We start from the raw sequence: 42,117 nt of genomic DNA on the forward strand, positions 1-42,117 counted from the left end.
GTAATAACGACTGGTTTGGCATGGTTTTGCTTGCGGTCAGGATTGCATTACAATTTTTTCAGAAAAGCAGAGAGTGCCAGAACAAAAGGGCTGAGTAGTACCTCTACTGAACACGGTCCAGCAATTGTGAGAATAAAGAAGCTACAAGCATTAGTAGATTTTATTAGTAACTGTGCTTTTCTAATCCTTTCAATTGGCACAGCTTATATTTTGTATTTTTGGATCCACAGTTAACTCATACAAGGTAACTTCGGCAAATAACAACTTCTAATGCAGGACTTTAATAACTATAACGGATGCTACATGAAAAACGACAGTTTAATTACGCGGTATAAAATACTTAAAGGCGAACGCGATGAGTCTATCTTCACCATAATAATCGCGCTAGTAGTAAAGCTGGGGCTGGTAGCCCTGGCATTCTATCTGTTGCTTGGTTCCACGATTGATTGGTCAAGCTGGAAAACCTATGCCGCCATGTTGATCTTTGGAGCATTTCTCTAAAAGGATGACCACGGCAATACCAGGTCAGACAACAAGGTCGTTAGCATGATCGTTGGAAGCAACGGAAGCACCTTGAAAAAGGTCGGCAGCACTATAAAATCCATCAGCAATGCACACAAATAAACTACTGGTATCTTAAAATGAAAGTGAAAGAGTTGATCGCCATGCTGAACGAAAGAGACCCTGAGGCAATTGTTCTGATTTCCGGCTATGAAACGATCGGCGGCACGGAAGTCGCAGAAGCTGATTTGCTCATTGATATGCAGTCAATATGCTTAGAACAGGCTGATAATCTCACAGGAAACCGTAAAGTTGTTTCTTCCGGTGGTGAAGATTCAGTTTGGTTAGGCTGGAAAGATGATTACCGTACAAAGGTGTTTTTAGAAGATGCCCAAATTCCTGATCAAGATGAATGACGGTCAGCGTTGGCTTCAAAGGCAATCTATCAGTACGTGAAACGTAAATGTTAAAAAATAACCATATATGAATCAATAACTTATGTCAAAGCTAAGTTCAGATGTCCGGGGCAGGGCAAAGTTCAAATGTCCTCCAACACTCAGTAGATTGCAGAAGTAAATTCATGTGGAGACAGCCTATAACCTAATGGTAAAATTAGATTTTAGCTGTTAGAAGAGGGATGCTATGGCTCTTACGGTGACTGCTGCGTTTAACGAGTTTCAGCGCAATATTGTAAATCTAGATAGCTCTCAGACTGATCGAGCTAGAGCCAGTAGAGATTGGTTATTGGGCAGAATGAACACATTTCCAAATAATGATGTTTATTTCCCCATAATATACCCTGATATACATACAGGTTTTGGTTCTTTTGCTAGACGCACAAAAATCCGCCCTTTAGATGATATAGATCTTATGTTTGGTCTCGATGGTGATGATTGTGTATACAGCGAGAGTGATGGAAAAATAATAATCACTGCGCGTGAAGGAACCGTTCGCTTAAAATACTATAAGCATGATGGCACAAATTTTATTAACTCTAGAAAAATAATAAACAGTTTTATCTCAAGCCTAAATCAAATTCCGCAGTATGATAAGGCTGATGTAAAAAGAAATCAGGAAGCAGCTACTCTGAAGCTAAAATCCTATGACTGGAATTTTGATATAGTTCCTGCATTCATTACTACTCCAGATTCATTTGGCAAGACATATTATTTAATACCAGATGGGAATGGTCATTGGAAGAAGACAGATCCACGAATTGACAAGCAAAAAGTTACTGATCTTAATGTTAAGCTCTCAGGAAACATGTTAAATGTCATTCGTGTAATAAAATATTGGCAAAAACGTCCGACCATGCCTTCAATGAGTAGTTACTTGTTAGAGACAATGCTACTTAACTACTTCAACGGTCGATCAGAATGTTATCAATGGGTCGATTTAGAGATTGTCAATGTTTTAGGTTACTTAGCCTCTGCTATATTTAGTCCAGTGTACGATCACAAAGGCATACAAGGAAACATAAACAACCTTAGTGATGATGATAAATTAAAGATATCTATCCGCTGTTATCTTGACCAAGGAAAAGCAACGGAAGCCCGTAATTACGAAAGTCAAAATAACCACAGAGCGTCCATTAACAAATGGCAGGATGTTTTTGGTGTCAACTTCCCATCATACGGATGAAAAATGAGTCAAATATTTTTGCGCCAAAATGATAGTAAAAACATTGAGTTACTAATGGCAATGAGGCGGACTTACTCACAGGTTAAATTTGTTAACTGGGTAGTGTTTTTTCTTAGTGTCGTAATATCTGTCGCTATTGTAATATTTACTACAGTGATAAAGAAAATGGGGCTATTCCCTCATTTGACTATAGCTCCTTATCTCGGTTATTACGGTATAATCGTGTTGGTCATCACAATTATTTTTTCCACAATGATTTCCTCAATGAAAAAATGTGCAGCCACTATTCAGGAAATGTTTGACTGTGATGTCTTACACATTCCATGGAGTGAATTAAAAGTAGGGAAGCCGGTTGGCAGAGAAAATGTCTTTAAGGCTTCAAGGTATTACAAAAAAAGAAACAAAAATGATGAATTTATTAACTGGTATCTAAATAAAGATTACGATGCTAATGAAAACGTATTGGCATTATTATGCCATGCGAAAAATTTTGGCTGGGATAAGGCACAGCGCGATGTAATGAGCAAAATATATTTTATCACTATGTTACTTTCCTTTTTGGTACTTCTAGCATATGGTTTATGGTCTAAATCCTCGCTGGAAGATTTTTTGTTTTATATTGTTTTCATGCTCCCGTTTTTTAGACATGTGATAATGTTATACGTTGAAAACAACAAATCTATTAATCGAATTATGCGTGTTAAAGATTTTATTGAGAAAAAAATACAGAATATAAAGATAAGTGGCATTATAAACGATGACATCTTATCTCATGATTTAAGATCGATTCAGGATGAGGTTTATGCCCATCGATCGACCTCGAATCCTGTGCCCAATTGTCTCCACAGATTCATGCGGAAGAATAATGAGGCTATTTATGATGATTATTTTGAAGAGAACTTGAAAATTTTACCCCGATAGTTAATATACCCGGAGTTATCCTCCGGGTTTTCATATCTGTTTCTTACCAAATATTTCTTCAGATCGTGACTGAAGTTTTACCAGTGCATTGAACATATCGTCCTCATCGAGTGAACGCTGTGATTTCTTCGTCGTGGGGGCTTTGCGCCTGCGTGAAGGGCCGTCACCGGATGGCACTGATTGTGACCGGTTATTATCCCGTTCGGCCTGCACCAGTTGCGCCATTTCCAGCGCACGGCCAAGACGTTTATTGTCCACAATGGCACCCTGATCGATTTCTGACAGTTTGTCATAGGTGGAGTAGGGAAGTGATATGCCATTAAGTCGGAGCTCTTTATGTCCGTCAGGGTAATGCCAAACATCAATATATTTACCAATTGCCCGACGACTGAATTCGCTGTCTTCAATGAGATAAAGCACTTTGTCGTACTGCACCGTGAGTGATTTTGACACGCGGCGGGCTTCACGCCAAGTAAACACCATATCAAGATCATCATCGACATCCATTTCCCGGTGAACATCGAACTCCTGGCGAGGCGCTTTTGAGAAACGTCGGTTGTAATCGTTCATGAACTCTTCGGCAAATGCGTTTGCAGCTTCCATGGTGCTGATGCCCTGAAGCCTGAGTTCCTTGACCAGTCTGTCCTGAAGGGTCTGATGCGCCCGTTCAACACGACCTTTTGCTGCGCTGGTTTCTGCACAGATGGTCTGAATGTTCAGTTCGTGCATCGCACGGCCAAACTGTGTATCGCCGTCGCCGCCGGTTGCATTTTTATTGTTGATCCTGAATACACTGGCTTTGTCGCTGTACAGTGCAAGCGGTTTACCATGTTTTTCGATATAACCACGGGTCGCTTCAAAATAGGTGAAAGTAGACTCAGATTTCACGAAACGAAGCTGCATTAAACGACTGGTTGCATCGTCTACGTAAACCAGTACCGTACACTTAGGTCCCCGGTTTTCAAACCAGTGATGATCACAGCCGTCGATTTGTATGAGTTCACCGGCACAGGCACGACGGTAACGAGGCTGCTGAATTTTTGGCGCACGTTGCTTACGTGGGACCCACAGACTGGCCTGAGTCATCAGCTTACGCACAGTTTCTTTAGAAAGATGTACGCCATGAATCTCAGACAGCTTTTCACAGGCCAGCGTCGGGCCGAAATCGTTATAGCGTTCTCGAATAATACTCAGCGCGTATGCGGCCAGTCCCTGAGGCAGCTGATTGTTGCTGGATTTACCACGACGGCGGCTGGTCATGCCAAGCGGACCATCTTCACGATAACGCGCAAGCAGGCGGCGGCACTGACGGTCGGAGATACCAAGCCGCTGAGCTGCCATTTTTGTTGTCAGACGCCGGTCGATGACGTCCTGAATGATCTTGAGTCGGTTAACTTCATCCAAAGTGAAAAACTCCGCTGCGAGAGCCGTCATGGTAATCCTTACTTGATTATACACGCCGGACATCTTAACTTAGCCCAGAGCGGACATTACAACTTTGCTGTTACAACTTAAGTGCGCATAACGAGGATTATGTAAGATCCGCGTTAAGTAGTCGATTTATTTGAAAGTGACGTCGTCTTTAAGTTAAAATCACCTATAATCAATACCTACTGGAGCAGCTCATGGCTGACACCTACCTCCCCCCGGGCTTTAAAAAATGCAAATCATGTCAGCAAGTTAAACCCTTTGAACAGTTTGGAAAAGAGCTCAAGGGCAAGTTTGGCCTCAAGAGTAAATGCCGAGCGTGTATTAGCGAGAAAAACAAAACGTACGCAGCAGGCCCAGGGGCCGAAGTAAAGACGCAAAATAATAGGACCTACCAGGCAGAAAACAAGACTGAGCTCGCGGAGAAAATGCGCGTTAAGCGTGCGAAAGAAAAATTTGGTGATCGCTATAATTCCTACCTCGCTTCTTTAGAGTCCATGAAAAAACTCAAATAATGTAATCGCCAACGGAGGAATAATGAATGTACATCTGAAATATGATACGATAAAGCACTATCACTTTGATTGGCTAACGCCTGCTGGCGACTATCCTAATTCAGCGGTTATGCTCGTAGGTTTCCGTGATGGGCGCTGGATTATTGTTCAAGAGTTCGGAAATGATTATAGCTGCTTCGAGGGCGTTCTGAAGAATGGTGATGATCTTAATACGGAGCCTAAATTCTATTCCGACTTAGAAAGCGTAGCGGTTGCTGCTTTTGGCATGATGAAGCAGATATATCCCCAGTACCAAGATAGCACGTTAGAAGAATTCCTCGCTGGATAAAATATTCTAGAAACCAAACTCGCCTTATTCGAAGGAAACTGACTATGTATAGAAAGGTTTTAGCTCTTTCAGCCTTACTGATTTCTGCTTGTTCCACCGATAATCCTCATAAACAAAGTATGCACCACAATGATTTTGAGCTTTCGGACTCAGCTGTAAAAATTCAAATCAAGTCTGGAAATAAGACAATCTCCGGCTCAGGTACTTGGATCGATGAACAACATATTCTTACAGCTTCACATTTATGGCTTGATGCAAGCAAGGATTATAGTCTAAGTATAATAACAAGGAATGGGAGCCAACCAGCAACAGTTATCAATATTGATGATCCTAAGAACCGGGACCTCGCTCTTTTAAAAGTAGAAAAAAATACTATTGTCAAAGCCCCACCTAATTGGAAGCTTCCAGTATGTGATAATGTTCTAGCTCCAGGTGAGTCTGTTTGGGTTCTATCGGGAATGTATAATACGCTTTCAAATACGTATGCTTCCCCCGACTCAACCTACTATTATAAAGGAATAGTTGGTTCTGATGGTTTGACTGCTTTTTATCAAAATGGAGTTAGTGGAAGCGCTGTGTTAAACCAATCTAAGAGTTGCTTATATGGTGTTGTGAGTCAACAAGACATTAAAAAGATCAATGTCTATCAGATATATATTACGAAGATTACTACAAATGAAATTATACGCGGATTCATAGGTTATAAAAATAATTAAATGAGCGTAATCTTACAACAGGCAATTCCGACGTTATCTGCGTTGGTCTACCTATCTGAACCTTTAAAAGGAACGTCTATCATGTATAAACTTTTACCCGCAATACTAGTCTTTCTTTCGGTGTTCCTTGGACTAATCGCTCTACTCAGTGCTATCAAAAATGGTTCTGATGAATTGGCGGTATTCCTCATTACACTTTCGGCGTGGTTCGCTGCTTTAAGTAAGTTTTATTCACTTAAACTGTATAAAAATAGTTAGCCTGTGAATCCAAATACAGTTGACAAGTATCCAGCACTGCCCCCGTGATTTATTCAGGTTAGAATCATTCCCGGAGTGCAGGCTGGGATTAGAAAAGTTACTTTTCTTACGATGTACCAACCAATAGGGCACGACTTATCGTAATGCCTAATTACATATTACCTGTTTAAGTCGATCTAATAATTTCATTGGAGCAGACATGTCCCCGGAATTGGTATCAGGCATTGCACGAGTGGCGCATGAAAAGCTACTTTCAGTTTTGACGGAGTGCGGCACAAAGAAGACGAAAGGCACATGCCTTTTTGCAAGCTATCTTGTATGTTATTTAGCAAAAACTAAAGGTCTAGATGCTGTTGTTCGTGGGGGTAACGGTGCAGATGATGGCGGTATATTTACAGAGAGTGGTGGCTTTGGCCATTATTGGTGTGAATTGAACTTCGAAGAAGTGCAATATTATATTGACATCACTTCCGAGCAGTTTGGGTTTCATCCATACTTAGTGAAACGCGTCAACGATATAACAGGATGGCCACGATATATTCCTGGTGATCAGGAAACGGTCGATAGTCATTTAGAACAATTATTACGCGACGGCTATACAGAATAGGCTGCGTATACACTATCGCAGCCTTTCAGGCTCTTAACCCTTGTGACCAGTTAACGGAACCACTCAGGATGACGCTGCCGATCAACGTTGATAACCTGCGAATTAAATTCAACGACATCCGCTGGAGTAAGCATTAATTCATCAGGATTTACAATAAATGGTCTTAAAACCACTTCGCCACCGTCTTCTTTTGCACCGTAGATATTAATAAGAAAGTGCAGTCGTTGATTTCCGTCAGCATTGCGTTGCCATTCTCTAAAAGTCAAAGTCTGTTTAATATAGTTTGTTAAAAGAAATGCGAATTCAGATTCTTCCGTTTGTGAGATACCGTTTTTGTTAGACATTTTTTTTAGTATCTTTCCGAGCATGGATACACAGGCATCTAGACTTAACGATGTTAAAATTTTGGTTGTATTAAAATCCTCCTGCGAAAGTGAAATCATCCATGTATTATCTTTATGATAGTCGGTGATATAAATAAAATGAGATGTAAAAGGCGTTGAGTGATTGAACTCTCCTAAGTTCCATCCATACTGTCTCACTGTATTTGAGCTAAGTTCTTTGTCGGTAATGTTCATAATTCATACCTTTCGATAAAGTCTGTAATGATAATTAGCTATCTCAAAGGCCCAGAACAACTCTTGAAATAACCTCACTCGAAGAATTTATCATATTGAACACCCCTACCTAATAACCTTGCCGACTTAATAAATCACAATAGCCCTCCCCTGTCATTTTAAAATGCTACTTGAATTTTTGATAGCTTATAGTTGTTTTACGTTCTTTGTGATACTCATATGTCATCTTCTCTTTCCAGTACCAATCTTGTAAATCCTGCAAGTCTAGCCCATTTTTCTCACGTATGCTTTCGTGTAATTCGCTAAGCGCGAGTTTATCATTAGGTTTATAAATGGCTAATTTTTCTTCAAATAAATCCAGCCAACGTTTCCCCATCTTTCGACGCAAAACAAACACCATCGTGATAATTGTACTGAAATGCACAGCAATTAGTTCCAACTTATGCGATTGCTGACCAGATAAAATTACTATTGTAACAACAGGGATGGCCGTATATAAAGCAATCAAAGCGACCATAAGTTGATATGGTTTTTCCCGTATTACCATGTCCATGGGTAAACCAGAGGACGCTACTAATGGCTTTTTGTTTGATGTTTTGATGGCACCTGCCCCCGCGTTTTACCATGACCGAAGTACATAGCGGCTCACACCTTCTGCTGGCTGTTGCCACTCGCTATTCTCCGTTGACGGTCTGAGGCGCGTCGAGCCCCGGGAGATGTTTTTCATCGCCTGCTCAAGAGTGTCCATCCTGTAGGTTTTGATGTTCACCCCTTCTTCAGAAATAGGCCCCAGCAGTTCCGTAACCTCACGCTCACCCTGATAAATATCGACCCACTGTGTAATATTCACCTTATCACCATTCGCATCAATGCCACGTCGGTTAAAGTGGTCAATTTCAAACTCACACACGGTTACCGGTACCAGCCCCTCCGGGCGCGGATACCCGAGTATTTCATCAAAACCAGGTTCCCCTTCATCAGTGACCAGATCAGGCGTCAAATAGAGTTTTCCGTTACGGGAAAAATGCGCAACATGGCAGGACCACTGGTCATTTAACATCGTTGGCATGCTTGTGAACATTCCTGAATACCACCGTCTGGCATTATCAACTGATTTGGTGACGAGGATTTCATCTGGTACTTCCCCGTTGTCCATGGTGTAAAAACTGAGAGACAGAGCGGTATTTCTGCGTGAAAGTAGCTTTTCTTTATTGACCTCTTTATTTTCAAATTTGGACAGGTATTCCTCAAGGAACAGCGCCTGCAACTCGGGTGTCGGCGCTTTCTGATAAAACCAGTCGGCCAGGTCTTTAGTGCCAATATAGATGAGGCTGGCTTTACCTTTTTCGCTCTTGACCGCAACAGGAGCCATTAGGCTTACTTGCTGTACGTACTCACTGGTTTCATTGATACTTTCATAGGCCTCAATCCACTGGCCAAGCAGATTGGTGTAAATCACCGGATCGTTCAGCTTTAAAAACTGCTTAAGAGCCTGAGCGCCACGGGAGCATGTATCAAAATAACGCTGCTTCTCTTCGAAGCTTTTGAAAGCAGTCTTTTTGCCCGACCATGTGGCCACCAGCTGTTCATCTTCGAACAGGGTGTTTTCAGCTGGTAAGAAGTGTTTCATTTTCGCAAAACGTTGATGAGTGACGTTTAAGCCATTTCGGGATGTAGCAAGTACCATTCGATGAACCCAGGCATGCCCTTCCATCCGGTTGTCGCATTCAAAATTTGCTGGTGCGGCATATGCAACAAGTTTCCCTGAAGCATTTACCGATAACCTGACCAGCTCATAGCCTTTGCTGCTAATAAAATTACGAACCCCGGGAAGATGTTTGAGCCCCACATCAGCGAGCATATAGAGCTGGTTCAGGAGCTCTTTGGAGCCCTTCTCTGTACTCATGGCAGCTTCCAGCGTCGCCCCCCTGTTATCAGCTCGCCAGGCTACAATGCATCGATCTATCAACTCTGATCTCAGATTAGGCTGGCCAATATTTCCATCGGCCAGAGCCTGGCTCAGCATCTGCCGGTAAGGTTCTTCTGCCTCACGCTCGGCACGAATATAATTTAAAGCCATCTTGAAGAAGCGAATGTAAAACAGGTGATTAGACCTGAATTTACGTCTGTGAATGTACCATTCGAGCTCCTCCGCTTTAATGGTATCCATGCACAGGAAACCCAGTTCAGCATCATTCCTGCTGGACTCCTTAAATAAAGACAAATTCACCTTACAATTGAAATCTCGATCCGTTGAGTATCTGTTTACTGTTGCGTTGACACAGATATCGTCTCCCTGACGGAATGCAATAACCGGCTCATAGTTTTTATGGGTTCTCCCAAGCCATTTATAGCCAGAGTAGCTGTTGTCTTCCTGAACTGCTCCTGGTGCTGTCACTGGGTTCATCAACGAATCCCAGTTGCACATTACCCGGGATCCGGACTGAAGGCATGAGTTTGCCTGTTCAAGATAACTTTGCAGAGACGGCCGTGTCTCAGCCATACCCAAAAGGCCAGAACCGTCTTTGTCGTGCAGAAATTGGAAGTACCGTTCCTGGAACTCAAGGCTCAGAAAACTGTAAGGGGTATTGGTATCATAGAAATCACCAAATAGTTTGAGCCGGTGATCGAGGCCGCAGATAAGGATCAGGAAACGACGGTAGTGAAGTGCCATAAGATCATGCTGCTTCAGTCGGTCGGTATAACTGACGTCCTCAAACTTTATGGTGCTGCCATCAATCCCCTGGAAATGTGCTTCCTGTTCGCTGGCGGAAGGGAATAGCTGCGAAGCCCCAAGATGGCTTTCTACCGAAGAGTAAACCTGATGAATATTTTGACCGTCCCGGACCAGAAGGAATACAACCCGGTTCCTGTCATTGCGGACATGATTTTCCCAGGGATCGCGGTAATCGATATAACGTCGTGTTGTGGCCATACATACGATGGAACGTTCGGACGGAAAAATCTGCTCCACCAGCCCGGGGCTGGTTCGTAAAGTTTCATGAAATTTTTCCATATCAGAGAAGTCGAACCAGCTATCGAGATCGCACCATACGGCCAGCTCTTCATCCACCATCAGCTTTGCCTGAACGACCTGGAGCGGGAGGTGTGATGGAGCGGATTCACCCTTCACGATATTCACTACCTCAACGTCTTTGCCGGTATACAGTTCCAGACTGCCAACGCCATCGTGGATTTTCTTCACATATTCCATGGCTTCTTCTGTAGTGGCCAGACTTGCCGCTGCAACTTCCTCGAAATAGGGCAGCATTCTTTTGCTGGCATTAGCGATTGCCTGCGTTCGTTGTGTGATGATTTTGCTGATGGCTGTGCTGATCTGCCCTTCTTTTAAGGCCGCTTCTCTGATTTGTTCAATGCGGGTATCTGAAATACCAGAGGACAGAGCATTTTGAACTGATCCAATCGCCAGTGAGGTTACCGCCTGCTGCTCTTGTGGGGGCACTAACGCAACGCTAAGGCCCGTCACAGGGTTTTCACGGTCATCTGTACCTAATTGCTCAATCGCAAGGTCACGGAGCCCCTGAGCATCGCTCACGAGGGCTGTAAGCGATGCCTGTAGGCTATTCACTTCTTCCTGAGCTTGTCTGAGTTCAGCATCCCGGATTACCTTATGGTCGGGTTCAAATACAAAACTGGACAGAAAATCCTTAACCAGGAAGCGATGCTCTCGCATTTCTTTGCCACGTTCCCTACGGTTGCCGCTGCTGTCTTCAGTGACAATAGCTACAGTCTGACCGTAAACGCGGGGATGGGCGCGTAGAATCACTGTGTGCAGCTTATCTTCAACGTAACGCAAAGACGTAATGAGCAGCGTATCCCCTGCCACAATACCCTCTTCAGGGATGCTGTCAGTGGACGTCCAGTACTGACCCGCCAGCAAAGAATGAAATCGCTCTAAACGGTCAATGTTATTTTTGCTGACCAGGTCACCCATATACCTTTCCTTCCAGATTCGTATGTTAGGTGAATCATACCAGATTGCACTTACCGTCTAATAACTCAAAAAACACCAACTTAGGCATTCACTAGAAATGAATCCGTCCACTATTATTCATTAATTAAATAGATTCTTAGATATGAATAGCGCATTGCTTTTAAAGCAGGTTTCGCAAAGGGTTAAAAAAGGCTTCTTAAGTGAAGCCTTTAATAATAAATGCTACTTATCTTCAGAGGGATACATTTCCCAGTATTTATTACGTACATTAACAAGGCAATGGTCTGCTGTTTCTGAAGCGCCTTTGTCGCGGTTTACAAAGGCTTCTGCAACTTCATCCAACTTATCCGGTACCGTATTTAATGGTAATGCCTGCTTCAGGTTGGTGGTTACCAGTTCCTTTGCTTTATCATGATTAAGTTCAGTTCGGATGCTTGCATCTTTACAAATATCATCAACCTTACCATCAAGAATAATGTTTGGGATAGGTTCGTTTTCAACTTTATGTGTAGTATTAGCAGAGGAGCCAAAAGCGACTGACATCATCGCACACAGCAGAATATTTTTTAATTTCATAGTTCACTCCATTATGACTATTGATATCTACTTATGAAGTATTAGTTATATCATGTTTGCCGTCAAAACATAGAACCCACTGTTTTGACTTTAAACATATCATGCTACAACGTTTTTTTGCACGTGACTTTAGTAGGCATGATTTATGAGGTTTCAGCAGGACGTCAGATTGTTGTCGATCCAGTATTGATGCAAGCCTACCGTCCATTTCTTCGATAAGGCCGAAAGTAAAAGCGCTAAACCACAGCAGTTACCAGGAGTAAAAATTCGTATGGGATCTGGAGAACCGACTTTAACACTCATAATGAACTCCAGAATGTTGCCATGGCATAGACTATTTCTAAGCCTGACGATATCTGCTTCAGGTTTTTTACCAGCGTCTATCTTTGCCAACATATTCTTCTCGGCTGGAAATGACAGTAATTCTATCGGCATCCCTTCCTGCTTAGCCTTTCGCATTAAAGCGTTACTCATTACTGACGTACCATCTAAGTCCACCAGTACAGGAACTGACTGCTGAACGTTAACAGTTGATTTCAACTTCAGCGTAACCCTGAGTGATGTTTCGATCCCATTCAGAAAGCTCGTACAGGCCGGTAACCATAGACCATGATGCAGCGCCTCGGTTGCTTGTTTAAAAAACCAGTCAATCACGGGGACAGTGCAATGCTCATAATAGTGATTTACCTCGCTGAACCTTGCCATATAAGCATCGTACTCAGCCTGGTCTTCAGGAGATAAAAAATTTGGTGGGAGGAGCATCAGAATCCTTTCATCCTAGCTTGTATACCTTCTTCGTAGGCCAGCTCGCCATTATCGGTAAAAGATGGTTTTTGATGTTTATGATAAAGCTTAATTTTTCGTCAGGCTTGATAGCGTTACCGGAGAGATTTGATCTTTTCTCTTCAACTCGCAATACTGTTTATACATACAGTACAAGAATTCGAGTGTAGCTATGTCTGTTATCCTTGAGCACATTAGCAACAAGCCTTACGAAATGGCACCTTTTTTCAGTGATTTACTAAGCTGTGGAGTGATGAGTCCGTGCGCCGGGCATGAAGATAATGAATTAAATTTGCATGAATATGTAGTCCGCAACCGCCCCTCAACCTTCTTTGTCAGGGCGGCGGGCCTCAGTATGATCAATGCCGGTATCAATGATGGAGCAATACTGGTTGTGGATCGGTCTTTAACAGCACGACACGGCTCTATCGTCGTTGCGCTGGTGGATGGAGAGTTTACGGTAAAGATCTTACACACGTATCCTGAGCTGCTTTTGATGCCTTCTAATCCAGCCTATAAGCCGATACGTGTAAATCCTGAATCCCTTGAGATATGGGGCGTCGTCACCTTTGCACTGAATCAGTTCAGCCATGTACATGCACGTTGATATTAACGGAGCCTATGCGGCATTTGAGTGTGCGATGGATCCCAAGCTGTCAAAAAAGCCGCTCATCATAGCCAGCAATAACGATTCGTCCGTCATTGCAATGAATAAACTGGCTAAAAGCGTTGGTATTAAGCGTGGGACCCCAATTTTTAAGTGCAGGGATTTGATTCAGCAACACCGGATCGAAGTCCGGAGCTCTAACTTTACTTTGTATGAAGACTACTCAAATCGCTTCCATGAAACGCTGGAAAGCTTCGCGCCTCAATCGAGTCGATATAGCATAGATGAAAATTTCATGTTATTGAAAAACATGAACAAGATAATAGATTATGAAGATTACGGCCGGTTGATCAGAAGTACACTTCTTCATAATCTGTCCCTTACCTGTGGTGTGGGTTGTTCAAGCACCAAAACCCTCGCTAAATTATGCACCTATGCGAGCAAACGATGGGCAGCTACAGGCGGGGTTGTAGTTTTGACTGATCAGGCCAGGATCAGGAAGCTCCTGAGCCTGATCAGTACCAGAGAAATATGGGGTATTGGTCGAAAGATTAGTGAACGCCTGTCGGCTTTCGGGATCATCACTGCCGGTGATTTTTATAATAGCGACGTTCGCTTTTTACGTAAAAGCTTTGGCGTTGAAATCGAGCGTACCTGGCGGGAACTGCATGGCGAACCATGTTTCCGGCTGCACGAGTCTCCTCCTGTCAGGCAACAGATTATCGTTTCCAGAAGTTTTGGTCAGCGCCTTAATGAGATAGGCAAGCTACATGAGGCAGTTTCATTTTTTACCGCCCGGGCGGCAGAGCAGCTGCGCAAGGATGGCTCGTGGACCCGTCAAATCACAGTCTTCATTCAGAGTAGCAATTATGCGCAAGGTGAAAACCGCTACAGCAATTGTGGTATCGAGCCGCTTACCGCTACACAGGACACCCGCGATCTGGTTGATGCAGCCATGACCATCCTGAACCGCATTTACAGACCCGGGATAGCGTATGCGAAAGCAGGGGTAATGCTCTCCGCTATGACTGACGGCACAGAGCAACTCAGCCTGTTTGATACTCGCCCGGCCAGGCCTGGCAGTCAGGCACTGATGAAAGTTATGGACCGGTTCAATAAAGAAAAGCGCGGAGCTCTGTTTTTACTGGGGGAAGGCATTCAACAGGATTTTCGTATGAAGCAGGCCATGCTATCACCGAGATATACGACCCGCTGGGATGAATTACTCGTTGTAAAAGCGTAGCGGCCATGACCGGCATGGCCGTACTCATCAAATGTGAAAGTAACTTTAGGCCCCGCGAGCTTTTTCGATTGCGCCCTGCAAAGTTGCTGCGTCCATAGCCCCGGGGATAAATGTGGTAGTCGCCGCATTCGGCTTTTTCATATTCATAATGATGAAACCGGGTGTGCCGGTGATCCCGAGCGCTTCGCCCAGCTGCATATTGCCGGAGATCACGTTTTCATACCGGTTTTTTTCCCTGTCAGAAAACGTGCTGTTAAACCCTGACTTTTCCACCACAGTATTAAAGTCAGTGAGTTCGAATTTGCGTTGAGAGGTCATGAAGGTATGAGCCACAGCCATCAGGTTGTTGTGGTACTTACGATAGGCTTCAGCACCGAAATTCTGATAGACGTGCAGACCCGTAGCGGCCCCCATGGCAGATACAGGTTTTGAACCGGCAAAAATCGGGAATTCTTTAAAGAAGAATTTTACATCTTTGCTCTGATTCATTACCGATTCAACAACAGGTGTAACCCGCATGCAGTAAATACACTGATAGTCGAAGAACTCGATTACCGCGACGTCGGCGTCATCAGGGCCGATGTTTGGCGTCTCCTTGGTATCCAGCAGAGCTGGCGCATATGGAATTATTCGTTCCACTGAGGCACTCACGTTCTGATTTTCCAGCGCCTTACCTGCTTCCACTAAATAATGGGGATTTTTTACCAGGTAAGTAGCGGCAATTTTGCCAATTTCTTCCTCACTGAGCACCTTCGGTTTAAAATAAGTTGCCGTGATTAACGCCGAGGCAGCGGTAGCAATAACCGCAGAAATTAAAATCGTGGCCATCGGTTTTAAATAAAATTCTTTAGACATAGCTACCTTTATGCTTTTCAGCCTGTTAGTTATTAACCTGCGATGGATTATACTGGCCCGGTAAATCGGAATTATTCGTGAAACAATGCTTTTTGGAGATTAAAGGATGATTAGGCAGGGCTTTATACTCACAACCGCAATGCTTTTGAGTGGATGCGGATATCATTTCGCAAACCAGGTAGATGCGTACGATCTAATGCCTCGTCCTGTTACAAATAAAAGGTTTCAGATAGTCCCTCCGGACGAAAGTATTCAGTCCAGAATGTTTTCAGGCCGTTTTGCTGATGGATTAGCAAAAAAAGGAGTCATTATTTCCACTCACCAGCCAGATTATGTGCTCAGGTTCCGAATCAGCAGCTCACAGGAGAACATGCAGTATAGCGAGCAGCTTCTTACTGGGGTGACAGGCTACGTTGTAGATAAAAAGACAACGAGAACTGACAAGCATGGCGAATTGCATACTGACTATGACTACAAGCCAGTCGATGGGGTAATAGGCACTGAGACGATGTCGCAGATGCACTATATGCGACAGCTGGATGTCGAGGTATACCCGTCAGCGAAAGGAGCAAAGCAGGTTCTGAAAGTGAGTATGCAAAGCAATGCACCTGTGCCGTCAGACAGCATTGCTTATTCAGCAATGATCGACGCCTTTACTGATAAATTTGATGCGCCGCTGCGTTCCGGAAATTATGTTGCAGTGATCCCCTGGAACTGAAAGCAGACGGCGGGAAGAGAATGTTCAAAAGTGACTTTTGGACACGCACATTAACGTGGCTATCGCCCTCCCCCATTAAAATCATAAAGTCGGTAAAGATCGCCCATCGTGATGGAATTGGGCTTATTAATGAACAGATACTGTAACTGTTCTTTATGTTGAGTACTGGCAGCTGCATTCATAAGCACTTCCAGGTAGAACTTGTAGCCTATGCTTCGCTCTGAATACATATACTGGAACTGCATCAGTAAAATGCCTGACATAACATACAACAGCAGCAGACTGAGTAATACAGTGCTATCAGGCTGTTCCAGTGCCATACTGACATACCCTGAACCCAGAATGCACAGAAGCCACCCCGTCATTAGAGCAGGCACCCTACGACTCAGACGTTTATAACAACGTTTTATTACGGGATCCCGGAGATACTTTTTGTCAGGTATCCCCGTTGCTCTGATGACGAAGCTACTGAGTATCGACATCTTTTTTCCTTCTGGACGCTCTCAGTCAATAAATCAGGCCAGGCGCTCATTGAAAGCTACCACGAGCTGCGAATCGGGATTTTTTACCAGTTCGGGCCGGATAACTTTTAGTTGCCTCGTTGGGGCGAGCTCATCTGTAGGCCTGATGGTGGTATTACCCGGCCCCTTGCGGGTACTGTCGGTGTTTACCTTGAGCTTTTTATTTCCCAGGTAGCTTTCCATCTTTTTAGAGATGGTGTCACCTGTGGTCGCAACACCAGAGAGTTCCTTTAGATGTTCACCTTTATCCATTTGTACCGATGACATCAGAAATCCGATTCCGGGATCGTTTTCCGTTCCACAGGCTCCGTACTGACATTGTGCAGCGAAAACGGGCTGTACACCTACAGCAACCAGCATTAACGTACTCAGTAAAGTAGATTTCATACACACCTCTTACAGTCGGAAAAGTTACTTTTGCGCAGCGCCCATTTGGGTCACCAGGTTTTCCGGGCTCAGCCACCCCGTAAATAACTGCGGTTTGCCGCTTAGTGTCACCATGGTAGGAGTACCTTGCAGCGGGATTGTTGAGGCCACCTGGAAATGCGATTTGATAATGTTTAAGCAAGCCTCATCAGGACGTCCTTCCGGGATAGTTGAAACCGGATTCATCGCTGCATCCAGAGCTTCGTTTGGCTTTGCTGAACACCAGATTTTGGCCATGTTCCCGGCTACTACCGAGTTCAGTCCTGCACGTGGGAATGCAAGAAACTTAATCGAAATACCGGCATCAAGATAAGACTTCAGATCATGATGCAGTTTTTGGCAGTATCCACAGGTTATATCGGTAAAGATAGCAAGCCGGTATTTTTCGTTTGGTGATTTGTAGTCGATGGATTTTGTTTTGGATGCGAATTCCCGGACGCCCATTAAAATGGCCTGCTCAGTGGTGTTTACCACATCTTTACCTTTCACGTGGAATAAGCTTCCGGTAAAAATGTAATCTCCGTCTTTGCTCACGTAACTTACCCCCTCCCTGGAAATCACCGTAAAAATATCTTTTACTGGCGAGGGTTCGACGTGCTCGATTGAAAGCCCAATGGCTTTGAGCTTATCCCGGGCTGCATCTGGCAGTACCATTGTATTAACCGGCTCGGCATTCATCGTGAAGGCGGTACTTAATGAAAGAAGTAATACCGATGCCTTAATAATTTTTTTCATTTCCGCTCCTTAAATCGAGCACTAATATTATCACGCCCCAAAATTCCAGAATTTTGCTTAAACGCTTAAATCAACGGGTAAAGCCGAAAGAAAGTCGATAGATATATGGGAGAATAGATAAAACGTAGATTCAGTGGAGAAATCGTTGTGTTTACACCACCAGCAGATGATGTGAAACCTATTCCCGTTCCTGATGAGATTTACACTCAGTGCATTACGGATGCCGCCCGCTACTTCGGAATTGATGCTGAACTGGTTTTTACGTTGTTTGACAATGAAGGCGGTAAGGTTGGTACTTTCAGCAGGAATACTAACGGCACTTATGATATTGGCCCAATGCAGATCAACTCATCCAATCTACCTGAAATAAAAAAGCATTTCCCGACGGTAACGTGGCGGGTTCTGGCTTACGATGCTTGCGCAAGTTTCTGGGTTGGAACATGGTGGCTCTATAGAAAAATTGTTGATCGCAAGGGCAATGTGTTTGAAGGGATTGCAGATTACAACAGCAAAACCCCAAAGGTACGTGCAAAGTACATATTTAACTTCATGGTAAAGTACAATCGCCGGATCCAGCAGCGTAACGGGATGGGTGAGCTTTATCAATGGACCCAGCAACCTCCTCGATACAATGGCCATATAGCTAAAAATGTCCCGGAGCAAAACCCGACTCCTGTTGTTAAATAAATACAACCCGATATTACAGAAGATCATCGAGTGGCTTGGGTAAACCACCACAAATATTTCACACTGACTCAGGAGTAATATATTGTCTTCTTCTGCAAGAAATTTATTTAAGATTCTCTCTTCTTTCTTGATCCAGAAAAACCCTCATCATGAAGAAGTATGTGTTCATGAAGAAACAACAGCTGGTTTATGGGCCCCTCTCCCTGATTCGCATGTCGTGCTTTTCTTAGATTTCGATGGGGTTTGCCACAGGTGTAAAAATGAAACCTTTGAGCGAATGCCACTGTTAGAGAAATTGCTGGATAACTGCCCTGCCATGGTGATTGTTATCTCCAGCTCATGGCGTGAGTGCGCTAATACAAGTTATCTGAAATCTCTGTTCCGGGTGCCTTATAGAGACAAAATCATAGGTGCAACCGGTTCGGTATATTTAAAACACGGACAGACTGGTGTGCGGGCTGCCGAGTGTGAGGACTTTGTCTTTTCACATCGAGTTAAAGCATTTATCTGCCTTGATGACGACGAATCATTATTTCCGGCCGGTTATCCGCATTTGCACAAAACCGATTATTACACGGGCCTCACCGAATCTGACCTTGCAGCTCTTAACGCAAGGTACCATCAGCTCATGGGACGCTGATGAACAAAGTAACTTTCCTTTTACCCTGTCACTGCTGATCTCGTACGCCCATCCACTTTAGGATTGATTGTTTTATACCATACGCAATAATGTCTCATATGAATTCGACAAGAAAGGGACATTATGCTGCATCACTGTCAGGCTAAGTCACTGGATGACATATACCTTGAGGATATTCCCCACATCATACATCCGGCCACGGCGGTACATGACCTCGAAGATACCGCCCTGCCAAACCGGATTATTCAGGAATGGAATTTACCGCAGGGATATACACAGTTTGTCAGCCGGTATCACCAGTTCCACCATCAACGCCCCTGGCTCGCTTACCGCGATACGCTTGACGACATCAGATACGGTAAGATCGTTCTGCTTAGAAAAGACATAACCGGCAATGCCGGGCCGGGGGTTATATCAAATGGCAACCTACGCAATGACCTGCCCCTGTCCCTCTTTACCCGTCTGCGCGATATCATCTCTCGTCAGTTGAAACGCCCGGGGTATTACGTTCGATCAACGACACCAGCACAGCACGCCCAATCAACAAAAACCATTAATTCCAAAGCGGCTGGTCGTCTTCTCGCAGCTGGCGGGCTTTATAATGGAAATGTGGAGGGATTTCGACATACGGCTGAACAACTTGGCGGCGAAGCTGTTGAAGGCTATGACCAGGTATTGAACGAAACAACTTCAGGTATGCTGGTTGCAGCGGCTTCACTTCTGGTTATCCGAAATCCAAGGTCTGCGGATGAATTGACAAGTTATCTCGGCAAGTACAAAAAAGCACACGTTTTGCTCGATGATATGAATGTTAGCGAATTGAACTACATGCGCCGAGACAGAGCTGAATATTTAGCTCTCCGTGGACAATTCAACAATACTGTACGCCCTAACTTCCTTAAATCACTTTCAGACCACCCAGATGCCCTGGCTACGTTTGAACCTAACGATTTGATGAAACTTGCAACAGGCAAGGTCCCCTCTGGGTGGCAGGTTCACCACAAGATCCCTCTTGATGATGGTGGCACAAACGCTATAGACAACCTGGTACTTACTCAGAATTCACCATACCATTCAGCACTGTCGAAAGCACAATCCATCATTACGAAGGATCTACCGTATAATTCAAGCACCAAAGTTCTATGGCCATCGCCGAACGGTGTTATCTACCCGGTAGGAAAGTAAGAGGCGCTCATGAAAGATTTAACTCAACTACTCAGCAGCTTAAAGAGGTTGATGGTTGCAGATCACTACCCTTTAGCCAGCCCGGTAGCCCCGGAAGTCTTGAAAGACTTAATCTGCAATCCGCCTCCAGTGGAGTGGGCAGATCACAAAAAGAGCGCCTATATAGATATACAGAAACTCATTAAAACCAGGCTTGATTATGCCCAAGTGTTTAATGCTATGGATGGTTTTGAGTACAACGGACTTACGTTTTATAACCTTGTTCAGGCAGAGAACGAAAATCTATTGTGGTCAAATATTTACATACGCAACTTTGAAGCACGAGACAATGAAATCTACGTTGACCCAAATCTCACTGATAAGGTGTTAATCGGAGAAGATGGCATGTCACTTTTCGCTTATAGTTTTGCAGACGACTGCTTTCAGATAAGAGACAAAGCATCTACTGATTATGTTATTGAATCTCATACAGAGTTTGATAGATTTTTGTCTTCACTGATTCAAACCGTCAGTTGAATGTTCCGCAAGAGCGGTACTTCTGAAAAAAAGGCCGCAAACACATACTTTGCGGCCTTAATTGTTTAGCAGTAATTTACAATCTATTGATAGTCATTTCAGGAGGTTATATTCAACCTCCCTTATTTTTTATTTTCATTAAGCCACTGATCCGCTTTATCGACACGTGACTGGTAAGGCTCATTTGTGTTGCTCAGCTCTGACTTCATGTACTGAATGAATTCATCTGCTTTCTGAGGCCCAAAGCGTGGGTCATCCGTCAATTGCTGCCGGATAGCCCTTTCAGAGTTCTGCGCTGCATTCGCATAAGTCGAAACGCCGTCGCTGCTAATACTCTGATACCGGTCACTTACAGCTGCGACGCCATCAGACATCTGCATGTGATTAAGGACTTTACCCTGGAGAGAATCAGGCATATTTGCAGGGTTAGAGGCATCATTTGCTATCGATGTCTGGGTTTGAAGGATGCCCGCTCCCGTAAGCATCTCATTTACCGGTTTCGCCCCAACGCTGGTTAGCGTATCCGAAACAAATTGCTGGCCCCCGAGTAGCGCACCAGAAATCGCGCCCCGCTCAGTGTTGGCCTCTATCTTTTCCCCAACCAAGCGATCTGTGACGGTCTGAGTGCGGTTACCAACGAGACCACCGCCCGACCCACCTTCTCCCAGGTTTGCCCGTACGACTGACTCAAGTGAACCATCAGCTCTGTTATGAGTGTTGAAACTGCTATGGATGCTCTTAACGTCATTCATACTCCAGTTAACGTTATAGTTACCCAGTTCATTAAGGATCTTCTGGGTATCCGCTTTGAGCTGCTCTCTTTCGGCACCGGTAGCCATGGTGCTGGCACCATAGGTAAAGACAGCTTGCTGTGCCAATTCAGCTCGCTTATCGTCCCGGCTTAAGTTCGGGTTGTTGGCAACACGACTAAAGTAGTTATCAGTGTTATTAGATAAGCCACGAACTTGCCCGCTCTGATACATACTGTTCAAAGCAGTGGCTCGTTGATCCATTCCATCACCAACCACCCGACCTCCAACCTTTTCCAGATCGTTAAATGTGCCTTCTGCATTTCTGACATCCTGACCCGAATTGACGACTTTCTCTACACCCTGATTATTCAGTACAGGTCCATTCTTTTCGAGAGAATTAAGCACATTCCTTTCTTCATCAGAATAAGTGCGGCCCACGTTGTTGTTATGTATTCCCTGAATATCGCCTTTGCCCGCGTTATCAAGGTTATACGGAGTAAAGCCAGCTTCACTTTTTCCAGGGACACGCTGTGTCGCGTCCTGAGCGTTGGAGGAAAGACCGAGTTTAGCCTGCGAATCTACACTTCCACCCAGTTCCCCTACGCGTGACGCACTCATCACGCCAGACGTATTTACGCTGTCAGGAGTTCTATCCTGTGCCTGAGTGATAGTATTAATTCCTGACCCGTCACCTGAAATTCTGTCGAGCTGATTGGTGATAGGTAGCAGCTGCTGTGCATTACCACCGAAGTCGGAAACCAGACTTTTAAGCAGGCTGGAGGTTTCACGGAGATCCTGTTTATTACTTTCGGCCGTCTCTCCCCGGGCGGTATCAATCGCAATTTTTTGCTCACTGAAATCTCGTGTTGCAGCCACAAGCGCGTCAGTACGTTGAAGCTGCGATCCAAGCTGATTACTGGCCTTGAAGGTATCGTTATAGGAGTTGAATTTCTCCATAAACGCATTCTCATCCAGCCCATTCTTACGAGCAAAATTCCTTACATCATCATCACTGAAGTTTTTGTTGCGAATAGAATCGGAGAACCTGTCCAGGTTAATGCTTTGTTTAGAATCAAGGCTCATTCCACTATTGGAGCTTGCGTTAGTCGAAACCGATGTAGAAATATTTTGCGCCATCGTCTGTGTCGCCTGGTTCATTTTCGACGATGCTTCTTTAAACGCATTAGTATTGGATATCTGATCGCTGCTTACCTGAGACGCCGCTTTACTGAACTGGTCAGTTAACGCAGAATCCTGGCTAAGCTGATTCGTGATTGCTTTTGAAAGGTCATTTGAAAGCGAGTCACTGCCTGTATTGGTCTTAGATGCACCGCTACTCAATTGCCCTGCTACAGCCGCTTTCAGCCCGGCTCCATTGCCAGTTCCAACACCTCCATTAAGCCCAGCGTTGAGAATAACATTTGAAGCAATGCTGGCCATCTGAGACGCACTCACCCCATGTTTCGTTGCAATACCTTCTGCTACAGAGGCACCAATCTTATCCGAGATCTGCTTCATTGTTTGCAGGTTGGTTGAGAACTGCTGGCTCGACTGTCCTGACCTTCCAATTTCGCTCATCTGACTGTAACCAGCCTGGAATGAATTACTTGCCGCACTCATAACTGATGAGGTTACAGCTGATCCTTGTCCCTGGCTGTTAGCGATACTTGAACCAGCATTCCACATTCCAAGACGGAAATTACTTGAATCAACTGCGCCGCCATCGCTGTATCCCTGACCGGTACTGGTTAAGGCGGTTCGTGTCACGTCACCAAATGAAGATTTACCGCTGTTAGGGCCATCCCATACTTTGGGCGTTACATGACCAGTATCCACCGGCGCATCGGGGGTCACTCCCTTAACCGCATTCATCATCGGGTGAATCGACTGTGTCATCAGGAATAATGTGAGTACCGGAATCAGAGCATAGAGGGCGGAAGCAACAGACAGGTATGAACTGTATGTTTCCGCAAGCCCTGGGAGTCCCATCCACGTGACGGCATTATTCTGGCTGTTGAGGGTGCTCCAGGTATCCAAGTCGGCCGTCGCGACTTTCTTCACATACGCGTTGACCATTACTGCCGTAAGCGGCCACATATTCACGAAGAGGATAAGTTGCAAATATTTCGCCGCAGCGGCAACACCATTACCACCTAACGCCAGCAGCATAAGCAAAGCAAATGGAGCAACCATATAAGCAAACATTTCAAGGAATGCGATTGCTGCTCCCGACAGTTGTAACCACAACTGGCCCTGTGAAGCCATTGTGTTGGTTCGCTTCAGAGAAGCCTCAAACAACTGCATATCGGAAGCCAGACCGAGTGGGGTCTTATATTTGCTTGCGCCATTTCTGAGCTCATTCATAATGAACAGGTTCAGGGTGGCGTCATACGAACCAATAGCCTTACCGTACATACCATTTGCTGACGCCATAACATCAGTAAAGCTTGCGCCGGTAGGTGCACCATTTGCTTCGTCTGGAGTAAGGATGCCGTTTGTCTGTCCTATAAGGGAAATAGTCTGGCGAGCTTCAGCTGTACTGGTAACCTGTTTCACAGTTGACCAGACCTCATCACACGTACCAGATTTTGAACCGTTAGCGCCAACAATACTGGCAGAGGCATTCTTCAGTGCGCCTTTCATCGCCTGATTAATCCGGTCCATGCTATCTGCCAGATTAGCTGAGAAAATATCGTTAAAAATAGTTTCTTTACCGGCAATATTTGCGCTTGAGTTTTGGGTAGCCTTCAGGCAGTTGTATGCAAGAGACTGAACGGTAGCACATACGTTCATTGGCCCTAGCCCGCTGGCCGGTTCAGGAAATGCGGAACAGTAGCCCTGGCTATCGCCGCCCCATTGCAAAAACTTCACGAATCGGATCATCGGACCGAGGGTGATGTCATCGTCCAGAGTTGTTGCAGACAGGTCCACCGGAGAAAGCGGATCAAACGCTGTTTTATAATCCTTCAGCAAACCCTGGCTTAAGTTAGTGGTGACGGTTGCCATCGCAGCAATAAAAATTGGAATTCCGTCGACGTTTCTGACCTCTCCCGACTTTACAGATTCAATAGTTACATCCACTCGAACCATTGCCATCATGAAAAGGATCAACCCCAAAAACCAGGAGAAAAACGGTAATTCATTTTTGGTCGGAGCCTGAAGCCATAGCCACGTTTTATAGAATAGGCTCACACCTGCTACAACGGCGGCCGTGGTCAGGAACTCTTTTACACCAGTATATTGAGAAAAGATCAGGGCAATACCGGTAAAAGCCGACCAGACAAAATCAATATCACCCAGGGTATATATGTTGTAATCCATGTCAGACCTCAGTTACGTGTGCCACGAATACTTTCAGTGAAAGCCTTCCGTTGCAGGCGACGGTTATCCCAGGTTGAAATGACGTCCGAGCTGGTACCGACCTGGCTGTGCGATAGCTCATAGGCGGCTTTAACCTGTTTTGAGAGATTGTCTGTTAATCGGTTGAGATCATCCCTTTTACCCGACAGCGACTCACTCGGTATGCTCATGGTTGAAATTTTGGCCTCAACCTGGCGCAACATGTTGATTACGAGGCTCGTCGCAGCAATAGTGCTGATGTCCTGAATGTATGCGTACCCTTCCGGTGCTTCGAATGTTTGCAAAGAGTCGATAATGGTCGGGATGCCGATATAGGAGATAATGCGTAATTCATCATCTGAAACACGAACGTCGTTGATGATTTTTTTCTGTACGTTTAAAAGAAGATCAGAAATGGTATCCTTCAATCCCTTAAAACCACCGTCATTAACTTCTGACATGACAAGGCACTGAGCCTTTCGTGGGGATGATGGATCTGGTGCCGGAGAACACTTGAGCATTTTAATTGATCCGCCAGCTGGTGGCCCCATGATGTAATCCGTGACAGTCATGGTAGACGGGCGGACTTCCATTCCCGCTTTTTCGCCTTTGCTATCCCAGTTGATAATGACAGTACCTACGAGAGACATAAGTTGTTCTGCCAGTTTATAACCGGATAACTCCGTTACCCCTCCGATGTTCATCGTTCCCTTATCAATATCCATGAACGACATATAGAAGAGGTTACCACTGAATTTTTCAGCGAACTCTTCGGGATCCTTTGCTTTAACCTGAGAAGTGACAGCTTCAGGTGACTTTGTCATCGATGAGCCAAAATCAGGAATAAGACCATTAATCGATCCCAGAATTGAGGCTGGTCCAGAGCTAACTGAGTTAGCGAACTGGCTTGGCGTACCCACGTTTTCAGAAAGGAAAGAGTAAGTTGCATTGCATGAATCTTTCGCAAATTTATTTAGCGCTTGCAGTTTGTTTTGGATGTCATTAATCGTTGCAGCACAGTCAGCACAAATAGCTGAAACAGCAACGTTAAAAGCATAGATAGCCGCACCCTGGGCAATACCACGGGCCACCTGCACAAGCTGGTCCCCGTTGATCATGCTGAAGGACCCAAGAAAAACGTCAATACCGTTACAACCGACAGAAGCTTTTGGAAACGACATGGAAACAAGGTTGGTATTAACGTTTGTTGTTCGGTAAGACATTGACCCGCCAATTATGCCTGTACGGGTTGCTGTGGAAAAGGTGGCCGGGCTGGTAGACGTCATCATGCCATTGAAAATGTTACGCATTGCGTTGTCTGCATTTGCAGTCGGGGCTAAAATTGCAGCACAAACAGAAAGAGACAAAAGTAACTTTTTGAAGTTGAAAACGGCATTACTGCGCATAAGTGCCTCCAAAACTGCCGCCAGCATTGAGATAATTGACCGGATCGGCCGTAGGCATGTCATAGCCTTCGAGTTTTTGGTCCATTATTTTTTGAAGTAGGAATGGGTCTGATTCCATTTCGGATTTATTAACGGTAATAACGCCATCATCGCCGATGGTATATTGCCTTTTAATATCTAGAGTTGACTGGAACGAAGCGTCATCGATCAGATTCATGCCCTTCGCGGCAAGTATAATAGTGTTCTTTAATTCATCAGCGGAGATCATGCCTTCACTAATGCGCTGAGCTGATGTCCCATCCTTTGAAACCAGGAAAATTGTAGGTACCTCTCGAATTTTAAATTGATCAATAATTTGTGCGTTGGGGATGTTAAAATCCTGAAAAAGGCCATTATGCAATGGCCTTCCATCCATACTGATTGGAAGAATATCTACCGAATAATAGTTCTGCATAAATTGAAGTATTTGGCTTTCTTCGTGGCAAAACTGGCAAGTACTCTGGAAAAAGAAAAATAAACCTGACTTAGTAAAGATATCTTTCATTACCGTTTGCTGATTTTTTTCAACAACAGTGCGGTGAGCATCCAGTGCCACCTTTTCCACTGGTTGCCTGCGTTTTTCAGACATCATCGGGTTTTTAAGAAAATAATCTTTTGATTTGTCAGAAAAACGCGTACTGATATCCAGCATTAACCTTTGCGCCGTGTAATAACGTGATAGATTTTCTGCGGTAGGGTTATCCATTGCCTGCGTTAACAGTCGAGGCATATTCTCTTTTAGCCATTTTGAATTTAAATCTACCATTTCCTCTTTTGAAGGCGAGCTAGCAGCACCGGTTGGTGGCAAAACCTCTTCTTCTTCAGCTTCGCTTTTTTTAGCAGGATCGTCATACCAGAAGAAACCCTTCTTATAAGCCTGGCCAGATACAAAGGGCGTATCTTTTATTAGGGGTTGCTCAGGGCTGGCGTGGGCACCAGTAATTACCAAAGACATAAGCAAAACCATCTTTGAAGGCGCTAATGCAATACGAGTCATAGACCGTTCTCCTTTTCTGATGCGGTTATGATGGCATACAAAAAAAAGGTTAGAGCTCGTATAGCATGGTCGTTTTTATGTTGAAAAGGACGGAAAAGGAGTGCTGACTAAGAAGATAGTCTCGGTGATGGAAAGATCATCCATCTTGCACGTTGTCAAAAATCCGGTGTAACAAAAACATGGTTTTATCGAATATCTAAAAGCAAATATTGCTTTGAAAACAGGTGTATTTAGAGCTGAAAAAAATCATCACAAGTAATGCTGTTTCTATATTTCAAAAAAGGAATAGCTAAGGATCAAAGAAGCGAACTTAGACAAGAATATAAAATATATTAATTGAAAGCGATTAAGAAGTCGTCATGCATAGAAGGTTTTGAGAACCTAAGTAGTTTTACGTTTTCAACAGAAAAAAAGGTGCACATTTTTGGAACGAAGAAAAACTGAATAAAGAAAAATCAAATTATATCTTTACTTGTCAAGAGTTGATATTTAAGTTGTAACTAATATTTGATTGTAAAGCAAACAACAGAATTTGACTTAAGTCAATATTTAGATTCAGACAAGGCAAGTTTCGCGATATCTTTTTTAAATTTAATCTAATTCTTCTTGAGAATACCTCTCTATGGCTGAAGCAGTTGAAGATAATCTGCAACGTGGACAATGAGCATCATTTGTCACTGGCACAATGTATGGGCGTTTACATTTTTCGCAGGCACCTAGTTCTTCAATTTCTTTCATAGAAGTAAGGATTTCTATTATTTTATTAACTTCCGGTGCGCATACAAAGTATCCCAGATTATGAAGGACACTCATTATTCGGTTGAAGTCAATTTGCCGAAAACTCGCTTCCGGATTTATTGGATCAAAACCAAAATAGTTAACTGCGACATCAATAACAGCAGAAAAGGCTCGGCGGTTATCTGTGCGTTTGCTCCAGCCCCGGATACCTTTTTTGAGTTTTGTTTTTGCACCAGGCTCAAAATCGATATTTTCAGCAACATGATTACCGTACAAAATTCGTATTGTATTTTTATTTGCCCCAAGCGACATAGTTCTTGCTGCTCGCAATAGAGCATTAGCTTTTGTTTGATCGACCTTTGCCATATCAATAATCCTTTAACATAACTTTATTTGTTAAAGTGTTGAACACATCCTGACGGTGACTGGTGAACATAGTGTCATAACGTAATAGTTCCATCAAATCATCACTAACTTTTCCTAACCGGATGTCAGCAGACAATTCATAAGCCCAGGCAAAAACTTTCGTTTTAAGTGAAACACTCTCTTCAATATGCCCTTGTGAGAAAGCAATTGTACGTGGGAAAAGAACGACATCGTTAATTGTTTTTAACGATGAATAACCAATGTCTTTAATAGCATCAGCTGTAGTTGGTTTTAAACCAAAGAAAATACTTACAAACTCTGGTGCGAGCATTGAGATAAAGAACACCTGCATAAAGTAGTCATTCTGTATATCAACACATTTAGAACGCAACTCATGAATCTTCTTGGGATTATAGATATCCACTGTACCATTCAGAAAAGTCACTTTTTCACCGGCATCGTAAATACCATAGTCAATATCATTTGTATCATATTCACGAATTACATTGGAATCACCGTCCAAGACCGCAGAAAAAAACCTCTCCCATGTAATTTCCTTTCCGAGTGTACGCGGAACCAAAAAACTACCTGGACGTGTTTCCACTTCAAAAGCTAAATCAGCGGCTGTACTAAATCCTTTCCCAAATAGGCGACGCTGGAGAAGAGGAGTCCCAGTTTGATATGCAGAAGATCCATGCACAGGCAATAACATTAAAAATGCACGGTAACTACGAATAAGCGAAATCTCAGTGCGGAAAAGTTTACCGAGTAAGCTACGAGTTAAATTATCAGATTCTGACATGTGCTGATTGTCCTTGCGCCATTACAATTGTTCAAATCTTCAACATGGATTTTTTGTTAGGTGTTCGGTAGGGTGAAAAGTAACTTTTAGTATTTTCTTAAGGCTTGAATAAGCCTTAAATCTATCCCTTCAACCACACCGCTTACTTGTAACACTTTTTAACCAAACTAACCAGAATTTTATCAAAAATTCCTGCGCATGCTAACGAAATGTGAAGCGATTAAAAAAAAACCTAAATCCAGCCCCTCCCAACGTTGGATTAGAATAACGACGTCTTTCACTGACCGTCATAAACTGACATTTTTACTTTTCATCAACCTCATGCTTACATAGGATCACTAAACAAAGAAAAGTGACCCTATGAATGCCTCACATAGGGTCACTTATGTTTGAAAAGTGACCCTATGTAATGTCGTCATAGGGTCACTTTTTATAAAAGTGTCACTATGGACAAAGTTCCATAGGGTCATTTTTTTTGGAAAAGTGGCACTAGATATATGTATAACTTTAATAGAGCAATGCACATTATCAAAAGCAATAATCCACAATGGTCATTCTGTCAAAAGTAACTTTAGGGGGTAGCGATGGAAGTGAGGCTAAACTCGCTGTTACTGTTTCTGAAGGCCCCTCCCGAATGGGGGAAACAGCGAGTGCATTACATCTGTTCAATTCCCTCATCAAAGAGCATTCAAAAATCTTCTGTTCGTGAAAAAAAACGGAAATTTCCTCCGGTATAGTAATTTCACATCAGGAGGCGTCATGAGTAATTCAAATCTTATAAGTTCTATAGAGCTAACACGTAAAAATTTACGTGCTCAGATTGAAGGTTTGCGTGTTGAGGCTGAAGATCTCATTACAAAATACTGGATCAAGTGGAAGGAACGAAACCACCAAGAGATTAACCTTACCCGACATAGCAAAGTTCCAAAGAGGGAGTACCTGGGTTCTTACGCACCAAAAGTTGAGCTAATTGGTAATGCCAGAAAAGTAACGATCACTTGGCATCAGTTCAGCCCTTATAAAACAAGAGCGCCTAGCCACATGTCAAAACGGGTGCAACCAATGAAAAGTGGAAAATATTCTAAGAACTGTTTTGTAAACCATGCCAGCTGGGAATACGAAATGATTTCTGAAACGGAAGCATTGCTGGAGCCTTACAGAGAAATGCTTGAGCTCTATCATTCAGCATATATCGAACTTGGACGAAAAATCCGTCAATACTCAAAAACTAAGGTGGCACAATGACCGACGCAATTATCACGGACAATGAGCGTATTAACATTGAACCAAAAGATGTAATGGTAAAAGGTTCAAATAAAAAGCAAGGCGTAAACGCTCAAACTTCTACTCAACGTAGACCAGAGCACCAGGGTATGGCCAAAGTTATTATTAACCCCGGCACCCCAGACTTTAACCGGTTTTTAACTGCCAGAAATGGAGCAGTTATCAGAGGTTTTGATGATGTGAGTATCGCTATTTCCTCTCTCTTTAAAACGGTTGATGCAGTTAAACATCCTGACCTTGTTCAGGCTATCCAGGATTGGTTCAACGAGCTGCATGAAGAAAACAATAAGATGAAAGAAAATCTTGTTGCTTATATTAAGTCAATTGAGTTCGACAAGAATGACTCATTCATGTCATCAACTCAGTTTGTACCTTTCAGTTTTGAACCAGTACAACTCAACTTCAATAACCACAACACCATGAGGTTTTACAAGTACATCTTCGAGATGAACCAGCTCATGAACACAATGTATGAGTACAACTCATTGGGTTTACTGGCTGTAAGCGACTATCCGGTTATGTCTCACAACATTATAAAGAGTATTAATTTATATGTTGAGAATGTGAAAAAGACTCTGAATGTTTCTCGCCGTAAGGATGGGCCATACAGTCCAGCAGAGTTCATCACCAAAGTAATGCAATATAAAAGTGTGCAGGCATACATTGCAGCCGAACTGTCAGGCAAACGTCGATAAGGTATGATGATGAATTTCAGGGCGCTGTATTTATGTATTAAACGGATTTTGGGGATATTCTCATCTCAGGAGAATGATGCAACCTCTGTAATGATTGAGGATATATCAAGCCTCTCTCCTTTTGCGCAGATTCTAGGAGATCAGAAGTACACTGTTCCTGATCATCCAAATCCAGAAGTCCTGAAATTCATCGAGTATCCAACTCGTCCGACGGGCATACAGACATTTAATGAACAGTCAATCCTGTCTCTGTATCGGGAAAAGCTGCACTCAATTTCAATGATGTTAGCTATCAGCGATAGCGACATCAGGGACGATGCATATACATTTACTAATTTAGTTTTAAAGCCCTTGGTTGAATATGTTCGCTGGATACATCTTTTGCCAGCTTCCGAAAATCATCATCATAATGGTATTGGTGGGTTACTTTCTCACAGCCTGGAAGTGGCCATACTCTCTTTAAAAAATGCGCATCACTCAGAACTGAGACCAATCGGATATCAAGATGAAGAAGTAGTCCGTAGAAAAGTATATCTCTATGCTGCGTTTATCTGTGGTTTAGTCCATGATGCCGGAAAGGTTTACGATCTCGACATTGTAAGCCTGAATTTAGCTAGTCCGATCATTTGGACGCCAAGCTCACAAAGTCTTCTTGACTGGGCACGTGAAAATGACGTGGTTGAATACGAAATCCACTGGCGAAAGCGTATTCATAATCAACATAATATCTGGTCCAGCGTTTTCCTTGAGCGAATCCTAAACCCGGTATGTCTTGCATTTTTGGATCGGGTAAATAAAGAACGTGTTTATTCAAAAATGATCACCGCCCTAAACGTTTATACTGATGGGAATGACTTTTTGTCTAAATGCGTGAGGACCGCTGATTTCTATTCTACTGGTACAGACCTTAATGTTTTACGTGACCCTATCATGGGTCTGCGTTCTAATGATGCAGCAGCAAGGGCCATTAGTACCATCAAGCACAACTTTACCAGTATCAATATCAACAATTACAATGCTAAGCCTATGCACATCATTATCGTAAATGGTGAGGTATACCTTAACGAGAACGCATTCCTTGATTTTGTTCTCAATGATTTCGAATTACATAAATATAACTTCCCTCAGGGAGAGGCTGGTAAGACCGTATTGGTAGAATCCCTAGTTCAACGTGGTTACGTCGAGCCCTATGATGATGAGCGTGTCGTTCACTACTTCATTCCGGGTATCTATTCGGAAAACGAAATATCAAACATCTTTAGAAATGGGATAGGGAAACTAGAATTCTATAACCTTCTTAAGCTAAGGTGGATTGGTTTAATCTTTGATTCCTATAAAATCCCTGACTCAGTGCCGGGTCTTTTTAGCGTTAATGCCAATAAAGACTTTATTTACATTGACGAGCAAAAAACAGTTACTGAATACAGAAGACCAGTGCCCGGTCGGGACGTTATAACTAAAATTACTGATACTGTTGAGACGGCTGTTCTTAAGGTTAATGATTTAGGCCGCTCCTCTGCCTCTATTGATGTTGATATACATTCTAAGAAAAATGAAGGCTCATCCGACGATTTTGAGAAGAAAGCCGAAAGTGATAATGAAATTGATAATGACACGCAGATAGTTAAATCTGAGGGTGAGGAAGCAGCTGATCCTGTCATTCCTGATATAGAAGAAAGTGAAGATGAATCGGCAAAGGACACGGAATCCCATGTCCTGGTCAACCAACTTCATGAACTCCTTTTAAGCGCTCCACTTTCCAATGACTATATAGTGTGTGTTGATGCTGTCCCCTACCTCAACATAGATACCACTATGGCATTGCTGCCGGGATTAGATGAAAAAGCATTCAGTGAAGAGCCCTATTTCCAACTGACATTCAGAGAAGGCTCTCTCGATGGAATGTGGATAGTAAGGGACATTGACGATCTGCGTTTAGTCCAGCTCGGCGATAACTGCGCCGGGTTCCAGCTCACCTATCATGAGCCAAGAAGGCCAACAACTTTAAAGTCACTTTTCAATACTTCTATGTATCAGGCATTAGTGATTAATGATGAGTCTTCTGTTGAAAACTCTGCCCCACGTCCAAAGCAAACGCTTGAGCTGCCTCCCCCACGTGTAAATGCAGTCGAAGAACATTCTGGCGACGTGGAATATCATGGAACCGATAGTGCATCCGCGACTGGTCCGCTGAAAACTGAGGCTGTGGAATATGAACATTATCAACATCTTTTTGAGAAAGAAGATGAAGAGCATGAGATCATTGATTATACCGATTTCTCACAGCTTAGTGTTTCTCGGCCAGAAGTCGGTAGTTGTGCAACAAGCTCTTCGGTCCATAATGAAAAGCTTCTCTCCGAGCCGTCAGAATTACCAGAACTTAACCGAGAACAGAACGCTGATCCCCAGGGTACGAATGAACGCTCTATGGATGTTTCTGTAGGACAAGAAAACTCAGAACCAGATACTGAGGGTAACTGCCCACCACCAGCTGAAGTTGTGTATTCCCAGACCGAAGCAACCGCAACCAGTGTGATGGCAAGTGAAGAGCCCGCCTTACCTCCTGTACTTGAAGAATCAAATGGAGAGCATGCGCCCACAGACGCTAAGGGGCATCATCTTTCGCCAGCACTGGCCAGACTGTTCGCCCCAACAGCACCGGTAGAAAAACAAAATCCCAAGCGCAACCGGAATAAATCATCGGACAAAGCAGAAGTACAAAAACCAGCATCACCTGTTTCTGGTCACAATCTGAACAGTAAAGTCTTTGCATCTACTGAATCAGACCAAAATGGTGAATTCTCGCTTATAAGCGAAGGTGACGTTACAGAGCTTGAATTTGTAGAAATTGCGTTAGTACTGCATCAAATTCTGTCCAAAATGGAGGTGGCGTTTAAAAGAAAGCGCAAAAACAGATTTATGGTAAGTACTCCTAATACTCTCTATCTGACCCAATCTTGCGTGGAAAAATTTGGGTCGCAGTTAGAGGCTCAAGATCTTTTCAATAAGCTTCCTCAGTACCTCGTTAATTCTGGTGCTGTGATCAATACAAAATGCCATGCATTTAACATGCCTACTTTGCTGGCCGCATCAGACCGGGCGAAAGTGGACATTGAACGAATTATCAATAACCTGAAAGAGGCTGGGAACCTATAATGTCAGATTCGAAGAGGACTAACCTCCATGCACAAGAGAATTTTTATCGGCCTATTCTTGAGTATCGTAGTGCCTCAATACTTTTGATTTGTTCGGTTTCTATGCTTTATATGGGACTTTCTTCAGACGGACTGGACATCGCCCCAATAGTTCTGTTCACCTCAATATTGCTTTTTTTGCTGTGCCTTTATCGTTGCAAAACAGCAGCGCCATTTTTGATGGCTCATTGGCGTGTATTCAAGCGACATTTCATGTTCGTTAGTCTTGATTCACTGCGTGTAATTAACAAAAGTAACTTTTTCTCCAATGAGCGAAAGTATCGTCAACTGGTTCAGGATTATCAAAATAAAAATAAGGATATACCCGAGCGAAAGTCCTATTTTTGTGATGGGTTTGAGTGGGGTCCGGAACATGCGGATCGGGCATATCAAATAGCTAACCTCTCCAGTGATAAACGTGAGATCGAGTTGCCATTCGTCTTCAACCCAATTAAGAGACATTTTGACGCAATGGCTCGTAAGATGGGCGGCAGCAATGCAATTTTTGCTGTGGAACGTAGGGAACCCATATTTGTAACTGAAGACAATTGGTTTGGTCATACTCTGATAACCGGAAACGTGGGTACCGGGAAAACGGTGCTACAGCGTTTACTAAGCATTAGCATGCTTCATCTTGGTCATGTTGTTGTTGTCATAGATCCAAAGAACGATGCAGAGTGGCGAGAATCTCTAATGGAAGAGGCTAAGACCCTCGGTCTTCCTTTCTATAAATTTCATCCTGGCCAGCCAGCATCTTCGGTCTGTATTGATGTCTGCAACACCTATACTAATGTTTCTGACCTAACATCTCGTCTTTTGAGCTTGGTGACAGTTCCCGGTGAGGTTAACCCATTCGTTCAGTATGCCAAGGCTCTCGTTTCCAATGTGATTTCCGGGCTTTCTTACATAGAGAAAAAGCCTTCTATTTATCTGATTCACAAGAACATGAAAAGCCACATGTCTATTGTGAATCTTACAGTCAAGGTAATGGAGTCATGTTACGCGAGATATTATGGTTACGATGTCTGGACCGAAAAAGTTAAGTACGTCGCTAACGATACCTTGCCGGTACGTTTCAAGCGTCTCGCTGAATGGTTTACGGCTCATTTCATGAATTACGAGGGGTCCGAACAAATAGACTGGTTAGATACTGTTTCCCAGCTTATTGATTACTCAATGTCCGACCCAGAGCATATGGCTAAAATGACCGCAGGTATTATGCCTGTTTTCGATATGCTCATTGAAAAACCTTTAAATGAGCTTTTATCTCCTAACCCGAACTCAGTATCATCAAGAGAAATTGTAACAAGCGAAGGGATGTTCAGCACTGGCGGGGTGCTATACATTTCGCTTGATGGCCTTTCAAACCCCGATACAGCAGCTGCTATTTCTCAATTAATAATGTCAGATCTGACCTCCTGTGCCGGTAGTCGCTACAACGCTCAAGATGGTGATATGTCAGCTAATTCCAGGATAAGTATTTTTGTTGATGAGGCACACTCAGCCATTAACAACCCTATGATTAACCTTCTGGCGCAGGGTCGTGCAGCGAAAATTGCACTGTTTATTTGCACCCAAACCATCTCCGACTTTATTGCTGCGGCAAGTGTTGAAACTGCCAATCGAATTACGGGGCTCTGCAACAATTATATAAGCTTGCGAGTCAACGATACTCCTACTCAGACGCTTGTTGTAGAGAACTTTGGTAAGAGTGCGATAAGCACAAATATGGTCACTTATACGACCGGTTCAGAAACATCTTTGCCGCATAATAACTTCTCAGGTTCAATCTCAGAAAGAAAGCAGACAACTTTAGAAGAGAGTATTCCAAAGGATCTCTTGGGTCAGGTCCCTATGTTTCACATAGTTGCCAGGCTTCAAGATGGCAGGAAGGTTGTAGGCCAAATCCCTATTGCTGTTGCTGAGAAACAAATGAAGCCAAACACAACTCTGTCGGAAATGCTTTTCAAGAAGGCCGGAAAAGTTACTTTGCGTCAAAATCTCGATATCAAAAATCTTAATAAATTTCTAAGGAAGTTGCATTGATGGATGAAAAAATTGTCCTGACGCGCCAGCAAATTTTAAGCTCTGCACTAAAAGTCAGCAAATGTCGCTCGCTCGTAAAAAGGCGCTTTCAGTCTTTGGGTTTAAAGTACGCAGATTCTCAGGAAGTTCGAGATCGGCTAACTAAGATAGAAAAAAACGCGTTTCATCATTTGGGAAAATTTTGTCAGAGCAACGATATCGATTCCCTATTCTCCATGGCAAATACCCTGTCTGAGCTTTTCCTTTTAAAGGGAGAGTTGATCACGACTGATCCCTTTGGGGACCGTGAAACCAGCTACTGGTCGGTACCACAAGGATCATGCCATGAATGGATTCAATCGCTGACCACCAGCGAAGGTCCTGAACGTAAATTCGTTAGTTTCCGTATTTCTTTCGATAACAATGACGAACGGTGTGATCTTGTAAAAAAGAATGCCCGTATGCTTGGTTGTTATCTTTTGCCTTATTTCGTCGATTTAACACGCACGGTGGGCGCATTCATTAATTTGCCAGGTAGTGTCTCTTTTAAACAAGTACAGCGCATCAAACCCCAGATTCATCCAGAAACAACACATAGTCATATAGTTACTATTGAGGACTCTCCCTTTCTTTCTCGGTTAAAATTTAAAATCATTACTGCCATAGATCAGCTTCCTGACCCTAATGGCCTTTATACAAACACCTTTAACAGCATTATTGACCGTGCACTGCTGACTCATCTCAAAACCGAACAGGAAAAAATAGATAGTCCAAGAGTCTGCAAAAATGTGATTTCGGCTTTTGCCGACTCAACTCTTTCTCTGCCGGTGTTTAACATCGGCCTAAACGAGCAGTACAGATACTGGACGCCGTGGGGCATCAACTTTATAGAATTTTCCCGCCAGGCCGCAAAAGCAAGGACCGCTGTATTTGTTCCTGATGTGGGACAGATCGAGTGGAAAAGCGCAGAGCATAAAGAACTGGCGGAGTTAAGCCTCATCGACCAAATCATACCTAAACAGTACCACTGGCTCCTGGGTATCCCGACGATGTGGCGTAACAACTATTGCAATCACGATCAGAGGCTAGCTCTTTTTCGTGAATGGAGGGAAAGCAATGGCTGCGGATAATACAAGCAGGGCAGCAGTGCTCAGAACAATGTTTTTTTTTGGCATGGTCATTTATTTTGGTTACAGCTTGGCTTTCCAGAATACTGAGGAGCTCAAATATCAGATTACTCAGGAGGTTAATGCAAGCCGGTCCATCATATCAAATGACCGTTGGAAGTCTGTTATTGCAAATAGTGAAGCGACTTTAAATTGGTTGGTACATGACTATAAGTTAATTGACTATCTGAATACTATTCTGATCCCTGACACCAAAAAACCAGCCAGAGGTATTAACATTGTTGCTGAAAAATTTACCTCTATTAATTACACTATGGCCAAAAACATACCCCTCTTACTTTATCAGTCCATTTTCCGGTGGAACTTAATCCTGGGGTGGCTAATCGTTTTTCTGCCCTATCTATTTGCCATGCTAGCAGATGGAATGTACCAGTGGAAATTGAAGAGGTACGTATTTGGTAAGGTTACAGTTCAGTTTTATCGTATTTGGTTTCGAGCATTTTGGGTGATCAGTGCTTTAACGATGGTCTACCTGGTCATGCCAAATATGTCACTATTTAACAATATCGCTCAACTTTTCCCACCAGTCGCTTTATTGATACTGGGAATTGCATTGAATCGCTTGTGGTCTAACTTTCAAAAACTCATGTAAAGGTGGTCAGATGTTAAGCAGTAAAAAAAGGAAGTCCCCTACAAATATCAAAGAATCGCTCAATGATAACGCTGACCGTTTTTATAAGATGTTTCGCATTCATACCACGGCAAAAGTTGCTATGTCGCTAATTGCCATGACCGCTGTAGGGTTTTCTTTCTACAATCTTTACGAACAATGGCAGGACGCTGAAGGGAAGAAAGACCATATAGCTGTAATACGGATTTCTGGCGAGATGGGTACCGGCTCGGAAACGGGCGATGGAACAGTGATCGCAACAGCTCTTGCCAAAGCTTACAATAATCCCCATGCCAAAGCAGTTATTATCGAGGCAGAGTCAGGTGGTGGTGGTCCCTCTGACGCCATCATTATTTACCGCCAGATAAACGCGCTTAAAAACCACCAGCCACAGATTGAACGCGTATCAGATGCCGGTGGCTCTCTTTCATCTGTAGCCGCTGACAAGAGTAACAAAACCGGGAGCACAGAACGTGGCGATGAAGCACGGTCGAAGCAAAACTCCCTCGAAGTACTCTCCAGCGGTACCGGTCGTTTTTTCTCTGATATCGCAGACTCATATAAACCAATCATCGTTAGTGTGAAAGGCATATGCGCATCCGCATGCTATTACGCGGTATCGCCCGCTGATGCAATTTATGCCGACAGTAATGCCCTGATCGGTTCTATCGGTGTGCGTATGGACCACTGGAATCTGTCAGAGATCATGAGCACAGTAGGCGTCAAGAATGAGCCCCTTACGGCCGGTGAGTTCAAAGATGCTCTTGACCCCTTCCACCCATTGTCCGATTCAACGAGGGAGTTCATGCAGAAGGAGATCCTGAACACGATGCATGAAAAATTTATAACTGATGTTGAACTTGGACGGGGTAAAAAGCTTCTCTCGCGTCATGATGCCGATGCTGTTTCTCTCTATTCAGGCCGTGTATGGCCAACACCTCAGGCAGTTAAGTACGGCCTGGTGGATGGAGATCTTACGTCAGTAGAGATCCGTACACGTCTTTCAAAAATGTACTCCACTGACACGTTCAAAAACTACAATGAGCCTCATCGTAATCTCCGTTCTGCACTCGGCATGCTGATGAGCCTGTCTTCAAATATTGAGAGCCTTACCGGTACCACTACCCGCTTGGTAGAATCTGTTAATGCCACCAGCTACCCCTCTGTGAGGTAACATGGATGCTTTCAATCTGCTGTGGAGCATTACGGGGGTAGCTTTCATTATCCTTATTTTCGTCGTGTTGCTGTGTCTGTTGGGATTTATGACCTCTGCCATAGCGGAACGGCGGACTGCAAAGGCAATTGAATCTGGGCTTCCTGAAGAAGCTCAGGGGCTACTTAGTGATCTCACCTTTCAGTTGTCGGCTCATAGCACTACGCAGGTTGATCACATTCTCGTAGCCCCACATGGTATATACGTCATAGAGCAGAAAAACTACGTAGGCAAGCTCTACGGTACTCTGGAGGAAAGCCACTGGCGGAAATGGACTCAGTCCCGAACCCTCAAGTTGCAGAACCCGTTTAAGCAAAACCAGGGGCACATCAGGGCTATTCAGTCTGCTCTTAAGGCTAGAGAACTGGAATGTATCAATGTCGTCATCATAAACGGACGTTGTAAGTTTGATGGCATCAAGCCGGAATGGTTATGTATGGGGATGGACGATTTTATCCATAAAGTCAAACAACGACGAGGGCTACGGTTGTTCACACCGGAGTCTGTTCAGCACATCTGTTCGGTGTTGAAGTCAACAAGGAAGTCGCCAGGGCTCTATACGGACCTTACTCATATTCATAACATAACGACAAAGTACAAAGCCCCGATGAAATTCGAGCAACGAGTAACATACATTCTGCTCAACTTTATCCATTATCTGTGGGCAAGTCTGTTCACTAAGCAGAAGCCTTAGCGCTCTATCATTGGTAAGGCTGTAAAATGTCTGCAAAAGGCCCCATCGGTAAATTGTTGGGGCTTTTTCTTTGCGTAGTTCTGATACGGTTTATCCTGTGGAGCATTATGGCCACCAGCCAGCTGGTGACTGGCCAACGCTTTGTATGACGTAGCCTACTCAGGGCAGGCTATTTTAGAGGGACCGATTTTTATCCGGGCTAATTTAGAAAGAGATAATTTGAACTTAGGCGGGCTGACCACCAGCAGAGAGGTAAATCACTAGCCGGTGATATTGACAGAAGTCGTCAGGGGTTTAACGCCGGAATATTTTGCCAGGCCTCCTGCAAGGTCTGCAAGACTTCTACAAGTGATAGTGACGGCCACAGGACTGTTTCCGTCATTATCACTCCAGGTGGCTCGCACTCTACTGGTACCAGAATTAAAACAACACGAGTTCCTTTTACCTGGTAGGCAAGGTTTACTGCCGGTTGGCGGTAGGAGGCCAGTACACCCTCACCATATTGAGCAGGGTTACTTGCCCAGTTCCGCACCATTGCATACACCTGAGGCATATACCGACTATCCAGATCCCCTTTGGGCCGTCTGAACGGCACGATTTCTTCTGAGCGGTAGGTGGTCGTTGTTGTATTGGTTGTCATCTTTGTCACCTCCCCTGTTCGTCCATTTAGAGTTTTAAGCTGCTTTACACATCACACTCAACTGATTATTTAAGCTGGTCATCGTCTCTGGCCAGCATAGCCCAACCATTCGCCTGGTTTTCGCGGGAGTAAGGATTCATTTCAAAATAACTATCTACCGCGTCGCTGTCCGCAACAGAACTGTTGTTAGCTCTCTTTGAACCCTGAACCACTACAGCATCAACCTCTGCGGCTTTCCCGTTGCGCTGTACCAGGATTTTAACCGTATTGGGCTTGCGTCTTGCGAGCAGTTTGTTGGCGATAAAAAGCACAACAATCCAGGCCAAAAGCACGTATAAAAATGTATTCATAATGCCCTCCTTTGTATGTGATTATTATACCTGCTTCCATTGCAGGCCAAACAGGTTCGGTGCATGAAAAATAGACTTCTCTCCGGCGTATAGCAATCTACTTACTGATCTGTTTTCGTATCAAACTGTATGGCATAACCGAGGGGCGTACGTGGTGAGTCAGAAAGTTACTTTTCCGTAATAGTTAATTTCAGATCCTTCTTCCAGTTACGCTTCAGTATAAAACCGATACCCTCTAATTCAGCATCCTTCACGTTTAATACGCTTCACTTTAAGGCAGGGCTTTTCGGTTGAAATGAATTCTTTTTCCGGTTGCTGGACATGGGTTTCATCCTGATAGTTAAAGTTGCAGGCTATCAGTCACCACCACCACCTCCGTCACCTCCTCCACCGCCACCATCACAACCACCAGCTATGCTATTTTCACCATTACAATCACCTCCGAGGGGGTTCAAATGGCTGCTCCCCTGTAGATGGTGTCCTTGCCAGATCGAACCCGAACCAGCGCCTCCTGAGCGCTGATGAATCCCCTAATGATTTTGGTAAAAATCATTAAGTTAAGGTGGATACACATCTTGTCATATGATCAAATGGTTTCGCGAAAAATCAATAATCAGACAACAAGATGTGCGAACTCGATATTTTACACGACTCTCTTTACCAATTCTGCCCCGAATTACACTTAAAACGACTCAACAGCTTAACGTTGGCTTGCCACGCATTACTTGACTGTAAAACTCTCACTCTTACCGAACTTGGCCGTAACCTGCCAACCAAAGCGAGAACAAAACATAACATCAAACGAATCGACCGATTGTTAGGTAATCGTCACCTCCACAAAGAGCG

Annotated in this window: 40 protein-coding genes and 1 pseudogene; 24 read left to right on the top strand and 17 right to left on the bottom strand. The window is 43.8% G+C overall.

Annotated elements, in window-relative coordinates:
• Nucleotides 1-303: 303 nt before the first annotated feature.
• The 4 genes from ACSIPU_RS28330 to ACSIPU_RS28345 all read left to right on the top strand — a co-directional run bounded on the left by ACSIPU_RS28330 (nucleotide 304) and on the right by ACSIPU_RS28345 (nucleotide 3,063).
• Nucleotides 304-501, top strand: a complete 198-nt coding sequence (locus ACSIPU_RS28330; protein ID WP_001371914.1) for a hypothetical protein — start codon at nucleotides 304-306, stop codon at nucleotides 499-501.
• 140 nt (nucleotides 502-641) lie between these two features.
• Entirely contained in the window at nucleotides 642-917 is a 276-nt protein-coding gene (locus tag ACSIPU_RS28335) for a hypothetical protein (protein ID WP_000864986.1), read from the top strand.
• A gap of 226 nt (nucleotides 918-1,143) precedes the next feature.
• Nucleotides 1,144-2,142 carry a hypothetical protein gene (locus ACSIPU_RS28340; protein WP_001610306.1) on the top strand — a complete coding sequence of 333 codons (999 nt, stop codon included), beginning with the start codon at nucleotides 1,144-1,146 and terminating at the stop codon, nucleotides 2,140-2,142.
• A gap of 3 nt (nucleotides 2,143-2,145) precedes the next feature.
• Nucleotides 2,146-3,063 (top strand): S-4TM family putative pore-forming effector, encoded by a 918-nt coding sequence (locus tag ACSIPU_RS28345; RefSeq protein ID WP_158003452.1) that lies wholly within the window; start codon nucleotides 2,146-2,148, stop codon nucleotides 3,061-3,063.
• Between the two features lie 30 nt (nucleotides 3,064-3,093).
• Here ACSIPU_RS28345 and ACSIPU_RS28350 read toward each other — a convergent pair whose 3' ends face one another.
• Complete coding sequence (locus tag ACSIPU_RS28350; protein WP_004113090.1) at nucleotides 3,094-4,497, bottom strand: ISNCY family transposase; 1,404 nt, start codon at nucleotides 4,495-4,497, stop codon at nucleotides 3,094-3,096.
• A 191-nt stretch (nucleotides 4,498-4,688) separates the two neighbouring features.
• Between ACSIPU_RS28350 and ACSIPU_RS28355 the strand changes: the two genes are divergently transcribed.
• The 4 genes from ACSIPU_RS28355 to ACSIPU_RS28370 all read left to right on the top strand — a co-directional run bounded on the left by ACSIPU_RS28355 (nucleotide 4,689) and on the right by ACSIPU_RS28370 (nucleotide 6,915).
• Nucleotides 4,689-5,006, top strand: coding sequence for a hypothetical protein (locus ACSIPU_RS28355; protein ID WP_000785965.1), 318 nt, complete (start codon nucleotides 4,689-4,691; stop codon nucleotides 5,004-5,006).
• A 22-nt stretch (nucleotides 5,007-5,028) separates the two neighbouring features.
• Entirely contained in the window at nucleotides 5,029-5,334 is a 306-nt protein-coding gene (locus ACSIPU_RS28360) for a hypothetical protein (protein WP_001100610.1), read from the top strand.
• Nucleotides 5,335-5,378: 44 nt separating this feature from the next.
• Nucleotides 5,379-6,050: a S1 family peptidase gene (locus tag ACSIPU_RS28365; protein WP_000285959.1), complete on the top strand. Its 672-nt coding sequence runs from the start codon at nucleotides 5,379-5,381 to the stop codon at nucleotides 6,048-6,050.
• Nucleotides 6,051-6,507: 457 nt separating this feature from the next.
• Nucleotides 6,508-6,915, top strand: coding sequence for a hypothetical protein (locus ACSIPU_RS28370; RefSeq protein WP_001447793.1), 408 nt, complete (start codon nucleotides 6,508-6,510; stop codon nucleotides 6,913-6,915).
• Between the two features lie 50 nt (nucleotides 6,916-6,965).
• Here the strand turns inward: ACSIPU_RS28370 and ACSIPU_RS28375 are convergent, their stop codons facing one another.
• The 5 genes from ACSIPU_RS28375 to ACSIPU_RS28395 all read right to left on the bottom strand — a co-directional run bounded on the left by ACSIPU_RS28375 (nucleotide 6,966) and on the right by ACSIPU_RS28395 (nucleotide 12,786).
• Nucleotides 6,966-7,493: a hypothetical protein gene (locus ACSIPU_RS28375; protein WP_001027749.1), complete on the bottom strand. Its 528-nt coding sequence runs from the start codon at nucleotides 7,491-7,493 to the stop codon at nucleotides 6,966-6,968.
• 166 nt (nucleotides 7,494-7,659) lie between these two features.
• Complete coding sequence (locus tag ACSIPU_RS28380; protein WP_000367710.1) at nucleotides 7,660-8,046, bottom strand: hypothetical protein; 387 nt, start codon at nucleotides 8,044-8,046, stop codon at nucleotides 7,660-7,662.
• 66 nt (nucleotides 8,047-8,112) lie between these two features.
• A complete protein-coding gene (locus ACSIPU_RS28385; RefSeq protein WP_045899838.1) occupies nucleotides 8,113-11,448 on the bottom strand; it encodes a hypothetical protein in 3,336 nt (1,111 codons plus the stop codon).
• Between the two features lie 222 nt (nucleotides 11,449-11,670).
• Entirely contained in the window at nucleotides 11,671-12,024 is a 354-nt protein-coding gene (locus tag ACSIPU_RS28390) for a hypothetical protein (RefSeq protein WP_000769182.1), read from the bottom strand.
• Between the two features lie 153 nt (nucleotides 12,025-12,177).
• Nucleotides 12,178-12,786, bottom strand: coding sequence for a hypothetical protein (locus ACSIPU_RS28395; protein WP_000926374.1), 609 nt, complete (start codon nucleotides 12,784-12,786; stop codon nucleotides 12,178-12,180).
• 193 nt (nucleotides 12,787-12,979) lie between these two features.
• On the opposite strand from ACSIPU_RS28395, the gene umuD reads away from it, so the two are divergent.
• Both umuD and umuC read left to right on the top strand, forming a co-directional pair.
• Nucleotides 12,980-13,414, top strand: a complete 435-nt coding sequence (umuD, locus tag ACSIPU_RS28400; RefSeq protein ID WP_000111290.1) for a translesion error-prone DNA polymerase V autoproteolytic subunit — start codon at nucleotides 12,980-12,982, stop codon at nucleotides 13,412-13,414.
• Nucleotides 13,404-14,657 carry a translesion error-prone DNA polymerase V subunit UmuC gene (umuC, locus tag ACSIPU_RS28405; RefSeq protein ID WP_001371894.1) on the top strand — a complete coding sequence of 418 codons (1,254 nt, stop codon included), beginning with the start codon at nucleotides 13,404-13,406 and terminating at the stop codon, nucleotides 14,655-14,657. Before umuD ends, umuC begins: the two co-directional genes overlap by 11 nt.
• 45 nt (nucleotides 14,658-14,702) lie before the next feature.
• Here umuC and ACSIPU_RS28410 read toward each other — a convergent pair whose 3' ends face one another.
• Nucleotides 14,703-15,512, bottom strand: a complete 810-nt coding sequence (locus ACSIPU_RS28410; RefSeq protein WP_000031378.1) for a DsbA family protein — start codon at nucleotides 15,510-15,512, stop codon at nucleotides 14,703-14,705.
• A 370-nt stretch (nucleotides 15,513-15,882) separates the two neighbouring features.
• Here ACSIPU_RS28410 and ACSIPU_RS28415 point away from each other — a divergent pair, with 370 nt between their 5' ends.
• Complete coding sequence (locus ACSIPU_RS28415) at nucleotides 15,883-16,230, top strand: hypothetical protein (RefSeq protein ID WP_121343843.1); 348 nt, start codon at nucleotides 15,883-15,885, stop codon at nucleotides 16,228-16,230.
• A 59-nt stretch (nucleotides 16,231-16,289) separates the two neighbouring features.
• Here ACSIPU_RS28415 and ACSIPU_RS28420 read toward each other — a convergent pair whose 3' ends face one another.
• From ACSIPU_RS28420 to ACSIPU_RS28430, 3 genes are all read right to left on the bottom strand, one after another.
• A complete protein-coding gene (locus tag ACSIPU_RS28420; protein WP_001439466.1) occupies nucleotides 16,290-16,550 on the bottom strand; it encodes a hypothetical protein in 261 nt (86 codons plus the stop codon).
• A gap of 195 nt (nucleotides 16,551-16,745) precedes the next feature.
• A complete protein-coding gene (locus ACSIPU_RS28425) occupies nucleotides 16,746-17,138 on the bottom strand; it encodes a hypothetical protein (protein WP_000843243.1) in 393 nt (130 codons plus the stop codon).
• A 24-nt stretch (nucleotides 17,139-17,162) separates the two neighbouring features.
• Nucleotides 17,163-17,912, bottom strand: coding sequence for a thioredoxin fold domain-containing protein (locus ACSIPU_RS28430; protein ID WP_000720274.1), 750 nt, complete (start codon nucleotides 17,910-17,912; stop codon nucleotides 17,163-17,165).
• A 147-nt stretch (nucleotides 17,913-18,059) separates the two neighbouring features.
• Between ACSIPU_RS28430 and ACSIPU_RS28435 the strand changes: the two genes are divergently transcribed.
• The 4 genes from ACSIPU_RS28435 to ACSIPU_RS28450 all read left to right on the top strand — a co-directional run bounded on the left by ACSIPU_RS28435 (nucleotide 18,060) and on the right by ACSIPU_RS28450 (nucleotide 20,940).
• Nucleotides 18,060-18,599, top strand: a complete 540-nt coding sequence (locus ACSIPU_RS28435) for a lytic transglycosylase domain-containing protein (RefSeq protein WP_000494968.1) — start codon at nucleotides 18,060-18,062, stop codon at nucleotides 18,597-18,599.
• Between the two features lie 82 nt (nucleotides 18,600-18,681).
• Nucleotides 18,682-19,239 (top strand): HAD domain-containing protein, encoded by a 558-nt coding sequence (locus ACSIPU_RS28440; protein WP_001371950.1) that lies wholly within the window; start codon nucleotides 18,682-18,684, stop codon nucleotides 19,237-19,239.
• A gap of 123 nt (nucleotides 19,240-19,362) precedes the next feature.
• Nucleotides 19,363-20,424, top strand: coding sequence for an HNH endonuclease signature motif containing protein (locus ACSIPU_RS28445; protein ID WP_011152987.1), 1,062 nt, complete (start codon nucleotides 19,363-19,365; stop codon nucleotides 20,422-20,424).
• A gap of 9 nt (nucleotides 20,425-20,433) precedes the next feature.
• A complete protein-coding gene (locus ACSIPU_RS28450; RefSeq protein WP_000654195.1) occupies nucleotides 20,434-20,940 on the top strand; it encodes a YrhA family protein in 507 nt (168 codons plus the stop codon).
• Nucleotides 20,941-21,062: 122 nt separating this feature from the next.
• On the opposite strand, the gene ACSIPU_RS28455 is transcribed toward ACSIPU_RS28450, so the two are convergent.
• The 5 genes from ACSIPU_RS28455 to ACSIPU_RS28475 all read right to left on the bottom strand — a co-directional run bounded on the left by ACSIPU_RS28455 (nucleotide 21,063) and on the right by ACSIPU_RS28475 (nucleotide 29,379).
• Nucleotides 21,063-25,013: a conjugal transfer protein TraG N-terminal domain-containing protein gene (locus ACSIPU_RS28455; protein WP_011152988.1), complete on the bottom strand. Its 3,951-nt coding sequence runs from the start codon at nucleotides 25,011-25,013 to the stop codon at nucleotides 21,063-21,065.
• Between the two features lie 8 nt (nucleotides 25,014-25,021).
• Entirely contained in the window at nucleotides 25,022-26,437 is a 1,416-nt protein-coding gene (gene trhH / locus ACSIPU_RS28460) for an IncHI-type conjugal transfer protein TrhH (protein WP_435322454.1), read from the bottom strand.
• Nucleotides 26,427-27,473 (bottom strand): thioredoxin family protein, encoded by a 1,047-nt coding sequence (locus ACSIPU_RS28465; RefSeq protein ID WP_000196727.1) that lies wholly within the window; start codon nucleotides 27,471-27,473, stop codon nucleotides 26,427-26,429. The genes trhH and ACSIPU_RS28465 overlap by 11 nt, the downstream gene beginning before the upstream one ends.
• 591 nt (nucleotides 27,474-28,064) lie before the next feature.
• Nucleotides 28,065-28,577, bottom strand: a complete 513-nt coding sequence (locus tag ACSIPU_RS28470; protein ID WP_001140952.1) for a hypothetical protein — start codon at nucleotides 28,575-28,577, stop codon at nucleotides 28,065-28,067.
• 1 nt (nucleotide 28,578) lies between these two features.
• Entirely contained in the window at nucleotides 28,579-29,379 is an 801-nt protein-coding gene (locus ACSIPU_RS28475) for a hypothetical protein (protein ID WP_000004208.1), read from the bottom strand.
• A 759-nt stretch (nucleotides 29,380-30,138) separates the two neighbouring features.
• On the opposite strand from ACSIPU_RS28475, the gene mobI reads away from it, so the two are divergent.
• The 8 genes from mobI to ACSIPU_RS28515 are packed head-to-tail and all read left to right on the top strand — an operon-like array spanning nucleotide 30,139 to nucleotide 40,281.
• Entirely contained in the window at nucleotides 30,139-30,624 is a 486-nt protein-coding gene (gene mobI, locus ACSIPU_RS28480) for a conjugative transfer protein MobI(A/C) (protein WP_000071885.1), read from the top strand.
• Entirely contained in the window at nucleotides 30,621-31,358 is a 738-nt protein-coding gene (locus ACSIPU_RS28485; protein WP_000128631.1) for a hypothetical protein, read from the top strand. Before mobI ends, ACSIPU_RS28485 begins: the two co-directional genes overlap by 4 nt.
• A 9-nt stretch (nucleotides 31,359-31,367) precedes the next feature.
• A complete protein-coding gene (gene mobH, locus ACSIPU_RS28490) occupies nucleotides 31,368-34,514 on the top strand; it encodes a MobH family relaxase (RefSeq protein ID WP_001011153.1) in 3,147 nt (1,048 codons plus the stop codon).
• Nucleotides 34,514-36,598 carry a conjugative transfer system coupling protein TraD gene (traD, locus tag ACSIPU_RS28495; RefSeq protein WP_001284073.1) on the top strand — a complete coding sequence of 695 codons (2,085 nt, stop codon included), beginning with the start codon at nucleotides 34,514-34,516 and terminating at the stop codon, nucleotides 36,596-36,598. The genes mobH and traD overlap by 1 nt, the downstream gene beginning before the upstream one ends.
• Entirely contained in the window at nucleotides 36,598-37,707 is a 1,110-nt protein-coding gene (locus ACSIPU_RS28500; protein WP_000343598.1) for a hypothetical protein, read from the top strand. The genes traD and ACSIPU_RS28500 overlap by 1 nt, the downstream gene beginning before the upstream one ends.
• Entirely contained in the window at nucleotides 37,694-38,356 is a 663-nt protein-coding gene (locus ACSIPU_RS28505; RefSeq protein WP_000718548.1) for a DUF4400 domain-containing protein, read from the top strand. Before ACSIPU_RS28500 ends, ACSIPU_RS28505 begins: the two co-directional genes overlap by 14 nt.
• A gap of 10 nt (nucleotides 38,357-38,366) precedes the next feature.
• A complete protein-coding gene (locus ACSIPU_RS28510) occupies nucleotides 38,367-39,548 on the top strand; it encodes a S49 family peptidase (RefSeq protein WP_000952985.1) in 1,182 nt (393 codons plus the stop codon).
• A gap of 1 nt (nucleotide 39,549) precedes the next feature.
• Nucleotides 39,550-40,281 carry a nuclease-related domain-containing protein gene (locus ACSIPU_RS28515; RefSeq protein ID WP_000338612.1) on the top strand — a complete coding sequence of 244 codons (732 nt, stop codon included), beginning with the start codon at nucleotides 39,550-39,552 and terminating at the stop codon, nucleotides 40,279-40,281.
• 286 nt (nucleotides 40,282-40,567) lie between these two features.
• On the opposite strand, the gene ACSIPU_RS28520 is transcribed toward ACSIPU_RS28515, so the two are convergent.
• A complete protein-coding gene (locus ACSIPU_RS28520) occupies nucleotides 40,568-40,921 on the bottom strand; it encodes a hypothetical protein (protein WP_000210769.1) in 354 nt (117 codons plus the stop codon).
• Nucleotides 40,922-40,986: 65 nt separating this feature from the next.
• Nucleotides 40,987-41,271, bottom strand: a complete 285-nt coding sequence (locus tag ACSIPU_RS28525; RefSeq protein ID WP_001091367.1) for a hypothetical protein — start codon at nucleotides 41,269-41,271, stop codon at nucleotides 40,987-40,989.
• 625 nt (nucleotides 41,272-41,896) lie between these two features.
• On the opposite strand from ACSIPU_RS28525, the pseudogene ACSIPU_RS28530 reads away from it, so the two are divergent.
• Nucleotides 41,897-42,117: pseudogene (locus ACSIPU_RS28530) on the top strand (IS4 family transposase); the annotation flags it as partial.

Source organism: Klebsiella sp. HN106 (assembly GCF_051209435.1).
GTDB classification, from domain to species: domain Bacteria; phylum Pseudomonadota; class Gammaproteobacteria; order Enterobacterales; family Enterobacteriaceae; genus Klebsiella; species Klebsiella oxytoca.

Excerpts from the sequence above, each read along its gene's own strand:
- ACSIPU_RS28330 (WP_001371914.1), top strand. The coding sequence starts at position 304 with ATGAAAAACGACAGTTTAATTACGCGGTATAAAATACTTAAAGGCGAA.
- ACSIPU_RS28335 (WP_000864986.1), top strand. The coding sequence starts at position 642 with ATGAAAGTGAAAGAGTTGATCGCCATGCTGAACGAAAGAGACCCTGAG.
- ACSIPU_RS28340 (WP_001610306.1), top strand. The coding sequence starts at position 1,144 with ATGGCTCTTACGGTGACTGCTGCGTTTAACGAGTTTCAGCGCAATATT.
- ACSIPU_RS28345 (WP_158003452.1), top strand. The coding sequence starts at position 2,146 with ATGAGTCAAATATTTTTGCGCCAAAATGATAGTAAAAACATTGAGTTA.
- ACSIPU_RS28350 (WP_004113090.1), bottom strand. The coding sequence starts at position 4,497 with ATGACGGCTCTCGCAGCGGAGTTTTTCACTTTGGATGAAGTTAACCGA.
- ACSIPU_RS28355 (WP_000785965.1), top strand. The coding sequence starts at position 4,689 with ATGGCTGACACCTACCTCCCCCCGGGCTTTAAAAAATGCAAATCATGT.
- ACSIPU_RS28360 (WP_001100610.1), top strand. The coding sequence starts at position 5,029 with ATGAATGTACATCTGAAATATGATACGATAAAGCACTATCACTTTGAT.
- ACSIPU_RS28365 (WP_000285959.1), top strand. The coding sequence starts at position 5,379 with ATGTATAGAAAGGTTTTAGCTCTTTCAGCCTTACTGATTTCTGCTTGT.
- ACSIPU_RS28370 (WP_001447793.1), top strand. The coding sequence starts at position 6,508 with ATGTCCCCGGAATTGGTATCAGGCATTGCACGAGTGGCGCATGAAAAG.
- ACSIPU_RS28375 (WP_001027749.1), bottom strand. The coding sequence starts at position 7,493 with ATGAACATTACCGACAAAGAACTTAGCTCAAATACAGTGAGACAGTAT.
- ACSIPU_RS28380 (WP_000367710.1), bottom strand. The coding sequence starts at position 8,046 with ATGGACATGGTAATACGGGAAAAACCATATCAACTTATGGTCGCTTTG.
- ACSIPU_RS28385 (WP_045899838.1), bottom strand. The coding sequence starts at position 11,448 with ATGGGTGACCTGGTCAGCAAAAATAACATTGACCGTTTAGAGCGATTT.
- ACSIPU_RS28390 (WP_000769182.1), bottom strand. The coding sequence starts at position 12,024 with ATGAAATTAAAAAATATTCTGCTGTGTGCGATGATGTCAGTCGCTTTT.
- ACSIPU_RS28395 (WP_000926374.1), bottom strand. The coding sequence starts at position 12,786 with ATGCTCCTCCCACCAAATTTTTTATCTCCTGAAGACCAGGCTGAGTAC.
- umuD (WP_000111290.1), top strand. The coding sequence starts at position 12,980 with ATGTCTGTTATCCTTGAGCACATTAGCAACAAGCCTTACGAAATGGCA.
- umuC (WP_001371894.1), top strand. The coding sequence starts at position 13,404 with ATGCACGTTGATATTAACGGAGCCTATGCGGCATTTGAGTGTGCGATG.
- ACSIPU_RS28410 (WP_000031378.1), bottom strand. The coding sequence starts at position 15,512 with ATGTCTAAAGAATTTTATTTAAAACCGATGGCCACGATTTTAATTTCT.
- ACSIPU_RS28415 (WP_121343843.1), top strand. The coding sequence starts at position 15,883 with ATGCAGTATAGCGAGCAGCTTCTTACTGGGGTGACAGGCTACGTTGTA.
- ACSIPU_RS28420 (WP_001439466.1), bottom strand. The coding sequence starts at position 16,550 with ATGGCACTGGAACAGCCTGATAGCACTGTATTACTCAGTCTGCTGCTG.
- ACSIPU_RS28425 (WP_000843243.1), bottom strand. The coding sequence starts at position 17,138 with ATGAAATCTACTTTACTGAGTACGTTAATGCTGGTTGCTGTAGGTGTA.
- ACSIPU_RS28430 (WP_000720274.1), bottom strand. The coding sequence starts at position 17,912 with ATGAAAAAAATTATTAAGGCATCGGTATTACTTCTTTCATTAAGTACC.
- ACSIPU_RS28445 (WP_011152987.1), top strand. The coding sequence starts at position 19,363 with ATGCTGCATCACTGTCAGGCTAAGTCACTGGATGACATATACCTTGAG.
- ACSIPU_RS28450 (WP_000654195.1), top strand. The coding sequence starts at position 20,434 with ATGAAAGATTTAACTCAACTACTCAGCAGCTTAAAGAGGTTGATGGTT.
- ACSIPU_RS28455 (WP_011152988.1), bottom strand. The coding sequence starts at position 25,013 with ATGGATTACAACATATATACCCTGGGTGATATTGATTTTGTCTGGTCG.
- trhH (WP_435322454.1), bottom strand. The coding sequence starts at position 26,437 with ATGCGCAGTAATGCCGTTTTCAACTTCAAAAAGTTACTTTTGTCTCTT.
- ACSIPU_RS28465 (WP_000196727.1), bottom strand. The coding sequence starts at position 27,473 with ATGACTCGTATTGCATTAGCGCCTTCAAAGATGGTTTTGCTTATGTCT.
- ACSIPU_RS28470 (WP_001140952.1), bottom strand. The coding sequence starts at position 28,577 with ATGGCAAAGGTCGATCAAACAAAAGCTAATGCTCTATTGCGAGCAGCA.
- ACSIPU_RS28475 (WP_000004208.1), bottom strand. The coding sequence starts at position 29,379 with ATGTCAGAATCTGATAATTTAACTCGTAGCTTACTCGGTAAACTTTTC.
- mobI (WP_000071885.1), top strand. The coding sequence starts at position 30,139 with ATGAGTAATTCAAATCTTATAAGTTCTATAGAGCTAACACGTAAAAAT.
- ACSIPU_RS28485 (WP_000128631.1), top strand. The coding sequence starts at position 30,621 with ATGACCGACGCAATTATCACGGACAATGAGCGTATTAACATTGAACCA.
- mobH (WP_001011153.1), top strand. The coding sequence starts at position 31,368 with ATGAATTTCAGGGCGCTGTATTTATGTATTAAACGGATTTTGGGGATA.
- traD (WP_001284073.1), top strand. The coding sequence starts at position 34,514 with ATGTCAGATTCGAAGAGGACTAACCTCCATGCACAAGAGAATTTTTAT.
- ACSIPU_RS28500 (WP_000343598.1), top strand. The coding sequence starts at position 36,598 with ATGGATGAAAAAATTGTCCTGACGCGCCAGCAAATTTTAAGCTCTGCA.
- ACSIPU_RS28505 (WP_000718548.1), top strand. The coding sequence starts at position 37,694 with ATGGCTGCGGATAATACAAGCAGGGCAGCAGTGCTCAGAACAATGTTT.
- ACSIPU_RS28510 (WP_000952985.1), top strand. The coding sequence starts at position 38,367 with ATGTTAAGCAGTAAAAAAAGGAAGTCCCCTACAAATATCAAAGAATCG.
- ACSIPU_RS28515 (WP_000338612.1), top strand. The coding sequence starts at position 39,550 with ATGGATGCTTTCAATCTGCTGTGGAGCATTACGGGGGTAGCTTTCATT.
- ACSIPU_RS28520 (WP_000210769.1), bottom strand. The coding sequence starts at position 40,921 with ATGACAACCAATACAACAACGACCACCTACCGCTCAGAAGAAATCGTG.
- ACSIPU_RS28525 (WP_001091367.1), bottom strand. The coding sequence starts at position 41,271 with ATGAATACATTTTTATACGTGCTTTTGGCCTGGATTGTTGTGCTTTTT.